Below are 57,229 nucleotides of genomic sequence, written 5' to 3' on the forward strand. Positions count from 1 at the left end.
AACGCGCCTTATTTGCCTGAGCCCAGGCAAGGGCAGGACGCCAGTTCCGCGGTTTCCGTGAATGCTCGGTTCGACACGATCGCCAAGGTGATCGCCGACCACCTGTTACATGATCGCGATGCCATAAAGGCAGGCGCCAAAGGCGTGACCGAGGTGGAAAAGGAAGAGGCCGGCATCAAGGCCGCGCATGATTTTGTGACCGGATTGATTCCGTTTAAAAATGCCATCGAAAACGCAGTCAAGGGCAATACCGGCGCGGCCATCAAGGACTTTGCGCTGGATATCTTTGGTTTCATCCTGCCATTCGGCAAAGGGCTGGGGCAGGCGAGCAAAGCGTTGGGCAAGTTGAGTGAAAAGCTCGGAACACGGGCGTTCAAGGTGTCCGATACGGTTTTGCGCTCAGTTGCCAGTGGCTTGAACCCCACCGACGGTCTGGGAGACCTGGCAGTGGGGCTGGCAAGGGGCGGGAAGACAGTGTTGAAAAGTAGTTTCGGGGAGCTGAAGCAAATATTGCAGGAGCAGTCTGTCAATGTTGGCGTCTCTGGGAAGGTAGCGAACACGGTATCCGACATCGCCGGCACCGGTCGCCAACTGCCCGACTACAGTGCTCACTCACTGCCTGATAGCCTGCTTGAGGGCCGGAATATAAAAGGGGATGGCACTTACCAAGTCGGTGATCAGCACTATGTTCGTTTCACCGATGGCACAGCCACCAGCCGAGTATTTGAAATCAGCCGGAACTATAAAGTTGCGGGCGGCCAGGTTCGGGTTATTGATCCTGTCACCCAGAAAACGGTGATGTTCCTCCAGCCAACAGGCACCGGCGAATGGCGACTGAACAGCCTGCTGGGAGGCGTCAAGCCCGAAACACTGCAACGCATGAATGGGATCAGGCCTGCGCCGCAAAAACGTCCTGCCGGGCAAGGCAGCTCTGGTTCAGCCGCAGGCGTGGGGGGGGCCGGCAGTCAACCGGCCTTTAAACGACCCAAGTTGCCTGAAGTTTTCCAGGGTGAAAAGGCGCTGATGGATCCGCCCGTCAAAGGCGAGAACCGTTTCTACCATTACACCGGGGCAAAGTCTCATGCCGCAATCAACAGCGATTGGCATTTGCAGTCCTCGGTGCTTAACGTGGATGGCAAGCCGTTACCGCGTGGGAAAGGCAGGCATTACTTTACGGATCTGGCGCCTGATGATGCGGCAACCAAAGAGATCTCCACGACTATTTTTGGGCGCCGGCGACATGGCAACCAATTGGACAAGATGACGCATTACTACGAGGTCAATACCTCGGGGCTGGCGGTCATGAAAACCGATAACCCACATATTTTTTATGTGGAGACGACATACGCCCTGCCCTTGAAGTACAGCGTCGAAGGTGAGCCGGTGAGTCGAATCATTACCCACGGGCAAACGCCATTCACTGCGTAGCCTCTACGGCCCCTCCCGCATTTAACCGCGTCCCTGCTTTGAAATACGGCCAACGGCGGGAGGGGGCTTGCTCCCGATGAATTGCTTACTGAGCAGAAGAATCCGCCTGCAAGCCTTCGATGGAAGCCTCAACCAATGCCAAACCGGTTTCGGCTAATTGCAGGCTGGCCCAGTTCAGGTAGCTCTGGTGTTCGGTGCACAAGTCTTGAGCTGCCAAGGTGAGCACGCGCGCGGTGCCTAAAACATAGCTGGCATGTTCCAGTGCATGTTCGATGGGAATGCCGGGTTGTACGCAAAAAAGAGGTTCTTCACTGCGGTCGCTGGGGCCGAAGGGGGTGGGGCGGGTGGTTTGTTTGGACATGGTGGATCTCCTGATGAAAATGGGATCCTATGAGTTCGCGAGGCCGTCAAACCTCATCACGAATGAGTCGTGACAGGCGCGAGGATAGGCGGATGGGGGCAAGGGTCAATGCTGGCGGGATGCTTTCGGACGCCATCGCAGGCAAGCCAGCTCCCACATTCGACTGCATTCCAAGGGCATACCCGGTCCAACTGTGGGAGCTGGCTTGCCTGCGATGAGGTCCTTACGGTCACTGCAAAACCCAAGAAAAAGCCCCCACCCAGCCCACTGCGGATAGGGGACGCAACGGGCTGGATGAGGGCTTCTTGTACGACCGTGTTACTGCGCGATAGTTTTCACCGAAACGCCACGTTCAACCGGCGTCGAGCGACCGTAGATATCTTCAAAGCGCTCGATATCGTCTTCGCCCAGGTAGCTGCCCGATTGCACTTCGATGATCTCCAACGGGATCTTGCCCGGGTTACGCAGGCGGTGCACCGAGGCGATCGGGATGTAGGTGGACTGGTTCTCGCAGAGCAGGAACACGTTGTCGTCACAGGTGACTTCGGCCGTGCCGCTGACCACGATCCAGTGTTCGGCGCGGTGGTGGTGCATCTGCAGCGACAGGCACGCGCCCGGCTTGACCGAGATGTGCTTGACCTGGAAGCGCCCACCCATGTCCACCGAGTCGTAGGAACCCCACGGGCGGTAGACTTCGCAGTGGTTCTGGGTTTCGCTGCGGCCCTGGTCGTTGAGGGTGGAGACCATCTGCTTGACGCCCTGGACCTTGTCCTTGTGGGCAATCATCATCGCGTCCTTGGTTTCCACCACCACGATATTGTCCAGGCCGATCACCGACACCAGCTTGCCGTTGCCGTGGATCATGCAGTTGCGGCTGTCCTGGATCACCACGTCGCCTTTACTGACGTTGCCATTGACGTCTTTGTCATTGACCGCCCACAACGAGGCCCAGCAACCCACGTCGCTCCAGCCGGCACTCAACGGCACCACGCAGGCGCGTTGGGTTTTTTCCATCACGGCGTAGTCGATGGAGTTGTCCGGGCAGCAGGCGAAGGTAGATTCGTCGAAGGTCACGGTGTCGGCATCCTGCTCGCTGCGCTCCAGGGTCAGCACGCAGGTGTCGTAGATGTCCGGGTCGTGTTTTTTCAGTTCTTCAAGAAAACGGCTGGCGCGGAACAGGAACATGCCGCTGTTCCAGAAGTAGCCACCGCTTTTGACGAACTCGACGGCGCGTTTTTCATCGGGTTTTTCCACGAACTGTTGCACGCGGCTGACGCCTTCGGGCAGCAGCGAATCGTTGCTGGACTTGATGTAGCCGTAACCGGTTTCCGGGCGGGTTGCCGGCACGCCGAACAGCACCATCTCGCCACGCTCGGCCGCCACGGTGGCCAGGGCCAGGGCGCGTTGGAGGGCTTTCTGGTCGTCGATCACGTGGTCGGCGGGCAGCACCAGCATCAGCTCGTCACGGCCTTCGTTGACCAGCATCATCGCAGTCAGGGCCACGGCCGGCGCGGTGTTGCGGCCGAACGGCTCCATCAGGATGCGTTGGCATTCGAGCTTACGCGTGCTCAGTTGCTCGTTGACGATGAAGCGGTGGTCCTTGTTGCAGACCACGATCGGGGCGTCCATGCCTTCGAACACCAGGCGCTCCAGGGTTTGCTGGAACAGTGTGTGTTCGCCGGTCAAGGCCAGGAATTGCTTGGGGAACTGTTTGCGGGAAAGCGGCCAAAGACGTGAGCCGCTACCACCGGAAAGGATTACTGGGATCATGGGTGTTTCTCCTTGAATCGATTTGGGTCAGAGCTACGAAGGTTTGTCGTTTCACTCTTGTTTTTGTCTCGGTCCTGAGTCGAAACGCGCACAGTGTGGGAGCTGGCTTGCCTGCGATGGCGCCTTCAAGACCGCCATCGCAGGCAAGCCAGCTCCCACAAGGGGCCGTGTCAACTCAGGGAAATCATCAGCGGGTCGACACGGGGCGCTTGACCCACACTGGCGAAATGCTCGAGCCGGAACCGGTCACGTACAGCACCGCCGCTTCACCCCGTTCCAAAGCCACCGGCTTCACATCGCCGACTTTCTTGTCACCGTCGTACAACGCCAGGCTGACTTTCACCGGGTTGATTTCGCGCTCGCCACGGCCCTTGGCAGCCACCGACTTGACCACGTCGGTCTTGCCGTCGGCGGTTTTCAGGGTCAGGGCCTTGTCGCTGAGGTTCTGCACACGCACCAGGGATTTCTGCTTGTTCTTGAACGGCGGCTCTTCGATCAGCTGTGGCTGGCCGCTGCCGCTGTTAACCAGGGTGTAGTAGTGGTCAGCGGCAAGTTTGACCGGCACGGTCTGGCTGCCGACCTTGGCGCTGTAGTCGCCGCCGGGCATGAAGCTGAAGTCACTGCTGGCCAGCGGTGCCACATCGCTCAAATTGGTCGCGCCGACAGTAGCGCTGACTTCCTGGTTCGATGCGTTGTAGATCCGCACGAAGCTGGAGCCTTTTGGTGCCGTCGGGCCGTAGAGGGCGGCGTCGCCCCCGGCGAAGGCGGACATCGATACGAAGCTCATGCCGGCTGCGATAGCCAGGGTTTTAGCGAGACGACGAGGAGTAGTAGTGAAAGTCATGTGAGTTACCTCTCTTTCAGTTTTGCGCCCGGTCGGGCGTCTCGGATTTTTGAGTGTTCAAAGCCATGTTCTGTTGGCGCGAACCGGCTTGTTTAAGCTGCGCAACCCACTGCGGGTCGGCATCACCGATTTCGTTGTTGACGGGCAGATAACGTTCCGGAAACTCCCAGATCAGCACTTGGGGCGGGCTGTTCTTGAAGTCATCGCTTTTCAGGTAGCTGAGCATCGGCAGGATCGGGCCGTGGCCGTCTTCGGAGTAGTTGATGACGTCGCTGTGCAAGGCTTGCTTGAGCGCGCCGACGAAGTTCCAGTTGGGGTTGGCGCTGTAGCTGGTGCCCACCAGAGCCACTGGCGTTTCACTGTCGGCAAACAGGGCGTCGTCGCCTTTGTTCTCCGCCAGGTGCGTGACGCGTTTTTGCAGCGGCTCTTTAGGCGGCATCAGGTTTTCAAACAGTGGGTCCAGCGGCAGGAACAGGCGCAGGTCGCCTTTGTGCGGTTCGGTTTTTTCGGCTTCGGTGACAAAGCGCTGTGGCTCACCGCTCAACGGCGTCTTGTCGGCAATGGTCTTGGCCAATTGTTTGGCAGCGATTTCCGCACCGTCCGGGGTCCAGTGGGTATCGGTGCGCAGGAACACTTGCGTGCCGCCCAGCTTGGCCTGTTGCAGCGGGCCAAGCAGGTCAGGGGCGATGATATTGTCGGCCGCGACACGGGCGTGGAAGTCCTCGTACAGGTTGGCGTGGATGCTCGCCGGTTTCACTTTACCCAGGTGTTCCGGGTACAAGCGCACCTTGGCCGGCACGATCGCCATCACCAGTTGGATGCCCTGGGCCTTGAGTTTTTGGCGCACGCCTTCGACCAGCGCGTAGTTGCCTTGCAGGTTCTGGTCTTCGTTGACGATGGGGTTGAATTCCTCGTCGCTGTACAACCAGTGGTCGCGGCCCAGCACCACGCCGGGGCGGCCTTCATTGAACAGCTTGTAGTCCAGCGCCGCCCAGAGGTTGGTGCCCAGGCGCTTGATCGGGAACTCATCGTCGTAGTGGGTCTCGACGGCCTTGGTCCAGCGGCCGTTGAGCACGGTGGCGTCGGCGTTGGTGCTGAAGCCGAAGAAGCTGCGCAGCGACCAGGCGCCCAAGGCCAGCAGCACCAGCAGGAACAGCGTGATATAGAGGACGCGAAATGAACGGGTCATGGTCGGCTCCCTCAAAATTGGAAGTAAAGGAACGGCGAGAAACTCTGCGCCGACAGTTTCAGAATCGAGGCCACGAACAGCAGCAGCACGGTGGCGCGCATGGCGTAGCGTGGCCAGTCAGCGGTCCAGTAGGCCGGTTGCACGGCGGCGTCCTGGCCCACGCTGAAACCGGGCTGGTGGATGCTGCCTGGGTTGTCGCCCGGTACTGCCTTGATCAGGCTCGGGTCGGCGGGTTTGGCTTTTTCGGCAGGGCGATTGTTGTAGAAATCGCGCAGGCCAAAGAACGCCAGTGTTGCGTAGGCCACCACCAGGGTTGCCACTTGCAGGCCAGTGAGGCTGGCGCGGTTGAGTTCTGACAGCGACCACTCGCCAAAGCTGAACATCGCACCGTACATACGGCCTGCGACGTGCAGGTTTTCGGCGCGGAAGATCACCCAGCCCATCACCACCAGCAGGAAGGTAAAGGCCCATCGAACCACGTTGAAACTGCGTGGCGCGGTATTCAGGCCGATGGCTTTTTCAATCGCCAACCACATACCGTGCCACGCGCCCCACACGATGTAGGTGATGTTTGCGCCATGCCACAGGCCACCGAGCAGCATGGTCAGGAACAGGTTGCGATAGGTGATCAGCGTGCCTTTACGGTTGCCGCCCAGGGTGATGTACAGGTAGTCACGCAGCCAAGTGGACAGGCTGATGTGCCAGCGCCGCCAGAACTCGGTGATCGACTGGCTGATGTACGGCTGCTTGAAGTTTTCCATGAAGCGGAAACCCATCATCAAACCCAGGCCGATGGCCATGTCGCTGTAGCCGGAGAAGTCGAAGTACAGCTGCGCGGTGTAAGCCAGCGCGCCGAGCCAGGCGTCGCCCGTGGTCGGGTTTTGCAGGGCGAAGCAATGGTCGGCCACCACCGCCAGGGTGTCGGCGATGAAGACCTTCTTGATGAACCCCTGCATGAACCGCGTGCAGCCCTCGGAGAACTTGTCGAGGGTGTGGGTGCGGTTGTTGAACTGGTCGGCCAGGTCACGGAAGCGCAACACGGGACCTGCAATCAGGTGCGGGAAGATCGCCACGAACGCCGCGAAGTCGATCAGGTTGCGGGTTGCCGGGGTATCGCCTCGGTACACGTCGATGATGTAGCTGATGGACTCGAAGATGTAGAACGAGATGCCAATCGGCAACAGCACGTGGGTGAGGATAAACGGCTCCAGGCCCGCCGACTTCATCATCACATTGATGCTGTCGACGCCGAAGTTGGCGTACTTGAAGTAGCCGAGGATGCACAGGTCGACAGCCACGCCGAGCAACAGCCAGCGCTGCGCTGGTTTGGTGCGCACGCCGGCGGCACCGACCTTGAGGCCGATCCAGTAATTCCACAGCGTCACGGCGGCGAACAGCGCCAGGAAGTCCACTCGCCACCAGGCGTAGAACACGTAGCTGGCAATCAGCAGCAGCAGATTGCGATAGCGTTGCCCGCTCAAGTAGTACAAGCCGAGAAAGATCGGCAAGAACAGAAACAGGAACACATTGGACGAGAAAACCATCCCGATCTCTCCATGTTTAACCAACAGTCAAGGGCCAACGGCCCCCCCAAACCCCCCACGAAATCTGGGAGGGTGTACGCGTTCAGTGTGGGAGCTGGCTTGCCTGCGATGACGGTGTGTCAGTCGACATCAATGCTGAATGTCATACCGTCATCGCAGGCAAGCCAGCTCCCACATTTGGACCGAGTCCAGGTGTGGGAGCTGTGTATCAGCTGCCTTTGTTGCCTTTTTCGTGCGTCGGGTCGTAGACCTTGGTCAGGTCACCGCCGAGGCGGAAAGTCTTGAACGGCTGCATGCCGTGCTTGCGCTCGATCACCTCCGGCGCGCAGGTGTAGAGGGTGCAGAAGGGTTCAAGCCAGGCAAATTTCATGTCCTCCTTGAGGTCCTTCATGTCCTGCTCTTTGCCGTTCTTCTGCTCGAAGATGTCCGGGTCTTTAACCCCGGCCAGCACCTTGTCGCCCAGGCGTTTGAGCGCGCCGTTATTTTCCTGGCGCAGGTCCACACCGTTGACCAGCGCAAAGCTGGCGATCATCGACAGCGGCGGCAGCGCGTAGTTGTGGTACGCCAAGGCGCGTTGCTGGCGCTTCAGTTCGTTGGGCAAGAACCCTTGGGCGTCCACCTGATTGGCGCCGACCTTGTATTCTTTCACCGCCCAATCAAACAGGTCGCGACGGTTGGTGGCGATGGACGTGGCCATCACCGACCACGCGGCCCAGTAGGAGTGGTTGTTGGTTTTATCCAACGGCAGGTTGTCCCAGTCGCTGACGACTTGATCGGCGAGTTTGTTGAACCAGGCCTCGATCAATTGCGATTCCTGCTGATGGTTAGCCAGCGGGTGCGAGTCGGAGAACTTCAGGCGCACATAGGCCGACGCCATGCTGCCCAGCGCCCATTTGCGCATGGACTTGCCGGTGTGGTTGAAGTCCTTGGACATCAAGGCATCGGCCTTGGCCCAGCTCGTAAGCCAGTTGAGTGTGCATTCCAGCTGCTCCGGGCGGCCGTCGCGCATAAACTGCATCACGCGTTTGCTGGTGTCTTTTTCCAGCTTGGTGATGTCGGCAGTGCTGTCACGAAAGGCTTTTTCCGATTGCACATTCAGGGTGGCGCGGGCTTTGTCCGAGCCTTCGTACTTGCTGCGAAATTGCAGCGAGCCGGTGTACGGCGCCGGCATGGCGTCGCAGTCATTCTTGAAGTCGCCGGTCTTGAACGCTTCCACCGGGGCGAAATAGCCTTGAGGTGGACGCAGTGGCGCGGCGGCGTTGACTACACCTGCGAACATCGCCAGGCCCAGCAGCGTTGGAATCAATAATTTCTGCATAAGTAACCTCACTTCCCAAGCTGGGCGGTCTGTTGACCACCCGCCGAGAACACGTTGCGTGTGCAAATTTTCGCTTCGACTTTCTGCGCGGCAGTGCCCGCTTCGGGGCCTTGCACTTCCACGGCCAGCAAGTTCTGCGAGGCCCAGTCTTCATCGGTGCGCAGTTCAAAGGCGAAACGCCCGTCTGTATCGGATGTTTCGGGTTTCTCGATCTTGATGTCCTCGTGGCGCCCGTTCATGTACCAGAGGGTGGCTTGCAGGGTTTTCACCGACGGGTCGGCGAAGCGGATATCGACCTGATGGTTGGCATTGCGCAGGTCTTTGTTCGAGCTGTTGACCATCAACTCGTTCTTGCCGGGTTTGAGCGTGGTGCTGGCGCTCATTTGCGCAGGCTTGCCTTCGCAGCCGTTGTCGAGCAGCGCCATCATCTGGCGGTAGATGGTTTCCTGGTCGAGGCGGTACAACGGCGAGAATTCCCAGATAAGGATTTTCGGCGGGGTTTTCTGGAACTCGTCGCTGCCCAGGTACTGGATCATCGAGCCTTCCAGACCGCCGCCGGGGAAGGCGACGTTAAGGATGTCGGCACCGATTTCCTGCTCCAGGAAGCCGGCGAAGTTGTAGTTCTTGCCACTGTGGCTGGTGCCCACCAAGGTGATCTGCGGGTTGCCCGAATCGCCGAACAGGTCGCCGTCACCGGCTTCGCCTTTAGGCTCGGTGGTGAATTGGTCCATGTACTGGATTGCGTAGCTGGTGCCGCACAGTTGCCCGGCCATATTGTGCAGGGTGCCGGTCTTGCCCATGCGCCCTGAGCGTTTGGTTTCGAATTCGCGCTTGGGAATATCGGCAAACTCGGGCATGGCCCGTACTTTGGCGCCGACGATTTTTGCCGTGCGTTGGGCGCCATATGGCGTCCAGTGCTGGTCACCACGGAAGTAGAAATCGTGGGCCGGCAGTTCATCGGGCAACTGTTCGTTGGTCAGCGGCGACAGGTCCGGCACCACATAACCCATCTTGGCAAAGCGGCCGAGCATGGTTTTGTAATTGCCCAGCGCCTTGTCGAAATCGAACGCGGCTTTTTCCTCGGGGTTGAGCTTGTTGCGGTTCACCAGGCCTCGGGTCGGCTGATAGACCACCACCAGCTCCACGCCCTTGGCCTTGAACGCATCGTGCAGTTGCTGCATGCGTTTGTAGCCGGCGGGGCTGGTGTCGAATTCGGTGCGCAAATCTTCCTGGGTACGGAACAGCCAGTCGCCCTGGGCTTGCACCAGGGTGGTGAAGTTCTGCTGGTAGCGCGTGGTGTAGTTCTTCGCGTCATGGGCGGCCGGGCACAGGCTGCAGCACGGTTCGGCGGTAAAGGTCGGCGCCTTGATTTCGTCGGCGCGCACGCCCTGGCTGGCCGCCAGCAGGCCGAGGGTCAGACCCGAGAGGCTCAGCAGTTTGATCATGTGTGGGTGCATAAGGGTCATCCTCAGTCCTGCATTTGGGTCTGGCGTTCGACAGGGTCGATCAGCACGGCTTTCTGCTGGCGCACCAGCAGGTCGAGAATCTCTTCCTGGCGATCGCCCAGCACACCGGCAAAGCTGATGCCGCTGGATTTGGTCGGCGCCAGCATCGACACGCGGTACAGCTCGATGCTCAACGGCGAATCAATCGACAGCGGCCCGCTGCCGTTGCCGGCCAGCTCGCCGCCGACCACGATCAGCGAGACTTTCGCGTCAAACGGGTCGAGGGCGATGTCGCGGTCTGTGTCGGTCAAATCCTTGATGTGCCCGTACACGCCGGTCAGCCCGTTGGCCATGGCGGAGTTCTCGTACAGGCGAATGTTCACGCTGTTACGCACGCGGATGCCGTGGCGACGGTTGGCGATGACCTTGTTGCCCCACAACAGGTTGTCGCCGCTCTCATAGAGGGTGATGCCGTCGGTGTGGTTGCGGTAGATCTCGTTGTCGGCGATCAGGTTGTTGACGCTGTTACGGTCGATCACCAGGCCCGAGAGCTTGTTGTCGTAGCTGCGGTTGTTGAAGATGAAGCTGTCGTTGACCTCACGGGAAATGATGATCCCGTGCTTCTTCTTGGTGCCGTAGACGGTGTTGTCAGCAATGATCAGGCCGTGGGAACGGTCGTGCGGGTCGATGCCGTAGACGATGTTGTCTTTGTAGGTGTTGCCCTTGATCACAAAGCCGGTGGTCTCGTAGCAATAGAAGCCGTACCACATGTCGGAGAACTCGGAATCGATGATCCAGCCGGTCGGTTCCGCACGCTTGAGCACCTTGGCCATGTTCGGCGTGTACTGGGAAATACTCACGCCGTAAGACTTACTGTTGGCGTAGCCAAAGCTGGCCATCTTGGTCTTGGAGATGTAGGTTTCGGTGCCGCCCCAGGCCAGCAGGAACGGGCGGAACTCCTTGGGCGACTTGAACAGCGCCGGGCCGTTGGTCTTTTCGTCCCAGCCGGTGATTTTGGTGTCACGCACAAACAGCTGGCCGTCGTTGATCAGGAACGAACCGGCTTGCTGGGACAGGCGCAGCTCCTGGGTCTTCTTGTCGATGTCGAGGATGCCTTTGCGCCCGACCACAATCGGCAGCTTGGCCAGAAACACGCCCGGCGAGGTTTCACTGAGGTACTGCTTGGGCACTTTACCGAGCAGGTCCTTGAGGTTCAGGTAGCCGTCGTCGACAAAGATTGCCTGGGGAATGCCGTGCTGGCGTACCACCCATTCGGCCATCTTGTTATCGCCGCCGATAAAGTCCTTGAGCGCGTCTTCCTGCATCATGCGGCGGATGCTGACTTTGCCCGGTTTGCTGCGCACGATCTTCTTTTCCATCGCCGCTGCGGTGTAGCCAGTCAGGTCGGGCAGCGCAGGCTTGGGCAGTTCCAGCGGCGCGGTGGGCGGGCTGGAAATGGTGTAGGTCTTGGCCTGTTGCAGTTCCTTGGCGATGGTCGGCGCCTTGGCCGCCGTATCGGCAAACGCTGTGGCGCTGGCCATCAGCATTGCCGCGACGAGTAGGCTTTGAGCATTCATTGCGCAGGCTCCCATCAGAATTTCCAGATCACGTCGACAAACGCGCGGTGCATGTACGAGTCGACCTGGCTGCCATAGGCATCGCCCGGCTTGAACACGCCTGCACGAAAGCGCACCAGTGCCGACGGCTCGTCGATCGACTGGCTGAGGGCGGCCGGCAACAGGCCCTTTTTGAAGTACTTGGTGACCACCAGGTCCATCTCCTGACCCAGATCTTTTTTGCCGTCTTCCAGCGGTAACGAGGTGCTGGACAGGATCGCGCCGGTCACGTCGTCGGTGTTGTTCTGCACCGCATCGATGCCGTTGCTGCCCACCGGCTTGTTGCCGTCGACGCGCCAGAACTTGTGATAGACCAGGCTGGCGTCGTAGTCCTCGCGCAGCTGCCAGGAACCGAACAGGCTCATGGACTGCATGTTGTTCATCTCGCCGCGAAACGCTTCGCCAAAGCGATGCACGCGGGACTGGGTGCCGGTCCAGTTCGAACGGTTGCTTTGCAGGCCGTTCTGCTCGTACTCGGCGCTGGCACGGGAATAAGCCGCACCGACTTGCCACTGCGGGTCGAGGCGCAGGCGCACGCCGATGTCAGTGGCCCAGCCATTCACGTCGTCGCTGCGTTTGGCCTGGGTTGGGCGGGTGCCGTCGGCGTTGAGGGCATTGACCGTGTCGCGGTTGCCTTTCATGCCGGTGACGCTGGCCCAGTAGTTGACGGTGTTGGTGTTGCGCCAGTTGTAGGCGTCGCTGTTGGCTTCGATGCCGAGCCAGGTCAGGTCGCCGTTTTCGCGCTTGTCCAACGAGTCGGTCGCCACGCCCGGTTCCGGGTAGTCGAGCTTACCGTTGTCATGGGTGTGGTGGGCGCGCAAGCCGATCCACTGGCCTGGGGTCCACTGGTAGGCGGCGTCGGCGTAGAGGTGCTGGCGGTCCTTGTCCTTGGGCGACAGCTCCTTGAGGTCGGTGCGGTATTCGCTGAAGCGTTCGGCAACGCCGACATTGGCCTTGAGCAGGGTGGTATCGAAGGTCCAGTTCAGCGCTTCGATATTGGTGTCGCGCCATTGGCCGTCGTCATTGCGCAGGCGTTGGCGACCCAGCTTGAGCAGCTCGCCCGGGTAAGGCGTGAAACCGCTGTAGCCGACCCAGAACTCGCGCATGGCCAGGTAGTTTTTCTTGGACTTGCGGTCGTTGTTGGTGGTTTGCTGATTTTCGTCATCGGCCGATTGTTGCAGGGGGTCGGTCTCGATGATGTCACTCGACACGACCGCCTGGCCCATGGCGTAGGCGCTCCACGCGCCGCTTTCGCCGTAGACCCACGGGCGCAGGTCGAGGCCGATGCCGTTGACGTCGCCGCCTTTTTGCGTACCGAGGTCGCGGTCATCTTCGGATTGTGCGGTGGCTTTGACTTCCAGGCCGAAGTTCTTGGCTTCGGTCAGCGCGGCCAGGGTCGGGCACGACCACAGCAGGGCGAAGGTCAGGCCGATACCGGCCTTGACGAATGGGTTGAGCTTCATAGGGATTCCTCGCCGTCTTCTTCTTGCAGGGCGTGCAGTTGCAGCGTGCTCTGGGCCAGGGTGCCGCGCGTGGCCAGTTCCTGTTGCACCAGGCGTTGGCCTTCGGCGCGTTGCTCAGGCGTGAGCGGGGCTTCGAGCTGCGTGGCCAGGTCATTGGCCTCTGGCGTGTCCTGGGCTTTGGCCAATTGGCTGAAGACATAGGCGTTCAATGGGTCGGGCTTGGTGCCCTTGCCCTGGGAGAACAATTGCGCGATGGCGAAGTCGGCGCTGTTCTGGCCGTTGCGTGCAGCGGTCAGCAGGTGGTCGAGGGCTTTTTGCGAGTAGACCTTGCCCAGGTAGCCACGGCGGTAGATCTGGCCGAGGTAGTAATCGGCGGCGACTTCACGGCCCACGGCTTTCTCGAAATGCGCTTCGGCAGCCTTGGCGTCTGCCGGTACCCATTTGCCTTCGTAGTAGAGCTTGCCCAGCAACAGCTCGGCGCGCGGCTGGTCGGCGGCGCGGCCGTTGTCCAGGTACTTCATCATCTGGTCGACGTCGCCCAGTTCGGGGAAGTCGTAGAGCAGTTGCGCCAGGCTGACCCAGGAGGCCGGATAGCCAGGGGCGATTTTTTCCAGCAGCGCCTGGGCGGTTTTTTCATCCGGCTGGCCGAGTGTCGCATCACCCAATACGCGGGCTACGCTGTCGACGCGCTGGGCGGTGACGGTGCCACGGGCGTAGCCGGCTTCGAGCTGCTTGAGCAGTTCGGCCTGTTTTTCCGGCTCGGCTTTCTTCTGATAAACCGTGGCCAGCTCGACGTAGCAGATATCGGTGGTGTTCAGCGCCGCCTTGCAGATGCGCTCCACATCATCCAGGTGCTGGTCGTAGGTGCCCTGGGTGCGATACAGCAGCACCTGGGCCAAACCTGCTTCCGGGTAACCCGCCGCCTGCCATTTGCTGATTTGCTGTTGGGCGTTCACGTTGGGGAAGCTGTGCGGGTATTGCAGGTACAGCATCGCCAGCGGGATCAGGGTGTTGCCTTCGCCATTGGCAAAGGCTTTTTTCAGCAGGCCTTCGGCTTCGTGCTGTTCGGCTTCGGTAGCGCCGGGTTTGGCCACCAGCAGGCGGCCCAGACGTGCCTGGGCACGCGGCGACGTATCGGCGGCCGCGCGGTAAGTGGCCTCGGCCTGGCGGATTTGCTCGGGATCGCGGGTGGTGACCTGGATGTCAGCGAGGCCGACTTGGGCTTCGCTGTAGCCCAGGTCTGCCAACTGCTGGTAGTTCTGTTGGGCGGTGACCGTGTCGCCACGTTTGAGGGCTTCGTTGGCCAGGCGCTGGTCGGGCAGGCCGGCGCAACCGGCGAGGCTGACCGCCAGTGCCAATGTGCAGAATGCAGAGGCGAAGTGCGACCCGCTCTGTGTGGGAGCTGGCTTGCCTGCGATGCGGGCAACTCGGTCTTTCAGGTGCACCGAGTCGATCCCATCGCGGGCAAGCCCGACTCCCACAGTGCTCTGTGTTGTGCTTGAAATAGGGTTCACAGGCATGTCCTCCGCTTACAGACCGTGAGCCATGGCTTTATCGATCAGCCAGTTCAGCGAAGGGCCGCGGTCGCTGGTGACTTCCACTGGGCGCCCGGCATAGGTGCTGTCCAGCGGCGCGTCCGGCTTGATCTGCACGCGAATGTCGGAAGACAAGTCGGCGCTGTTCAGGCTGGTGCTGCTGACGATGGTGCCGGTACGGATCTGTTCTTCGTCGGCGACCTGGAAGTTCACCTGTGTACCTGGGCGCACGTCAGCGAACTGGCGATAGGTAAAGCGCGCTTCCACATTGGCCTGGCTGCCGCGTGGCACCAATTGGAAGATCACATCGCCCTTGCTGGCGTACTGGCCGTCGGCGACCAATTGCTGGGCGACCACGCAATCGCACGGCGAGGTCAGGGTGCCGGTCATTTGCTTGCCGAACAGCTCTTCAACCTTGGCCGGTTGCAGCTGGTCTTCGTCCAGATGGCCCTTGAGCACATCGAGCATGCTGGTGCTGAACGTTGCCAGTGGCGCACCTTTGGCTGCAACCGCGTCGCCTTTGAGCAGGCTCTGCACGGTGCCGTCGCGCGGCATGGTCACGTTCATGCCGGGCACGCTGACGAGGCCGGCCTGGGCGTGGCTGACGAAGTACATGCCGTACACCGACTTGAACACAAAACCGAACGCGGCGAGGCCGACAATGAAGATCCCGGCGCTGAACACCACCGCGCGCAGGCGGCCGAACGCGGTCATGCCGCTGCCGCCGTCCTTGACCTTGCGCGCCTTGGTGAAGTTGTCGCGTTGCAGGGTGGCCAGCACGTCGCCCATGGTCACGATGTCGCCGGACAGGTGCGAAGTGATCAGGTGGCGCAGGGTGGAAATATCCTGGGCGTCGAGGTTCTGGAACTGGCAACCGGTGCGGCCGCTCTGGCGGTCGTAGGAGCGAATCTGCAGCTCTACATCCATCGCCAAACCGAGGTTATCGATCACGAACTGCAGGCGGCCCTTGTGCACTTCACCGACGGTCAGCGGCTGGGTGGCGGTGAACGCCAGGCCACCGGCGGACAGGTCGATCACCCGTGCTTCGGTCTGGGTACGGTCGGTGTTGAAGAAGCGCAGCTTGGCCGGGATTTTGACCCGGGCATGTTGGCGCTGGGCTTCGGATTCGTGGACAACGTTGGCGTTTACTGGGCTGTTCATATGTTCGATTTCCTAGTTAATTCAGGCTTGGCTGGGTCAGACCATCATCAGCAACACGGCGACGAAAATGCTGCCGGCGGAGAAGGTCATGGTCCGAGACGACCAGGTGTTGAACCAACGTTGAAAGCTGGCCAAATCGCGGGTCAGTTTGGTGTCCTGGCGGGTCCAGGACTGTTGATCAAGGCGGAAGAACACGTAGATCTTCACCAGCGCGCCCATGATCTGGTTGTAATAGAGAATCACCGGGTAGGCCGGGCCGATCTTGTGGCCGGAGCACGACAGCAGCAGGGTCAGGATCAGGCGGGTGATACCGATCCACAGCAGGTACGCGAGGATGAACGCGCCGCCGTATTTGAAGGTGGCGATGATCGCCACGGTCAGGCCGAGCAGGGAGGTCCACATCGATACGCGCTGGTCGAACAACACGATGCTGGTGAACAGGCCCAACCGACGCATACCCAGGCCCAGAGCGCGGGAGTTCTGGCGCAGGTTGTTGCCGTACCAGCGGAACATCAGCTTGCGGCTGGCCTTGATAAAGCTCTTTTCCGGCGGGTGTTCCACGGTGTGGATCGCGGCGTCCGGCACGTAGAAGGTGTCGTAGCCCAGGCGCATCAGGCTGAACCAGCTCGACTTGTCGTCACCGGTCAAAAACTTGAAGCGGCCCAGGCGCCAGTGTTGCAACGAGTCGCTTTCCACGTCGGCGATAAAGCCGGGGTCGGTCACCACGTTGGCGCGGAACACCGACATACGACCGGTCATGGTCAGTACGCGCTTGGACAGGGCCATGGAGCACATGTTGATGTGGCGCTGGGCGAAGCGCAGCTTGTGCCATTCGCTCATGATGTAGCCGCCGCGTACTTCGCAGAATTCGTTGGTGGTCAGGCCACCGACATTGCCGAACAGCTGGAACCACGGCACGGTCTTGCGCACTACACCTTCGGCGAGCACGGTGTCGCCATCGATCACCGCCACCACGGCGCGGTCATCCGGCAGGTGGCGCGAGATAGCGCGGAAACCGAAGGCCAGGCCGTCGCGTTTGCCGGTGCCGGCGATGCGCACGAAGTCGAGCTTTACGCGCTCCGGCGGGTTCATGCGTTCCCACAGGCTTTTCACCAGCAGCTCATCGGACATCTCCACCAGCGAGCACACCACGGTGGTTGGGAAGCCGCACTCGATGGCTTCGCGAATCACCGAGCTGTAGACCTGCGCGGTGGTCAGCGCGTCGATACGGAAACTGGTGACCATCAGGAATACGTGGGACGGGTCGGCCGCCTTGCCCAGCTTGCGCACCTTGCGGCGCAAGTGCGGGTAGACCACGTACAGGAACAGCATGCCGCGAAAGAAATGCGTAGCACCCATCGAGTAGCGCCAGATGCCGACGGCGCCAATCAGGAAAATAAAATTCTTCGACTGCGAGTCGAACGTACTCGCCGGCAACAGCAGGGCGAGACCCATCAGCAGGCTGAGGAAGAACAACCAGCCGGCCGATTGCAGTAATACATGTTTTAACTTGGACATAAGCGTCATCCGGAAGGGAAGGAGGCTTCAGGCTGCACGCGCTGGGGATAAAGACACGTGCAACCCGAAACTTGCCGTCGCTGTTACCAGCAAATGCCTTCGGTACGGCCACTGACACTGGTGGCCTGGGACATGAAGCCCACCAAGTCGATCACCTGTTTGCCGTGAGGTGCGTTGTGCGCCAGGGCACGGAATTTCTCGTCACGGTTGCCGAGGATGATCACGTCGGAGTTGTTGATCACGTCGTCGAAGTCGGAATTGAGCAGGGACGACACATGCGGGATCTTGCCTTCGATGTAGTCCTTGTTCGCGCCGTGGACACGGGCGTACTCGACGTTGCTGTCGTAGATGCTCAGGTCAAAACCCTTGCCGATCAGCATTTCCGCCAGTTCCACCAGCGGGCTTTCGCGCAGGTCGTCGGTGCCGGCCTTGAAGCTCAGGCCCAGCAGGGCGACTTTGCGTTTGTCATGGCCGGCGACGATGTCGAAGGCGTTCTGTACCTGGGACTCGTTGCTGCGCATCAGCGAGTTGAGCAGCGGCGCTTCCACATCCAGCGAGCTGGCGCGGTAGGTGAGGGCGCGCACGTCTTTGGGCAGGCACGAGCCGCCGAACGCGAAGCCTGGGCGCATGTAGTACTGGGACAGGTTGAGCGTCTTGTCCTGGCACACCACTTCCATCACTTCGCGACCATCGACGCCGACGGCCTTGGCAATGTTGCCGATCTCGTTGGCGAACGTGACCTTGGTGGCGTGCCACACGTTGCAGGTGTACTTGATCATCTCGGCGACGGCGATGTCCTTGCGGATGATCGGTGCATCGAGTTCTTCGTACAGCGACTGCAGGACATCGCCGGAGGCTTTGTCGAATTCGCCGATGACGGTCATCGGTGGCAAGTCGTAGTCGGCGATGGCGGTGGATTCACGCAGGAACTCAGGGTTCACCGCCACGCCGAAGTCGACACCGGCTTTTTTGCCGGAGCAGTCTTCCAGAATCGGGATCACCACATTGGCTACGGTGCCTGGCAATACGGTGCTGCGCACCACGATGGTGTGACGGGTGGTTTTGTCACGCAGGACAAAACCGATCTCGCGGCATACCGCTTCGATGTAGTTGAGTTCCAGGTCGCCGTTTTTCTTGCTCGGCGTGCCCACGCAAATCATCGACAGGTCGGTATCGCGGATGGCGTCGGCGAAGTTGGTAGTGCCGCGCAGTCGACCGTTTGCGATGCCTTGGCTCAACAGTTCGCCCAGACCCGGTTCAACGATCGGCGATTTACCCGCGTTGATCAGGTCGATCTTATCCTTGGAGATGTCTACGCCGACCACTTCATGGCCACGGGCAGACAGGCAACCGGCACAGACTGCGCCAACGTAACCCAAACCAAATATGCTGATGCGCATCGCAATTACCTCTTTGTTTAATACAGGCCATTAGATGGCTGGAGTTCATGTTTGCAAGCGTCACTGATGCCGCGAAAGTTGGGCGAATAGACGCCGACTTACCGCGTGCAGGCATGTTTAATGACGAGTGACTAATAAGTGCACCCAAGGTGTGCGCAACGTGGCCTTGTTATTGGAGCTTGCCCTCAAATGCAGCCGGCCTTCCTGGGAGAAGGGCCTGGCGTCAGTGCCGCAGGGCCTTGATAGAGGCTGATAGCCTTTAAATATCAATGTCTTGGGTTGTATCACTGACCAATTAGGGGAAGCTTGGCCTTGGCCTTACAGTGCGTGGCAATTCATCCTTGTCGCCGCTATCAACTAATCAATTGGCAATATGACTCCTGAGTCAAAGTTGAAATATGACAACTTTGCTACTTCCGTGGGTTGGTCATGTAAGTCATCTCTTACAGCAACAGAGAATTTCGTTACCGGTGGTATGAGCGGTGCTTTAGGGTGAAGTTCCTGGCCGCTCATCCTGTTTCCGGAAATTTCTTGAAATATTAGAAAAGATGGCACTGGTACTATATTGATAGCACTTGCTATTTGGGCGAGTGGATATGGGGAGTTGAAGAGAGGGGATAGTTTTGTGCCACTAGTGTTTGAAAAAAGTGGTGCCACTACGAAAAAAAATGACGAATGTCGAGTGAAAGATTCGTTAGGAATCTGCTTGAGGTTTTTTTGACGTCAAACAAATGACTTTTTCGACGTGGAATGCAGACAAAAATGTGGGAGCTGGCTTGCCTGCGATAGCGGAGTGTCAGGTAAAGAAATACTGACTGACCCACAGCTATCGCAGGCAAGCCAGCTCCCACAGTTGAACTACAGCGTGAGAGCGGGCGCTATTCCGGTGCGTGATCGCGCAGGAACACCAAATTATCCGGCTTGGACTGCTCCGCATTGAAGCGATAACCCTGCACATCAAACTGCTTCAGTTTGGCAGGATCATTGATGCGTTCTTCAATCACAAAACGGCTCATCATGCCCCGCGCCTTTTTGGCGTAGAAGCTGATGATCTTGTACTGGCCGTTCTTCAGGTCCTTGAACTCGGTGTTGATGATCCGTGCGTTCAGAGCCGTGCGCTTGACCGCCGAGAAGTACTCGTTGGAGGCCAGGTTGAGCAGCACGTCGTCGCCTTGATCGGCCAGCGCTTCATTGAGCCATTCGCTGATGCGCGTGCCCCAGAATGCGTAGAGGTCTTTGCCGCGGGCGTTGGGCAGTTTGGTGCCCATCTCCAGGCGGTACGGCATCATCAGGTCCAGCGGGCGCAGCAGGCCGTAGAGGCCCGAGAGCATGCGCAGGTGGTCCTGGGCGTAGCTGAAGTCGGCATCGCTGAAGGTTTCGGCATTCAGGCCGGTGTAGACGTCGCCCTTGAACGCCAGCAGCGCCTGCTTGGCGTTGGCCGGCGTGAAGGCCGGGGTCCAACTGCCGAAACGCGCGGCATTGAGGCCACCGATTTTGTCGGAGACGTGCATCAACTCGCTGATTTGCGCCGGGCTCAATTCGCGCAATTGTTCGATCAGCTCCTGAGAGTGGTCGAGGTATTGCGGTTGAGTGAAGCGTGGGGTTGCCGGCTTTGACTCGAAGTCGAGGGTTTTGGCGGGGGAAATCACCATCAGCATGAAGTTGGCTCCTGTAATCGTGGCAGGGATTCTAGGGGGTTGAGTGGTTTGACTCCACCTATGATGGCGATAGGCACGATCCGCTATGATGGGCGGTAACTCTGGAGAGGGAGACCCTGCGTGCGCCTAGCACTATTATTGTCAGCCTGCTTACTGTGCCTGAACGCCAGCGCCGCGCCGGTGGATGTCGCCAGCCTGGACCGTGGCATCTGGCCCGAAAAGCTCAGCAGCCCGGCGCTGTTCGATGTCGCTTCGCGCGCTGAAATCCTGATGTTTGCCCATAGCCTGCTGGCCAGCGAAAACCAGGATGAGGCCGCCCTCAAGCAGCGTCTTGGTCTGAAAAACATCAACCTCGCCGCCATCGACGACCTGCGTCGCCAGCTCTGGCAGCGCCTGCTGGAAAACTACACGGCGGCCCAGCAGAGCTGCGAAGAGGACGCCTCGTTCTGCTACCTGGTGGAAAACATGGACGATCTGCGCGAGCAGGCCGGCAAGTTCCAGGTCAGCGATAACTCCTTCTATATAGGCTGGGCCGGGCCTAGCCATAACTTCCATGAACGCTACCTGGAGGAGCTGTTGCGCAAAGCCGCGCTGTTCCCGCAGATCAGCAGCGAAGTGCTGCGTTTTGGTGACCACGAACGCAATGGCGACGAGTTCAACGACCGTCTGTTCCTGCTGACCTTCGACGGCGGCCCGGCGCCGGTCAGCGGCAATACCGACTGGCTCACCGACTACCTGCGCAAGCAGAAGATGAACGCCATGTTCTTTGCCCTTGGCAGCAGTTTGCAAACCCGTGTGGAGCGCAGTTCCGCCAGTGACGTGCAGGCGTTGTACCAAGGCCAGTGCGTAGGCACCCAGGGTTGGCAATACCGCTCCCACAGCCATTGGGTCGAGTGGCAAAGCTCGATTACGCGCAGCGCTGCGCTGGTGCAGAACCTGATGCCGGAAAACTACGTGCCGCTGTTTCGCCCGCCCTATGGCCAGCGCCGTGCCGACAGCCAGGGTTTCTTCCAATCCCAGGGTTTGCAGGTGGCGTTGTGGGACATCGATTCCCAGGACGAGCCGGGCAAGCTCAAGGCTGATGAGTCGGCGCAACGGGTGCTGACGTTGATGTTGCTGTGGCGCAAAGGCGTGATTGTGTTTCACGACACCCAGGACAAGGCGCGGGTGGCTTTGCCGATGTTATTGCAGGCAACGGCGCAAAGTGGCTTGGGTTGGCAGGACTGCCGGGAGGCATTTCGCTGAAGTGCCCGGCCCTGTTAGGGATGGGGGAATTCAGGGGTGATTTTGTGCGACATTTCGATGCAGGCGGACTTCCGACTTTAACGGGGTCACTGGCACTCGGCTAGTGCTATTCGTCATCCTGAAAAATAAACTTCAAAAAAGCGTCAAAGTGCTTTTTCCTGTCATGGGTTTTGCGGTATTACGAAGTCAGATCGCCGAACCCTGCAACACAGGTGGCGTCTTCCAAGACTCCTCATGTGGGCACTGCACTTGACGTCACTCAGGTGCAGTCGGTGGTCGAATCGAGGCGCAGCACCGCCCAGGTATTGCGTCGAATGGCTCCCACAAAGGTGACCGAGTATGGATGATCATGGACGTAACCCTTCTTCCGACCAGCCAATCCTTTATGTGCTTGATACCAACGTATTGATCCACGATCCAAACGCACTGCTTAACTTCGAAGAACACCACGTCGCCATCCCGATGATCGTGCTTGAGGAGCTCGACAAACTCAAAAGCGGGCACCACAGCGTGGCTGCCGAATGCCGCCAGGCGATCCGCCTGATCGACAAGACCCTGGGCGAAGCCTCACCCGAGGACGTTGAAGTCGGCGTGCCGATCCAGCGTGGCAAAAGCGGGCCGAAGGGCTTGCTGTCGATTCTGATGAGCAAGCGCAGCGAGCCCAACAGCCTGCTGCCGGAAAACCTCAACGACAACAAAATCATCAACCAATTGATCGACCTGCACGCGCGCGACAAGGACCTGCGCCTGGTGCTGGTGACCAAAGACATCAATATGCGCCTCAAGGCACGAGCGTGTGGGATCGCTGCCGAGGACTACAGTACCGACCAACTCGTCGACGACGTGTCGATGCTGTCGCGGGGTTATCACACCGTGACCGGCTCTTTCTGGGATCTTGTCAGCAAGGTCGAAACCCGTCAGGACCATGGCCGTACCTGGCACCAGGTGCAGTTGATCGACAACCTGCCGGCCGTGCACATCAATGAATTCATCATCGACGAACAGGGTTTTGTGGGCTGGATCAAAGAGATCCAGGTCGACAAACTGCTGATCCTCGACCTGCATCAGGAACCCCTGTTGCATCAGGAAGCCTGGGGCCTGAAACCGCGTGACATCTACCAGAGCCTGGCGCTCTATGCGCTGCTCGACCCGGACATTCACCTGGTCAACCTGACCGGCGCTGCAGGCTCGGGGAAAACCATCCTCGCCCTGGCGGCCGCCATTGAGCAAACCATGGTGACAAAGCGTTATCGCCGCATCATCGCCACCCGCAGCGTGCAGGGCCTGGACCAGGAGATCGGCTTTCTGCCCGGCACCGAAGCGGAAAAAATGGAGCCGTGGCTGGGGGCGATCACCGACAACCTCGAAGCCTTGCACATGGATGACGAAAACACCCATGGCAGCGTCGACTACATCCTCAGCAAAGTGCCGTTGCAGTTCAAATCCCTCAATTACATCCGAGGTCGCAGCTTCCAGCAGAGCCTGATTTTGATCGATGAATGCCAGAACCTCACGCCGCACCAGATGAAAACCATCATCACCCGTGCCGGCGCCGGTTCCAAAGTGGTGTGCCTGGGCAACCTGGCACAGATCGACACCCCTTACCTGTCCGCGACCAGCTCCGGGCTGACCTACCTGACGGAACGCTTTAAAGACTTCCCGAACGGCGTGCATATCGCGCTGCAAGGGGTACCTCGTTCGATCCTGGCCGAGTACGCCGAATCCCATCTGTAATCGCCCATGCTGTAGTTAGTGGCTAAATGCCACAAAACACCCCGAATTTCTCGCGAAGTTCGGGGTTTTTGTTATGGGCGACATTTGTCTTCGTTAATGCGTCCTGGGTGCTTGTAGGCTTTGTAATTATTTTGTTACATTTTTTATCGCCGAAAACTATAAGAAAACAGCGTAACCCCGTCGAAACGCGATCGCTTTGATTCGACGATTTATTCAAGACCCGGCGTTGGTCTTGCGCGTGATCCTGCCTATTACAAAAAGCCCGATACATCGCTCATTGACGAAGCACATATCCAAAGGGAAAGGAAAATGGACGCAGCAGGTAATGGCTTCACTTTGTCGCAAAAACGCAAGCGCGCTACAGGCTCCAAATCGATACCCCTTACACCCATCGCACTCGGCTTGGCCTTATGGCTGGGACAAGGCTCTATAGCCTGGGCCGATGACGCCAACCCCTACACGTCGCCAGTGCTGGAGTCGGCCTTCAGGAAAGCCGTTGCTTCATTTGGGCCCAACACCGACGTGTATAAAAACCTGCGGTTCGCCTACGCCGATATCGTCGACCTGGCCGCCAAGGACTTTGCCGCACAGTCCGGCAAGTTCGATTCGGCCCTCAAGCAAAACTACGAACTGCAACCGGAAAACCTCACCATCGGCGCCATGCTCGGCGATACCAAGCGGCCGCTGGACTACGCCTCGCGCCTGGATTACTACCGCAGCCGGCTGTTCAGCAACAGCGGGCGCTATACCACCAATATTCTCGACTTCTCCAAGGCCATTATCGCCAACCTGCCGGCGGCCAAGCCCTACACCTACGTAGAGCCTGGCGTGAGCAGCAACCTCAACGCGCAACTGAATGCCGGCCAATCCTGGGCGGGCGCCACCCGTGACTGGAGCGCCAACGCGCAAACCTGGAAAACCCCCGAAGCCCAGGTCAACTCCGGCCTGGACCGCACCAACGCGTATTACGCCTATGCTTTGGGCATGACCGGCAAGGGTGTGAACGTCGGTGTGCTCGACTCGGGCATCCTCACTGAACACTTCGAGTTCCAGGGCAAGAATGCCCAGGGCCAGGACCGTGTGCAGGCCGTAACCTCCACCGGCGAGTACTACGCCACCCACCCGCGTTACATTCATGACACGCCGGACGGCCAGTTCCAAAAAGGCGAGCACTTCAGTATTTCCGGCGAGTACGACCCGACCATCAATGACGGTCACGGCACGGAGATGTCCGGCGTACTGGGCGCCAGCCGCAACGGCACCGGCATGCATGGCATTGCGTTTGATGCGAATATTTTTGTCGCCAATACCGGCGGCACCGATGACAACCGTTTCCAGGGCTCCAATGACCTGGACTACAACGCGTTCATGGCCAGCTACAACGCGCTGGCGGCGAAGAACGTCTCGATCGTCAATCAGAGCTGGGGTCAGAATTCGCGCAATGATGTGGAAAACCACTTCGGCAACGTAGGCGACAGCGCGGCCGATAATTTGCGCGACATGACCGCTGCCTATCGCCCGTTCTGGGACAAGGCCCATGCCGGGCAAAAAACCTGGATGGACGCGATGGCCGACGCCGCGCGGCAGAACACCTTCATCCAGATTATCTCGGCGGGCAACGACAGCCACGGTGCCAACCCGGACACCAACGCCAACCTGCCGTTTTTCAAGCCCGATATCGAGAGCAAATTCCTCTCGATCACCGGCTACGACGAGACCAGCGCCCAGGTCTACAACCGCTGTGGCACGTCGAAGTGGTGGTGCGTGATGGGCGTTTCAGGCATCCCGTCCACCGGACCCGAAGGGGAAATTATCCCCAACGCCAACGGCACCTCTGCGGCTGCGCCGAGCGTCTCCGGGGCGCTTGCGCTGGTGATTCAACGCTTCCCTTACATGACCGCCAGCCAGGCGCGGGATGTGTTGCTGACTACCTCCAGCCTGCAAGCGCCGGACGGTCCCGATACGCCGGTGGGCGACCTGACCGGTGGCCGCACCTACGACAACCTGCAACCGGTACACGACGCCGCGCCAGGCACGCCGCAAGTGCCGGGCGTGGTCAGCGGTTGGGGCTTGCCCAACCTGCAAAAAGCCATGCAAGGGCCGGGGCAGTTCCTCGGCTCGGTGGCGGTGGCCTTGCCGGGTGGTACGCGCGATATCTGGGCCAACCCGATTTCCGATGAGGCCATCCGCGCCCGCCGTGTAGAAGACACCGCCGAACAAGCCACCTGGGCCGCCACCAAGCAACAGAAGGGCTGGGTCAACGGCTTGCCCGCCAATGCCTCTGACGATGACCAGTTTGAATATGAAATCGGCCACGCCAGGGAACAGGCGACGCTGGCACGCGGCAAGGATTTGCTCACCGGCACGACCTACGTCGGCAGCCTGGCCAAGTCCGGCGACGGCGAACTGGTGCTCGAGGGCCAGAACACCTATTCGGGCAGCACCTGGGTACGCGGCGGCAAGCTGTCGGTAGACGGCTCGTTGACCTCCGCGGTGACCGTGGATGGCAGCGCGGTGGGCACCCGCAATGCGGATAACGGCGTGATGACCACGTTGGGCGGCACACTGGCCGGTAACGGCACGGTGGGTGCCTTGACCGTGAACACAGGCGGGCGCGTGGCGCCGGGCCACTCGATCGGCACGCTGCACACCGGCGACGTGACCTTCAACCCTGGTTCGGTGTATGCCGTGGAGGTCGGCCCGAACGGGCAAAGTGATCAAATCCAAAGCAGCGGCGTCGCCACCCTTAACGGAGGTGTGGTGACCGTATCCCTGGAAAACAGCCCGAACCTGCTGTCTGCCACTGAGGCCCGTAGCCTGGTGGGCCAGCAGTTCAACATCCTGACGGCCAGCCAGGGCATCAACGGCCAGTTTGCAGCGATCACGCCCAACTACCTGTTTATCGGCACGCAGTTGAGCTATCAGCCGAACCAACTGAGCCTGGCCGTGGCGCGTAACCAGACGACGTTTGCCAGCATCGCGCAAACCCGCAACGAACGCGCCGTAGCGACGGCGGCCGAAGCCTTGGGCGCGGGCAGCCCGGTGTATGAAAGCCTGCTGGCCTCAGACTCGGCGGCGCAGGCGCAGGCTGCATTCAAGCAACTCTCGGGGCAACTGCACTCGGACGTGGCCGCAGCGCAAATGGCGGACAGCCGTTACATTCGTGAAGCGGTCAACGGCCGTCTGCAACAGGCTCAGGCGCTGGACTCCAGCGCGCAGATCGACACTCACGACAACGGCGGCTGGGTTCAGCTGCTGGGCGGGCGCAATAACGTCAGCGGTGACAACAACGCCAGCGGTTACTCCTCGTCTACCAGTGGCGTGCTGCTGGGCCTCGACACCGAGGTCGGCGACGGCTGGCGTGTGGGCGCCGCCACCGGCTACACCCAAAGCCATCTCAATGGCGAGTCGGCATCGGCAGACAGCGACAACTATCACCTGTCGGTCTACGGCGGTAAACGCTTCGACGCCATTGCCCTGCGCATGGGCGGTGCCACCACTTGGCACCGTATCGACAGCTCGCGCCGTGTGGCGTACGCCAACCAGTCGGACTACGACAAAGCTGACTACAACGCGCGCACCGACCAAGTGTTTGCCGAGATCGGTTACACCCAATGGAACCAGTTCGAACCCTTCGCCAACCTGACCTACCTGAACTACCAGAGCGATTCGTTCAAGGAAAAAGGCGGCGCCGCAGCCTTGCATGCCAGCAAGCAAAGCCAGGACGCCACGCTTTCCACCTTGGGCCTGCGCGCGCATACCCAACTGCCGGTCAGCTCGACCTCGGCGGTGACGTTGCGCGGTGAGTTGGGCTGGGAGCATCAGTTTGGCGACACCGATCGCGACGCCTCGCTGAAGTTTGCCGGCAGCGACAACGCGTTTGCGGTCAATAGTGTGCCGGTGGCCCGCGATGGCGCGGTGATCAAGGCCAGTGCGGAAATGGCCCTGACCAAGGACACGCTGGTGTCGTTGAACTACAGCGGTTTGCTGTCCAATCGGGGTAACAACAACGGGATCAATGCCGGGTTTACTTTCCGGTTCTAACGGCCGATACCCTGTGGCGAGGGAGCTTGCTCCCGTTGGACTGCGAAGCAGTCCCATGCTCTTGAAGCAAAGAGCAAGGGCCGCTTCGCAGCCCAGCGGGAGCAAGCTCCCTCGCCACGGTTGCGGTGTTCTTTTTAAAGGCCAAACAGCCCTGCGCAAAATTGACTCACAGGTTTACAATTGCCGCTCCTGATCAGGAGTATCCCTGTGCTGACTCATCTCGATTCCCAAGGTCGCGCCCACATGGTCGACGTCACTGACAAAGCCGTGACGTTCCGTGAAGCCGTGGCCGAAGCGCGGGTGCGCATGCTGCCCGACACCTTGAAAATGATTGTCGACGGCGCCCACCCCAAGGGCGACGTGTTTGCCGTGGCCCGCATCGCCGGGATCCAGGCGGCGAAAAAAACCAGCGACCTGATCCCGTTGTGCCATCCGCTGATGCTGACCGGCGTCAAGGTTGAACTGCGCGCCGACGGTGTGGACGCTGTGCATATCCTCGCGCGCTGCAAACTCAGCGGCCAGACTGGCGTGGAGATGGAAGCGCTCACCGCCGCCAGTGTCGCCGCGCTGACGATCTACGACATGTGCAAGGCGGTGGATCGCGGCATGACCATCGAAAGTATTCGCCTGCTGGAAAAGCTTGGCGGCAAAAGCGGGCATTTCAAGGCGGACCAGGCATGAGCATCAACGTATTGTTTTTTGCGCGTTACGCCGAAGCGACAGGCTTCGATTCGCTGGAGATGGAAGGCGAGTTCGCTACCGTCGATGCGGTGCGACTGGCGTTGGCGGCAGACCCTGCGTTTGCAGTCCTCACCGAAAGCAGCTTGATGTGCGCGCGTAACGAGGAGCTGTGCGACCTCGACGAGCCGGTGCAGGCCGGTGATGAAGTGGCATTTTTCCCGCCCGTGACCGGAGGCTGAGCATGGCCATTCGCGTACAGGCCGAGGCATTTGACCCCGGCGCAGAGGTCAACGCCATGCACGCCGCCAATGTTGGCGTGGGCGCGGTGGTGAGTTTTGTCGGTTACGTACGCGACTTCAATGACGGTCGCGATGTGTCCGGGATGTTCTTGGAGCACTACCCCGGCATGACCGAAAAAGCCCTGGCCAAGATCAGCGTGGAAGCCGGGCAGCGCTGGCCGTTGCTCAAGTTGGAAGTGCTGCACCGGATCGGCGCGTTGGAGCCGGGCGAGCCGATTGTGTTTGTTGCGGCGGCCAGCGCGCATCGCCAGGCGGCGTTTGATGCCTGTGCGTTTGTGATGGATTACTTGAAGACGCGGGCGCCGTTCTGGAAGAAGGAAAACACGCCTGAAGGCCCGCGCTGGGTGGAAGGGCGGGGCAGTGATCACGCGGCGGCGGAGCGCTGGAAGTGAGCATCTGCTGAAGATCGATGGAGATCCAAATGTGGGAGCAGGGCTTGTGTGGGAGCTGGCTTGCCTGCGATAGCATCTCCTCGGTGCAACGGAAAAACCGAGGTGCCTGTATCGCAGGCAAGCCAGCTCCCACAAAAGCTAGCTCCCACATCTCCTACTGCATTTCAGCTATTAAGGGCGTTTGCGCTCTACAGCCCGCAACAGGTGCGTCGGCGGCGTTTCGCAGCTGATCTTGCGACCCAGCAGCGTCTCAATCGACGGCAGCTGGTACGAGTCATCTTCCCCCGCAAAGCTGATCGAAACACCCGCCGCCCCGGCACGGCCAGTACGGCCAATGCGGTGCACGTAGTCGTCCGGCACTTCCGGCAGGGTGAAGTTGATCACGTGGCTGATGCCGTCGATGTGAATACCGCGCCCGGCCACGTCGGTGGCCACCAGCACGCGGATCTTGCCTTCGCGGAAACCTTCCAGGGTCTTGATACGCTTGTGCTGCGGCACATCGCCGGACAGTTGCGCGGCATTGACGCCATCGCGCACCAGGCGTTCTTCGATGCGGCGTACTTCGTCCTTGCGGTTGGCGAACACCATCACGCGCTCCCAACCGTTGTCGTTGACCAGGTTGTAGAGCAGTTTGTACTTGTCGGCCCCGGCCACGGCATAGATGTGTTGCTCAACGTTTTCGCTGGCAACGTTCAGCGCTTCGATCTCGACGATGGACGGGTCGGTTGTCCACTGCTTGGCGAGGTTCATCACGTCTTCGGTGAAGGTCGCAGAGAACAGCAGGGTCTGGCGCTCGTTTTTCGGCGGAGTCTGGCGAATGATCTGGCGTACTTGCGGGATAAAGCCCATGTCGAGCATGCGGTCGGCTTCGTCCAGCACCATCACTTCAACCATGTCCAAATGCACGTCGCCGCGCTGGTTGAAGTCGAGCAGGCGGCCTGGCGTGGCCACCAGGATGTCGCAGTGACGGGCTTCGAGGTGCTTGAGCTGCTTGTCGAAGTCCATGCCGCCCACGAACGTCATGACGTTGAGGCCGGTGTACTTGGTCAGGTCGGCGGCGTCCTTGGCGATCTGTACCACCAGCTCGCGGGTCGGGGCGATGATCAGTGCACGCGGCTCACCCATGTAGCGTTCTTTGGGCGGTGGCGTTTGCAGCAGCTGGGTGATGATCGAGATCAGGAACGCGGCGGTCTTGCCGGTGCCGGTCTGCGCGCGGCCGATGGCGTCTTTGCCGGCGAGGGTGAAGCCCAGCACCTGCGCCTGGATCGGCGTGCAGTACGGGAAGCCCAGGTCCTGGATGGCATGCATCAGTTCCGGGGCCAGTTTGAAGTCATGGAAGCGGGTCTTGCCTTCCTGGGGTTCAACCACGAAGTCTTCGAGTTTCCACGGGGTCACGGGCGGCTTCGGTGCGCGTTCACGACGGGGCGCTTTCGGCGCCGGCGCGGGGGCTGCCTCGACAGGTTGGGCCTGTTCGGGCGCGGTCACCTTTGGCTTCTGCGGCTGTGCGGCAGGTGCGGTCCGGCCGGGCTGTTGGCCGTCATTGCGGCTGCCGGAGGAGGGCACAGGAGCACTGGGAACTGGCGCGAGCGGCTCAGCCTCGCTTTTGCCGAACATCTTCTTAAGTGCTTTGAGCACGGTGATCTCATTAATTGGTTAAGGAATGTACGCCGGCCAGTGTAATGCAAGAAACGGGCGCGGCGTAGTGCGTCTGTCATACGGCTACATAAACTGTGGTTTTCAGCCCAGCCGGGCGGTCAACCAGGCACCGATATCGGCGATCTCTTGAGGTAACACTTCGTGACCCATTGGGTATTCCTGCCATGTCACGGTGACACCACGGCTGTTTAAATGCTCGTAGGCGCTGCGGCCCATGGCGTTCTGCACCACGTCGTCGTATTGGCCGTGCAGGCACAGCGTTGGAATGCGCTGCTGGCTGGCGGACAACTCCAGCTCATCCCCGAAGGTCGGTGCATAAGTCGAGAGGGCGATTACGCCACCCAACGGTCCCTGCCATTTAAGGAAGGCGGTGTGGAAAACCACGGCGCCGCCCTGGGAAAAACCGGCGAGGAAAATTCGCGAAGCGTCTATTCCGGTTCTCTTCTGTTCTTCGATCAAATCCGTGACCATTTTGGCCGAGGCTTCCAGCTCTTCCAGGCTGATCGAGCGAGCCGGGCTCATGGCCTTGATGTCGTACCAACTCGGCATCTCGTAACCGCCATTTATGGTTACCGGACGTGTCGGTGCCTGGGGCAAAACGAAGCGGGTGCTCAGCAGGCTTTCCTGCAACGCTTCCGCCACCGGCAAAAAGTCGTAGCGATCGGCACCCAGGCCATGCAACCAGATAACGCAGGCGTCTGCGGGCTTGGCGGGCTGAAGAATCAAGGGTTCGGTCATGTCTGCTCCATATATGTGCGTGCGCTCCGATTGGGTGCGTCGGAACGGTGCGCGACGGGTTGATCTGTTAAGAGAATGTCGCAACGTTGAATGTTTTTCTATTGACCAAGGGCTGAAACGACTCAGCCACCACTCTGGTACGCGCCTTGCTATGTGTAGGTCGATGTCAGAACTATCTTGTGACGGTAACACTATCAGTGACTGCCGCTTGTGGGATAGCAACTGGAATTACCGCGAAAACCTCATGCCGCTTGACCCCAAAAAAAGCCAACACGGGTCGATATCGCCTCATAAGGGTGCGCTGGGGTTTTAGCTCCGACACAACAAGAGCAACTGGAGGTTTGAATGAAGGTATTGAAATCCACCCTGGCCATCGTTTCCGCGGCCGCTGTATTGGGTGTCAGTGGTTTTGCCCAAGCTGGCGCCACCCTGGACGCCGTGCAGAAGAAAGGCTTTGTGCAATGTGGCGTGAGTGATGGCTTGCCGGGTTTCTCGGTGCCGGATGCCAGCGGCAAGATCCTCGGGATCGACGCTGACGTTTGCCGCGCTGTGGCCGCTGCCGTGTTCGGTGACGCAACCAAGGTCAAATTCAGCCAGTTGAACGCCAAGGAGCGTTTCACCGCGCTGCAGTCCGGCGAAGTCGACGTACTGTCGCGCAACACCACCATGACCAGTTCGCGCGATGCGGGCATGGGCCTGAAATTCCCAGGCTTCATCACCTACTACGACGGTGTTGGCTTCCTGGTGAACAACAAGCTGGGCGTTAAAAGCGCCAAGGAACTGGACGGTGCAACCATCTGCATCCAGGCCGGTACCACCACTGAGCTGAACGTTTCCGACTACTTCCGCGCCAACAACCTCAAGTACACCCCGATCACCTTCGACACCTCCGATGAAAGCGCCAAGTCGCTGGAATCCGGTCGTTGCGACGTGCTGACCTCGGACAAATCCCAGCTCTACGCACAGCGCAGCAAACTGGCTTCGCCGAAGGACTACGTAGTTCTGCCGGAAACCATCTCCAAAGAACCACTGGGCCCAGTCGTGCGTAACGGCGACGACGAGTGGCTGGCCATCGTGCGCTGGGTTGGCTACGCCATGCTCAACGCTGAAGAAGCCGGCATCACCTCGAAAAACGTTGAAGCTGAAGCCAAGTCCACCAAGAACCCGGACGTTGCTCGTCTGCTCGGTTCTGACGGCGAATACGGCAAAGACCTGAAAGTGAAAAAAGATTGGGTTGTACAGATCGTCAAGCAGGTCGGTAACTACGGTGAAGTGTTCGAGCGCAACCTGGGCAAGAGCACCCCACTGGAAATCGACCGTGGCCTGAACGCACTGTGGACTAACGGTGGCATTCAATACGCACCCCCTGTGCGCTGATCGCTGATGGTTCTATCACCCGGTGGGCCAACCACCGGGTGATGTTCTGTTCCATTCTTTCCGGGGCACTTCATGCAAAATCAAATCGGCGCACCCAAGCAGAAGCTCAGCTTCAGCGATCCCAAAGTGCGTGCGTGGCTCTTCCAGATCATCACGATTGTGGCGGTGGTCGCGCTGGGCTGGTACTTGTTCAATAACACCCAGACCAACCTGCAACACCGGGGTATCACCTCGGGTTTCGACTTTCTTGAGCGCAGTGCCGGCTTCGGCATCGCTCAGCATCTGATCGACTACACCGAATCGGACAGCTATGCCCGGGTCTTTGTGATCGGGTTGCTTAATACCTTGCTGGTGACTGTGATCGGTGTGGTCCTGGCGACTATCCTTGGCTTCATCATTGGCGTGGCGCGCTTGTCGCCCAACTGGATGATCAACAAGCTGGCGACGGTGTATGTGGAAGTGTTCCGCAACATTCCGCCGCTGCTGCAAATCCTGTTCTGGTACTTCGCGGTATTCCTGACCATGCCGGGGCCGCGCAACAGCCATAATTTCGGTGACACTTTCTTCGTCAGCAGCCGTGGCTTGAACATGCCGGCGGCGATTGCTGCCGATGGGTTCTGGCCGTTTGTGGCCAGTGTGGTGGTTGCCATTGTGGCAATCGTGCTGATGGCGCGCTGGGCCAACAAACGCTTTGAGGCCACCGGCGTACCGTTCCATAAGTTCTGGGCGGGCCTGGCGTTGTTTATTGTGATCCCGACATTGTGTGCCTTGGTCTTCGGCGCGCCGCTGCACTGGGAAATGCCCAAGCTTTCAGGTTTCAACTTCGTCGGCGGCTGGGTATTGATCCCTGAACTGCTGGCGTTGACCCTGGCGCTGACCGTGTACACGGCGGCGTTTATTGCCGAGATCGTGCGTTCGGGCATCAAGTCCGTCAGCCACGGCCAGACCGAAGCCGCGCGCTCCCTGGGCCTGCGCCCTGGGCCGACGTTGCGCAAGGTCATCATCCCGCAAGCCTTGCGGGTGATCATTCCGCCGCTGACCAGCCAATACCTGAACCTGGCGAAAAACTCCTCGCTGGCCGCCGGTATCGGTTACCCGGAAATGGTTTCGCTGTTTGCCGGCACGGTGCTCAACCAGACCGGCCAGGCCATCGAAGTCATTGCCATCACCATGAGCGTGTACCTGGCGATCAGCATCAGCATTTCCCTGCTGATGAACTGGTACAACAAGCGCATTGCGCTGATCGAGCGGTGAGGAAACGCACATGAGTTCGCATACTTTCAAACCCGATATGCCGCCGCCGAACAAAGTCTTCGGACCGATGGCCTGGATGCGCGCCAACCTGTTTTCCAGCTGGCTCAACACCTTGCTGACGCTGTTGGCGTTCTACCTGATTTACCTGATCGTGCCGCCCATCCTGCACTGGGCCATCCTGGATGCCAACTGGGTCGGGACCACGCGCGCCGATTGCACCAAAGAGGGCGCCTGCTGGGTGTTTATCCAACAGCGCTTCGGGCAGTTCATGTATGGCTACTACCCCGGCGACCTGCGCTGGCGCGTGGACCTGACCGTGTGGCTGGCTATCGTGGGCGTGGCGCCGTTGTTCATCTCGCGGTTTCAACGCAAGGCTGTGTATGGCCTGGGTTTCCTGGTGCTGTACCCGATCATCGCCTACTGCCTGCTGCACGGTGGGGTTCTGGGCCTGACCAACGTGGCCACCAGCCAATGGGGCGGCTTGATGCTGACCCTGGTGATTGCCACTGTCGGTATCGCTGGCGCCTTGCCGTTGGGCATTGTGCTGGCGCTGGGGCGACGCTCGAACATGCCGGCGATTCGGGTGGTCTGCGTGACCTTCATCGAGTTCTGGCGCGGCGTGCCGTTGATCACCGTGCTGTTCATGTCCTCGGTGATGCTGCCGCTGTTCCTGCCTGAAGGCATGGGCATCGACAAGCTGTTGCGCGCATTGATCGGCGTGATCCTGTTCCAGTCGGCCTACGTGGCCGAGGTGGTGCGTGGTGGCCTGCAAGCGATTCCCAAAGGTCAGTACGAAGCGGCCGCGGCGATGGGCCTGGGTTACTGGCGCAGCATGGGCCTGGTGATTCTGCCGCAAGCCCTGAAGCTGGTGATCCCTGGCATCGTCAACACGTTTATCGCGCTGTTCAAGGACACCAGCCTTGTGATCATCATCGGCCTGTTCGACCTGCTCAACAGCGTCAAGCAAGCCGCTGCCGACCCTAAATGGTTGGGCATGGCCACCGAAGGCTACGTGTTCGCCGCCCTGGTGTTCTGGATTTTCTGTTTTGGTATGTCGCGCTATTCCATTCATTTGGAACACAAGCTCGACACTGGCCACAAGCGTTAGGAGTTGTTGTTATGAGCGAAGCAATCAAACAGCCTGTGAGCCCTGAAGGCATTATCCAGATGCAGGGCGTCAACAAGTGGTACGGCCAGTTCCACGTGTTGAAAGACATCAACCTCAACGTCAAGCAGGGCGAGCGTATCGTGCTGTGCGGCCCGTCGGGTTCGGGCAAGTCCACCACCATCCGCTGCCTCAACCGCCTGGAAGAGCACCAGCAGGGCCGCATTGTGGTCGATGGCGTGGAGCTGACCAACGACCTCAAGCAGATCGAAGCGATCCGTCGTGAAGTCGGCATGGTGTTCCAGCACTTCAACCTGTTCCCGCACCTGACCATCCTGCAGAACTGCACGCTGGCGCCGATGTGGGTGCGCAAGATGCCCAAGCGCAAGGCTGAAGAAATTGCCATGCACTACCTGGAACGCGTGCGCATTCCGGAGCAGGCGCACAAGTTTCCGGGGCAACTGTCTGGTGGTCAGCAACAGCGTGTGGCCATCGCCCGTGCCCTGTGCATGAAACCGAAAATCATGCTGTTCGACGAGCCGACTTCGGCACTCGACCCGGAAATGGTCAAGGAGGTGCTCGACACCATGATCGGCCTGGCCGAAGACGGCATGACCATGTTGTGCGTCACCCACGAAATGGGCTTTGCGCGCACCGTGGCCAACCGCGTGATCTTCATGGACAAGGGCGAGATCGTGGAACAGGCGGCGCCCAATGACTTCTTCGACAACCCGCAGAATGACCGGACCAAGTTGTTCTTGAGCCAGATTCTGCATTGATCGAAGCTTGAACCCATAAACCCAGCCTGCAGGCTGCATAACCTTTGGCGAACACAAACCAATGTGGGAGCTGGCTTGCCTGCGATAGCGGTACAGCAGTGCGTACATCTGCTGCTGACCCACCGCCATCGCGGGCAAGCCCGGCTCCCACATTTGATCGCCATTGCTCTGCAGAACACCCATAAAAAGCCTGCTGGTGCCGGGTTTATTTTTGCCTGTTCAAGACGCTTTGAGGGCTTCTTGTGTTTGGTTATGGGTCGTGCAAGTAAAGGCGTTGCGCAGGTCTGCGCCTTCGGCCAGCTCTTTGGCGTCGGCGAGCAAATGCGGGTAACGGTCCAGCAGGCGCATCAACACCATCAACGGTTTGGGCGGCGTTATTTCTCCGCGTTCGTAACGTGAGAATGCGTTGTGCCCGCCACCGGACAACAACTGCACGGTTTCTTTTTGCGTGAGGTGCAGCTTGCGGCGGATACGCTTGAGTTCGGCGCCCATCATCCGTCGCGCGGCGTGCAGCAGGTCATCACTTGCCTTGGCATGGCGTTCGCTGCTGTCGGGGTCATACATGCCGTCCTCGCACAGTTGGCACTCCCAGCCGGACAGATCCTCAATGTGCTGTTCCATGCCTTTGATGCGCAGGGTTTCACTGCGGCCCTCAAAACGCACCATGGCGTCGGGGGCGCCGCATATGAAGCAATGTTGGGTGTTCATAGGTTCATCCCTTTGAAGGAGATCACCGGTGGGTTACCGCCGGAGCAGTAAGTGACCTTGATGTAAATCTCCAGACCGTGTGAATGGATGTGGTAGACGTCCTGCCAGACGCGGTGATCGGCATAGGTGGTCATCGACTTGTACAGCATCCTGTTCTGTAGTTTGAAAACGACTGCCTGCATCTCGCTGATGTCGAGGTCGAGTTGCTTTCCCGCCTCCTTGGCTGCACGGGTGAATGCTTTTGCACCCAGTCGCCTGACATCCGCCTTGATCACCGCCAGATCGTAGTGAGGTGTGTACTTTTCCATAAGACACCTGAGTCCAATAATTACCCTTAAAGGGTAATTTTACCAATCGAAAATACTGCTCCTTTTGCTGCCTATGAACCCTAGTGCGTTGCCTTTGTGGGCAAGTCTGAATAGGCTGTAGGAAAATTCATCCTATGATTGGACGAAAGTGCAAAACTCATGACAGACATCGCCCCCCTGATCAAACGCTCCCTGGTCGATCAAGCGTTGGAGCAACTGCGCTGGCGTATAACTGAAGGCAAATGGGCCATCGGTGAGCGCCTGCCCACCGAGCCGGAGTTGTCCGCCGAGCTGGGCATCAGCCGCAATACCGTGCGTGAGGCCATGCGTGTGTTGGCGTTCTCGGGTCTGATCGAAATCCGCCAGGGCGACGGCAGTTACTTGCGCTCGATGACCGACCCGTTGGGGACGATGCGCGCACTGTCCCACTGCACGTTGGCGCAGGCTCAGGAGACGCGGCAGATTCTCGAAGTGGAGGCCATCGGCCTGGCGGCGTTGCGTCGTACCGATGACGATCTCAAAGGGTTGCGTGAAGCCCTTGAGCGCAGCGGCGAGTTGTACCACGGTGACCTGGAGGCCTATATCAGCGCCGACCTGGTGTTCCACAAGCGCCTGGTGGATGCAGCGCACAACCCGGCGCTGAGCGAGCTGTACCAGTATTTCTCCAGCATTGTCGGCGCCCAGTTGCGTCAGACCCTGAACATCTCACCACGTCGCCAGGCGGTATTCGACCTGCATATCGCCTTGCTCGACGCGGTGGAAAACCAAGACCCCGAACGTGCCAAATCCCTCTGCCGGCAGTTGATCAATGAACCTTGAAGCCAAACGTACGACTGAACTCGAAGAACTGTTGATTGACGCCGAAGCCGATGACGAAGCCGTCCAGCAGGCCCCTCCGTTGGTGGCTCGCCCGTGGCTGTTGCTGCTGGGCCTGGTGCTGGTGGCATTGAACCTGCGCCCGGCGCTGTCGAGCATGGCGCCATTGCTGGCAGAAGTGTCCAGCAGCCTGGGGTTGTCCGCTGCCAAGGCGGGCTTGCTGACCACCTTGCCGGTGTTGTGCCTGGGCCTGTTCGCGCCCACTGCGCCGATCCTGGCCAGGCGTTTTGGCGCTGAGCGCGTGGTGCTGGGGATTCTGCTCACCCTGGCTGGTGGCATCATCCTGCGCAGTTCGTTCGGTGAAGTGGGGTTGTTCGCGGGCAGCCTGATCGCTGGCGCGAGCATCGGCATCATCGGTGTATTGCTACCGGGTATCGTCAAGCGTGATTTTGCCAGGCAGGCGGGCGCCATGACTGGCGTCTACACCATGGCATTGTGTCTGGGCGCCGCGTTGGCAGCCGGGGCCACGGTGCCCCTGAGTCAGTACTTCGCAGACAGCTGGGCCGTCGGACTGGGGTTTTGGGTTATCCCGGCGTTGCTGGCGGCGTTGTTCTGGTTGCCGCAAGTCGGACCAAAGCACGGCGCCCATCAGGTGGCTTACCGGGTCAAGGGCTTGCTGCGTGACCCACTGGCTTGGCAGGTGACTTTGTACATGGGTCTGCAATCGTCCCTGGCTTACATTGTGTTTGGCTGGTTGCCGTCAATCCTCATTGGCCGGGGGCTCAGCGCCACCGAGGCAGGGTTGGCGTTGTCCGGTTCCATCATCGTGCAACTGCTCAGTTCCCTGGCCGCACCGTGGCTGGCCACCCGCGGCAAGGACCAGCGCCTGGCGATTGTGGTGGTGATGCTGCTGACCCTTGGCGGCCTGTTCGGTTGCCTGTATGCGCCGCTGGACGGCTTGTGGGGTTGGGCGATTCTGCTCGGCCTGGGGCAGGGCGGCACCTTCAGCCTGGCGCTGACCCTGATCGTGCTGCGCTCGCGTGATTCCCATGTCGCCGCCAACCTGTCGAGCATGGCCCAGGGCATTGGCTACACCCTGGCGTCGATGGGGCCGTTTGCGGTCGGCCTGGTGCATGACTGGACCGGCGGCTGGACGGCCATCGGCTGGATCTTCGCCGTGATCGGCCTCGGTGCGATTGTCGCGGGTCTCGGCGCCGGGCGGGCGCGTTATGTACAAGTGACCAGCGAGAAACTCTAGAGATACACCACCTCAAGCGTTGCCCAGCCATCCAGTGGAGTTTCCACGCTCAAGTCCAGGTTCTGCCGGGCATTGATCACGGTCTGCACTGTGACTGTACCCGTCAGCGTGCCGATGGCCGTAGGCCCGCTGACGCTGCCCTCCACCTCGGTAAAACCCAGGTAGCTCCTGGAGCCGATGTCGATGGGGTTGAGGTTGGACGTGCGCCACGCCACGCCGCCGGTGGTGGACTCGGTGCCGTAGATCTGCGCGGTGGTGTTGGCCTGGGTCTGGCGCGGGTCGAAGGTCATGGAGTAAACCCCCAGGCGATTACCGCTGATATCGAACCCCAACCCATAGTAAATCTCGCTGTTGACCATGGCCGAGCCCTCGCGGTTATCGCGCATGCGCAGGGCATAGCGGGTGGGACCGCTGCAGGCGATGGCGAAAAGCAGGGGCTTGGCCGGCAGGCGTGTCGCAGTGCCCAGGTTCAAGTCTTGTTGGGCGATTTTGCCGTAGTCGATCAGTGCCCCGCCGGGGAACTGCGGCAAGCAAGCGGCGGGAACGATCAGGCCTTTGACGGTCAGGTCCACCGCCGATGCGGCCAGCACCGAGGGCGCGCAGGCCACTAACAGCAGGCCGGAAAAAATGCGGGTTTTCATAGGGCGTTTCATGGGACGGACTCCTTGCAGTGACGGTTACGGGTACACGATCTCGAGGGTGCCGGAACCATTGATCAGCACCACCTCACGCAGGTCCAGGCTTTGCATGGGTGCCAGGTAAGTCTTTATACGTACCGTGCCGGTCAGGGCCTGGATGGCGACAGGGCCTGTGGTGACGCCGGTTTTGTCGGTAAAGCCCAGCAGGCTGTTGGCGGCCATGGGGATTTGCCGGGCTGTGGAACTGCTCCACGCCACGCCGTTGCTGGTGGAGTCGGTGCGGTACAACGTGGGCCAGGTATCGGCGCTGAATTCCGCCGGGTCGACAGTCAGGTAAAAACGCCCGATTTTGTTGCGGCTGGCATCCAGGTCCAGGCCATAGGCGGTTTCATCGGTGCCACCGGTGGCCGACCCGTCGCGGTTATCAAACATGCGCAGGGCAAAGCGTGCCGGCGCGTCGCAGGTCACGCTCAGGCGCAGGGAGCGGGTCGGCAACGGTGTCTCGTTGGTGGCGCTCAAGTCCTTGGCGTACAAGGTGCCGTAGTCCACCACGCCGTGGTCGGACAGCGTCGGCAGGCAGGCGATGGGCGCAAAGTGCGCGCGCAGTGTCAGTTCCCGGTAACGCCCGTGCTTTGCGCCGTACAACGTCCCGGTGGTTTCCCAGGTGGTGGCATCGCGCACCTGCGTGGCGGCGAGGTCGGCCCAGGCGCGCAGGGTCAGTTGCAGCGACAGGGTTTTACCCGTGAGCACTGCACCCTGTTCGACCGGTGCTATGCCGTGGCCGGGGCGCCACTCCAGCACGTTGCCATTGGTAACGGGCGCCTGGCCGTCGGCGGGCAGCAAACCCAGTTCAACGCTGCGGCCGTCGAGCACGGCGTTGCCGACTTCGATGGCATAACTGCCGTGCTCGGTAAATTGCAGGCGTTGCGGGTCTGTGGCCAGGGCGCGGTAGAACAGGCTGAGGTCTTCAGCTTGTGGGCAATTGACGATCACGCTCAGGCGCCGTTCGCCGAGCAGGCGTTGCGCCGCGCTGTCGTTTTGAGCCAGGCGGCTCATCACGCCGAAATCCACCAGCGGTTCGCTGACGTTGAGTTGGCATTCCTCCAAGGCCTGGGCAGTGCCGGCTACGCCGATCAGCAGCCACAGGCACAGTTGACGCATATAAGGTGTGATGGGCATGGCGGTCATCCTCAAGGCAGGTTGCAACGTGCGGGAGCGGTTTCGAAGTACACCGCCGGGTCGGCTTTTTCCGGCAGTTCGTAGCGCAACTCGCAACGCCCGCTTTGCGGCGTGGTGATCCACAACGTCGGCTGTTCCAGCACATTGGGCAGAAACACCTGGCTGCCGTCCTGCACCAAGGTGACGAATTCGCCACTGGCAGTGCTGACGGAGGCGCCCGCAGGCAGCGGCGCGCCCTGGTCGTTGCTGACGGTAAGCAGCACGCGACGGGTCAGGCCGACGCCAAATTCGACGCGGTCCACCGCGCCACGCCCGGCCGAGATCATCGCCAGGCCGTTATTGATATCGGCATTGCGCGGCAGTGAGCGTGTCTGCACTTCAACCGGGCTGCGCCCGTATGCGGCCACTTGCGGCACTACGGCCTGGCCCTGCCAGTCGGTCCACACCGGGCCGCTGGGGGTGCTGAGCTTAATGCCGCTCATGTCGCCGACCGACACCACGGCAAAGGTGTCGCGCACCGGGTAGGGCGAAAAGGTCACGCCGTCGCCGTGCAGCACCACACCGCCACGAGCGCCGCCCTGGTAGCTCGAACGCTCGGCGTCGGAGCGGCTGTAGCTGAAATCGAGCTGGCTGTAGCGCGGCAGTGCCGAGACGCCTACGGAGGTTTCCACCTGATGGTCACTGCTGTCGTGTTCGGCGCTGACGCGGTAGCTGAGTTGGTCGTCGATCTGTTCGGTCAGGCCCAGGCCGGTACGGTTTTCACCGCCGGAATTGCGCACCCAGCTGCGTAGCCTGCGGCTCTCGCCCAGCGGTACGCTGATGTTGAGATAGACGGCGTTGTCTCGCTGCTCGCGGCCGCCCATTTGCCACTCGGCACTGGCCGACAACGACACGGCGCCGATACTGGTACCCCAGGACGCCAGCGCGCGGCTGCTGCTGTCACCGGCAAAGTTGGATGAGCGCGAAACCCCGGCACTGAAGGCGCCCAGCAGCGGATGCGACCAACCCAGGTTGAGGCTTTGCTGGTCGCGATAGCGGGAGTTGCGACGGCTGTCATTACTCTCATGGCTGTGGTCGCGCTCATAGGTGCTTTCTTCGAGTTCGCGGTAGCCGATGCTGCGCCAGGAGTTGGCGGCGCTGACCGACCACTGTTCGCTCAAGCGCTGGGACCATGACAGGTCGGTCTGTACACCCGAGACTTTTTCCCAGCCCTGGGTGTTGGACAGTTGGGTTGACAGCTGGATCTGGCTATCAAGCCACGGCAACCAGCCCAGGCTGGCGCCTACCGAACGGTATTCGCTGGCGGCCAGCACGCCACTCCCCAGTGTCAGTTGCGGGTGCAAGGCGCCGGTCCAGCCGGCACTCACCACCCAAGGATCATCACCCCTGGCGTCACCCACATTGCGCACTCGGCCTGCGGCCACGGAGTAGCCCGGTGCCGGCAACCCGAGGCCAAGCATGGCGGCGGGCACGGTGAAACGTCGCTCACCGCCAACACTTTCCTTGACCGTGACTTCGACATCCGAGCGCGTGTTCAACCGACGTACATCGTTCAAGGTGAAAGGCCCGGCAGGCACCACGGTGGAGTGAATCAGTGCTCCGTTCTGACGTACTTCCACTTGCGCCGGGCTGTTGGCGATACCTTGGATCTGCGCGCCCTGACCCTGTTCTTGAAGTGCATGTTCGGTCAGCACCTGCACGCCGCTGATCTGCGCACCGGAGAGCACCGGGTTGTAGAGGTTGATCTGCCCGGCCTGCAGCACCGCCTGGTGGCTGGCGAAGGTGCGTTGCGCGTAGGCCTCCAGATGCGTACTGCGCGACAGGCCATCCTGCCAGGTCTGCACCTGGCGGCTGCGCACGATCCAGTCGCCGGAGTTGAACCCGACTTCGGTATTGGCCGAGCCAAAGCGGCTGGCGTCATCGCCGAAGCGGTTGTAAAAACCGCTGAGGTCATAGTTGAGCAGCCCGGCAAAACCGCCGGTTTCGTACCCCGAGATATCCTGCTGCACAGGGCGCAGGGCTTCGGTGGGCACCACCAGTGACACCGTCAGTGTCGCCGGGTCCGGCTCCACCAGGGTTTGTGGATACTGCGCGAGAAAATCCCGGCAGCCTGGCGTCTCGCTGGGCGTCACCAGGTCAGCGGCGTCCAGCAAGGCGCGGTCCAGGCACAGGTTGCCCTGTTGATCGAAGGTCAGATCCTGTCGGCCACGGCGTTGGCCGTTGACCCGCAGGTTAACGGTGTGCCGCCCGGCAGCGAAGCGCGGTGCTGCCAGCAACAGGCTGGCCAGCTGTGGGTCAATGCCACGCTGATGCAAGGTCTGGGCGTCGAAGCCAACCGGGCTGGAATCGTCGGCCCAAGCCTTGTCGGGCACGAGGGCACACAGTAACAACACCAGCGGCAAGGTCTGGCAGACGGGGGTATCGGACACGGCTTCGCCGTCACGGTAACTCAATACTGTTTTCACGCAAGGTACTCGAGTAGTGAGTGCACTGGCCCCCGTTGTGTCGGGGATTCCAGGCGCTCTGGTGACGGTCAATAAGCCGTCACTTCGTTATCCAGGTGCCGGTCTGTCACGACACCTGTGGTTGTCAGTCAGAGGGTGATAGGGGCGTCGTAGGCCTTGACCGCAAACCCATACACCGTGGCCGGCTGCAGACGCACCGTTCTGGCCTGGCCACCGCTGGCCGGTACGCTCAAAGCTTCGCCCGGCAGCACATAGGTACGCGGCAGCATTGCCCTGCCGTCACCGGGCAACAGCAACAGCTCCTGTGCAAGGCGCACCACATAAGGCGTGTCGTTGCGCACCTGTAATTGGCCGTCGCGCAGCGTCCAGGTCAGGTCGGTCCAAGGGGTGCGGTTCGGCGCAAGGCCCTTGGGGTGCACGATCACGGGCAGGTTCTGGCGCACGGTCACGCCCACACGGGCGTGACCGGCGGCGGTGGCGGCGCGACCTTGGGGCATACCTTCGAACACTGCCCGTTTAAGCCGCTGGGTCAGCAACGGCTTCTGGTTTTGCAGAATGAAGCGCACCAGCTGGGTTTTGGACGCTTCTACCCGTGACAGCGGCGGTGTCACCACCAACAGCGGCTCGGTGTCTTCAGGAATGTCCTGCAAGGTCACATGCAGCAGCGCGAGCTGGCTGTCGGTATTGGTCACCGACACCGCCGCTTCGCCTTCGGCTTCATGCACGATCACCACGGAGGTGTCCGGGACCATGCCGTCGGCTTTGACTTGATTGCCAAGGATCAGCAGCAGGGCGACAAGGCCCACCACGGTGTTTGAGAATGACGTCGTCATGATGGGGTTTCCATTAGGCCAAAAGGGGGGCGGTCAGAGGTAGCGCAGGTCCAGGACAATGGCGCCGTCGAGCGGGACTTCCTGGTCCAGGGTCAGGTACTGCGAAAAATTGATGGCGGTGCTCACCTGAACCTGGACGGTCAACTGGCCGATGAAATCCGGTTGGCGGTCCCCGACTGGCGCAAAGGCCATATGCGCGCGCGGGTAAGCGTTGGGCTCCTGTGACCAGGTTTCGCCGTTGTCGTTGGACGCCAATACCTGCATGGGCTGCGCATCGCCCACTGCGTTGCGATAGGACAATGCCACGGATCCCAGGCGCTCCTCTGGGACGTGGATGTTCCTGCCCAGCCCGTAGAAATAATCGGGTGCCGACGAGGAGTCGGCGCGATTATCAATACCTACCAGCGCAAACAACATGGGCCTGGCGCACTGCACGCGCAGATCGAGCATCTGGATAGGCAGCACGGTGAATTCGTCGGCGTTGAGGCTATGGGAAGGAATCTTGCCGTGATCGACGGTGCCTTCATTAGTCAGCTCGACATGGCAGGCGTCCGGCGTTATCCGGCCGGTTACCGTGAGGTCGACGGTCGACGCCGCGTGGGCGTTGACTAAGGTGGCCAGGCAGAGGAGCAGCGCAGCCACGCAACGGCCAACGGTGTTCAGTACCGGCACAGGTAGGCGCAGCCCATGCCCGGCGGTAGTCAAGGGATGGGCGGCCATGGGTTACAGGTACTTCACTTCAACGGTGGCCGAGCCATCGATGGTTACCTCATTGCTGAGGTCCAGGCTGGCGGCGGCATTGATGATAGTGAGCACTTCCAGATCGACGCTCAGGTTTTGGATCGGCAGCGGCTGGGTGTCGTCGCTCATCGACGCTGCCGCCATGTACATGCTCGGCTCCCAGAATTTTTCGGAGTACCAGGTTTTGCCCTGGTCCATCGATGCGATGGGTTGAACGGTCACGCCGTCGGCAACCATGCCGCGCCAAGTGAGGGAGAAGTGGCCCAGCTTCTGGGTTTCGTTGATAAAGCCCAGGCCGAAGTCCGTGGTTAGACCTGAGGCTGCGCGGTTATCGATGGGGTGCAGAGCAAACTGGATCGGCGCGTCACAGTCGACGGTCATCGACAGGGTATGCACGCCAATCGCGGTGCCCCGGTCCGGGTTCAGGTCCTTGGCAGACACTTTGCCGTGGTCGATCATGCCACCGCCGGACAGGCTGGGCGTACAGGCGCTGGGCACAATCAGGCCTTTGACGGTCAGGTCGACGCTGCTGGCGGCAAAGGCATTGGCCGAACTGAGCAGCAGTGCGCTGACGGCCAGGGTGGTCAATCGAGTGTTCATCGGGAGGTTCCTTAGAGGTAATTGACTTGCACGGTGGCGTGACCGTCGATAGGCACATCGTCGGTCAGCGTCAGGCTGCTGGCGGGCGCAATGTGGGTGATCAGGCGTATCTCGGCGTCCAGTTCCTGGATCGCAATCGGCACCACGCCGTCGTTGTCGGCGACCGCCGTCAACACGGTATGGCTGAGCATCACTGAAGGCATCCAGGTGACGCCGCCATCCCGTGAGGTGATGGTGCGCACCGGTACGCCGTCGGCCACCGGCTGGTAGAGACCAAGCCCGGCATCGCCGAGTTTTTCATCGCTGGGGGTCAGGCCCAGGCCGTGCCAACTGAAGTGGCTGGCGGTGGTGCCGGCGCGGTTGTCGATGGTGTTCAAGGTAAAAAACGTCGGCCCTTCGCAGCGCACGCTCAAGAGCATGGTTTCTCTGGGCAGGTCGGTGTAGGTATCAGCGTTGAGGTCCTTGACCGACACCTTGCCGAAGTCGACATTGCCGCCGCCGGAAACCACTGGCGCGCAGGCGCTGGGCGTGATGATGCCCTTGACGGTAAGGTCCAGGCTGCTGGCGGCCAGCGTGAGAGACGAGGTGCCCAACAACAGGGCGGCCAGGGGCGCCGCTCTTAAGTAAGTCATCGTTTAAACCTTCCTTAGTAAGAGGATGAGGGGTTACAGGTACATCACTTCCAACGTGGCGGAGCCATCGACAGGTTGTTCCTGGGTCAATGTCAGGCCACTGGAAGGGGCGATAGTGGGGTGAACCACCAGGTTGCTGGTCAGTGCCTTGATCGCGATGGGCGCCCAGGTGCCACTTGCGTTGTTGCCGAAGGCGGCGAGCCTGCCGCGCATCCAGATGGCGTCCTCACTGTTTTCGCTCCAGGTGGCGCCGTTGTCACGGGAGGCCAGCTTGCTGACCGGCAGGTTGTCGGCGAGGTAGTTGGTGATAATGATCACGTAGTCGCCGACCCGCTCTGTTTCGTTGATGAACCCCAGGCCATACGAGTAATCGTTGGGGCTACTGGCTGAGCCGGCGCGGTTATCCACACCATTGAGTGCAAACAGCGTGGCGGCCTCGCAGCTGAGGTTGAATGGCAAGGTAGTGGGCGGCAACGGAGTAGCCTGGTTTTCTTGCAGGTCCTTGGCGGCGATCTTTCCGTAGTCGGCAACACCGCCTTGGGCCAGTGCCGGGGTGCAGGCGCTGGGGGTAATCAGCCCCTTGACGGTCAGATCGATGCTGCTGGCGGCGAATGCTGGGCCGGCGCAGATCAGCAACAATGTCGCGGCGATGGGAGTGAGGAGGCTAGCCATGGGTCACATCCTGTGATGTTAGAGGGGGTTACAGGTATTTCACTTCAATTGTGGCGGAGCCATAGATGGGGACCTCAGTGGTCAGGTCCATCCCGGCAGTTGGAGCGATAAGGGTTTGCACCTTGAGATCGGCCGTCACCAGCCGGACTGGGGTGGGCGCCCAACTGCCGGTCGAACGATCGCCAAACGAAGCGAGGTAGGCGGCTGGCCAAGTGTCACCTGGGATATTTTCCTGCCAGGTGAGGCCGTTATCGGAGGACTCAATCACGGAGATCGCTGCGTTGTCGGCTATAGGATTGCCGAAGGTCAGGGAGTACCCGCCCAATTTTTGGCCGCTGACCAGGCCCAGGCCATACCTGTTCATCGGGTCATGGGAGTCGCCTACATTATCGATGCCCTTGAGGGCCACCAGAGTTGGCGCCTCGCAGGTTATCGCCAGTTGCAGCGTGTGATTGCCGATGACCGTCCAATTGTCCGGCTTTAAATCCTTGGACGCGATTTTGCCGTGGTCGATGACCCCGCCGCTTGAAAGGCTGGGGGCACAAGCGCTGGGTGTGATCAGCCCCTTGACGGTCAGATCGATGCTGCTGGCGGCGAATGCTGGGCCGGCGCAGATCAGTAACAATGTCGCGGCGATGGGAGTGAGGAGGCTAGCCATGGGTCACATCCTGTGATGTTAGAGGGGGGTTACAGGTATTTCACTTCAATTGTGGCGGAGCCGTAGATGGGGACCTCAGTGGTCAGGTCCATCCCGGCAGTTGGAGCGATAATGGTTTGCACCCAAAGCCCCGCAGTCACTTGCTGGACCGGTGCCGGCGCCCAACTGCCGGTCGAGCGATCGCCAAACGAAGCGAGGTCGGCGGCTGGCCAGACGTCTCCTGGGTAAATTTCGCGCCAACTGAGGCCGTTATCCCGGGACCCAATCACGGAAATCACCGCGCCATCCGCCATTGGGTTATCTAGTGCCAGGGTGTACCCGCCGAGTTTTTTGCCGCTGACCAAGCCCAGGCCGTAGGCGTTGCTCGAGTCGTAGGCGCTACCTTGATTGTCGATGCCCTTAAGGGCCAGCAGGGTGGGGGCATCGCAGGTGATCGCCAGTTGCAGCGTGTGATTGCCAAGCAACGTGTAGCCGTCCAGCTTCAAGTCTTTGGCGGCTACTTTGCCGTGGTCGATGACCCCGCCGCTTGAAAGGCTGGGGGCACAAGCGCTGGGTGTGATCAGCCCCTTGACGGTCAGGTCCACACTGCTGGCGGCGAACACTGACGAGGCGCTTGTGAGCAACAGCGCAGCGCTGAGCAGGGACAGCGAGGTCTTCATTTCAAAGGTCTCCATTTACAGGTACATGACTTCAAACGTTGTGGAGCCGTCCAGCGCCACTTCGTTGGCCAGGCTCAAGCCGTTGGCAGGCGCAACGGCGGTGTGCACGGTGATGTCCATGAGCGCGTCCTGCACGGGGTGCGGGGCCCAGCCGGAATCGCCACGGCTGCCCAGGGCCACCAACATATCGTCTTCTACGGGGTCCTCTGGATAGAGCGGCGCCCAGTCGCGCTGTTCGTACTGGTAGAGCAAGGTCGAAGGCGTTTCGGCGACGGGGTTGCTGAACATCAGTTGATACCCGCCGAGCTTCTCTGTGCCGTTGGCCAGGCCCAGGCCGTAGGAGCCTCGGCCAATGGTTGAGGAACCGGCTCGATTGTCGACGGGGTTGATGGCAAACAGCGTCGCCGCCTCGCAGTTCACGCTCAACTGCAATGTCTGGTCCTCAAGCCAGGTGTGGCTGTCGGGGTTCAGGTCTTTTGCTGCGATTTTTCCGTAGTCCACAGCGCCCGGCAGGTTGGGAGTGCAGGCGCTGGGGGTGATCAAACCCTTGACGGTCAGGTCCACGGAACTGGCGGCGAAGGCGGATGAGGTAATGGCGAGCAACAGCGCGCTGCTCAACAGGGGCAGGCAGGTCTTCATTTGGGAAATATCCATTTACAGGTACTTCATTTCAAAGGTCGCAGAGCCGTCGATTACCACTTCGCTGGTCAAGGTCAGGTTTCTTGCAGGTGCAATTGAGGTGTACAGCGTCATGTCCATGATCGCGTCTTTTATCGGGTGGGGTGCCCAACCGCTGTCGCCCCGGCTGCCCAGCGCCACCAGATCGTTGGGGGCGATGGCGTCATCTGTAAGGATCTCCGTCCATCGGCCCTCGGAGTTGAACATCGCAATCAGAGTGGAGGGCGTTTCGGCGGTGGGGTTGGTGAACGTCAGCTGATATACGCCGAGCTTCTGGTTTCCGTTGATCAAACCCAGGCCAAAGGCGGCGCCGTGAGCGGCTGAACCGGCTCGATTGTCGAGGGGGTGGATTGCAAACAGTGTCGCCGCGTCGCAATTGACGCTCAGTTGCAGGGTCTTTCTCTCAAGCGGCGTATAGCTGTCTAGATTCAGGTCTTTTGCCGCGTTTTTTCCAAAATCGACGTCACCTGGCAGGTTGGGTGTACAGGCGCTGGGCGTGATGATGCCCTTGACGCTGAGGTCGACGCTGCTGGCGGCGAACACCGATGAGTTCATGGCGAGCAGCAGGGCACTGCTCAGCAGGGATACAGAGATCTTCATTTCATTTGTTCCATTACAGGCTGGCAGATTGAGGCGCGTGCGGGGCCACGCCCGACCCGGTATGAACGGGTGGTTGGCCAAGCGGCGGTCTCGGTGTTTATTGGCTGTTGCCTGGGAGTGGCAAGCCGACCCTCTTTGGGGTGGGCACAATTTAGCGAGGGGGGCGAGCAGGGGAAATACAACTAATACGACATTGGCAGGGCGGTGTGAAGGCGATGATTCAGGGGGGATTTTCGTAGTTGTTGTATGGGCTTTGGTTAACTCGAAAGGTTATTTGTTTTTGGCCGATAGCATTCAGAAGAATGCGTCGACCATTGCTGCATGATAGGCCTCAAGAGCTATTGCATCAGTGCTGCGGATTGCTGCTGGATCAATAGTTGCGATAGAGGTACTGATGGGTTCGCTGGTAGGTTCAACAGCAGGAGCGAGCCACAACCTGAAGCCGCCAACCCTTCCCCCGTTTCATTGGCGGCAGTTGAGTGTGCTGGTTGTGGATGATCATTCTGCCTACCGCCTGTTGTTGGGTGGTTTGTTGCAGAAACTGGGGCTGGGGCACGAGACGGCCGCCGACGGCTACCTCGGGCTGGTGGCCTTTACCACCCGACCCTTCGACCTGGTAATCAGCGATTGCCAGATGCCCTTCATGGACGGTTACAGCATGGCCCGCGCCATTCGCCAGCATGAGTGCGATACCGGGATGAGGCGAGTGCCGATCATTGCCTTGACCGCTAACCTGCAAAATGACAGTCCCAAGCGTTGCCGCGATGCCGGCATGGATGCCTGGTTGCTCAAACCCTTGACCCTTGAACAATTGCATGCGGTGTTGGTGCGCTGGTTGCCTGGCGTGGATGATCGGTATGTCGAACAGGCGGCCATTGTACCGCTCGCCGGCTGGCCAACGCGTGCCACGCTGGTCGCGACGTTTGGCAGCGAGCCTGTCGTCGATCAATTGTTGGAAACCCTGCTGTTCGAGGCGTGGGAGGACCATCGTTTGTTACGCCATGCCTGTGCGACGTTGAACGCATCATTGACAGCTGAACGCCTCCATCGCTTGGTGGGCAGCCTGGTGTTTTTGGGCGGCACCGGACTTGAACCCATGGCGGTGAGGCTGATTGAGCAGGTCCGGTCCCAGGGCGTTGCTGCGCACAAGGTGCAATTGGAGTTGTTCCTGGCTCGGTTGTACGTCTATCTCGAGTACCTGTCCGATGTCTGAGGAGTGGTGTTTTCACTGAGCGTTTGCAATCCGACGATCTAGTTTTGGCTGTAGGTTTTTTCCTGTTGTTATGTAGGCAAAAAAATGTGAACGAGTGAACATTGGGGTTGGCTGTAAGCGGCTGTTTGTTAGCGGTTGTTGATGAGCGCCGGCGGGGGTATTTTGCGCGGATTCAAGTTGCCATCATTCGTGGGAATTTATGCTTCGAGTAATTATTGCTGACGATCACCCCATTGTTCGTATCGGGCAGAAAGTCGTGATTGAGGCGCATGGCCGCTGCAAAGTGGTCGCGGAGGCCGATGGACCCGATCAATTGCTCGACGTGTTAAGTACGACGCCGTGCGACTTGCTCATCACCGACTTCGCCATGCCCGGCGGTCAGCAGGCCGATGGCTACGGGCTGTTGAGCCTGCTGCACCGCCAGTATCCGAAGTTGCCGGTGATTCTGGTGACCATGTTCGCCAGCGTCGCCACCCTGCGCGCTTCCTTCGCCCATGGTGCCAAGGCAGTGGTGGCTAAAAGTGCTTCGGCCAAGGAGCTGCCCCTGGCGATCAAGGCCGTGTGTGCCGGCCAGACGTTCGCCAGTGAATCCCTGCGGGTGCAAATGGTCGAGGCGGGCACGGGCGATCAGTCCCAGGAGCCGCAATTATCCGGCAAGGAGCGCGAGGTGGTGCGCATGCTGGCCAGCGGCATGACCGTCAGCGAGATCGCGGCACAGGTCAATCGCAGTATTTCCACGATCAGCAAGCAGAAAAGCACGGCCATGCAACGGCTGAGTATTTCCACCGATGTTGACCTGTTCGCCTATGCTCGCAGTGTTGGGATGGTGCCGTAGGCTCATCATTTGCGTGGCGAATGTCAGTAGCCAGCGCAGCGTGGGCAGCTTATCGTGCGGCTATTCTTTCGACGCCTGCGGAGCCTGCCCATGAGTGATGCCCATAACGCCCTGATCACCGAGTTCTACAGTGCTTTCCAGCGCCTGGACGCCGAAGCCATGGCCGCCTGCTACACCGACGACGTGGTGTTCAGCGACCCGGCCTTTGGTGAGTTGCGCGGGCGCGACGCCGGGGACATGTGGCGCATGCTCACCACGCGGGCCAAGGACTTCTCCCTGACCTTCGACCATGTGCGCAGTGATGACAGCACGGGCAGTGCGCATTGGGTGGCGACCTACCTGTTCAGCGCCACGGGCAATACGGTGGTCAACGATATCGGTGCGCGGTTTGTGTTTCGCGATGGCAAAATCTGCGAGCACCACGACCACTTCGACCTGTGGCGTTGGTCGCGCCAGGCGCTGGGCTTGAAGGGCTTGTTGCTGGGCTGGTCGCCGGTATTGAAGAACGCCGTGCGTGCCCAGGCGCTTAAAGGCTTGAAGGCATTTCAGGCCGGTCGTTGATAAGATTGGCGTTCTTTTGGTTTGCAGCAATCGTCCCGTGACTGAACTTCCTGAACCCAAACCCTGGTTCGTCTACCTGGTGCGTGCCGCCAATGGTTCGCTGTATTGCGGCATCAGCAATGACCCGGTGCGCCGCTTTGCCTCCCACCAGAGCGGCAAGGGCGCACGGTTTTTTCTGTCCAGCCCGGCCGTGGCGCTGGTGTACACCGAGCAGTGTGCTTCCAAGGGCGAGGCGCTGCGTCAGGAGCGGCTGATCAAGAAGTTGAAGAAGAGCGCCAAGGAATGCCTGGCGGCGAGTGGCTCATTGATTTGATTGATAGGTTCTCATCGTCCCCACGCAGGGCTTTGCAGGCTAAGCTAGCCGTTCATCTATCGAGCGGAGACCTGCATGCCTGAGTTGATCCTGCACCATTACCCGCAATCGCCCTTTGCTGAAAAAGCCCGCCTGTTGCTGGGCTTCAAGGGCTTGTCCTGGCGCTCGGTGCGTATCGCGCCGGTGATGCCCAAACCTGACCTGATGCCGCTGACCGGTGGCTATCGCAAGACCCCGGTGCTGCAGGTCGGCGCCGATATCTACTGCGACACGGCTTTGATCGCCCGCCGTTTGGAGCAGGAAAAGTCCGCGCCGGCACTGTTTCCCCAAGGCTTGGAACTGGTGACCCAAGGCTTCGCCGCCTGGGCGGATTCGGTGGTGTTCTCCCATGCCGTGGCGCTGGTGTTCCAGCCGGAATCCCTGGCGGTGAAATTTGCCAAGGTGCCACCGGAAATGATCCAGGTGCTGGTCGCGGACCGCGCCAAACTGTTCAGCGGTGGCACGGCAACCCGCGTGCAGCTGGAGCAGGCCAAGCATCAATGGCCGGCAATTGTCAGCCGTATCGAGCACCAATTGCAGCACCAGGCCGGCGACTTCCTGTTCGGTGAACCCTCGATCGCCGACTTTGCCCTGGCCCACCCGTTGTGGTTCCTCAAAGGTTCGTCGGTGACGGCGCCGTTGGTCGATGCCTACCCGGCAGTGGCTGCCTGGCTGGACCGCGTATTAGGCTTTGGGCATGGCACTTTCAGCGAGATGAGTGCCGAGCAAGCCCTGGAAGTGTCGCGCAATGCCGCGCCGGCGGCCTTGCCGGAAGCACTGTTCGAGGACCTGAACGGCTTCAAGCCCGGCCAGCAGGTGACCATTGCGGCAACCGACTACGGCACTGACCCGGTGGCGGGTGAACTGCTGTTTGCCGGGCGTGAAGAGCTGATCCTGCGCCGTACCGACGAGCGTGCTGGCACTGTTCACGTGCACTTCCCACGCATGGGCTTTCGCATTCAGGCGCAATAAATAAAAATATTTGCAAACAAAAGTGAGGTAAATCGCCCGCCCATCCGTGTAGTGTTTGAAACTGCGAGCTATTCGCATTAACAGCGTTTTCTACACGGGTTATCACAGCATGAAGTCGACGGCGGGCGGTTGGGTAAAACAGTGGCTGGGAGCCTCGGTATTGGCGGCATCAGGCCTGGCGTTGCTGCCTCTGGCGATTGCGCAGGCGCAGGAGCAACAAAGCGCCCAGTTCACTTTTGCCCTGGCAGCCAAGCCGCTGCCCCAGGCGCTGAGCGATTTCAGCCGGGTCACCGGCATCAGCGTGATCTACACCGACGAAGCGCCCTATGGCCTTAGCGCCCCGGCTGTCAGCGGGCAGATGAGCGCCACCCAGGCCCTGCAACGGCTGCTCGGCAACTCAGGCTTTACCTTCCGCCAGATCGACGCCCGCACTCTGGCGCTTGAGCCTGTGCCCACCGACGGCGCAGTCAACCTGGGCGCCACCACCATCAGCGGCGCGAGCCAAGCCCAGGACACCACCAGCTATCAGCCACCGCCCACCAGCTCGGTGATGCGCTCCCACGGCCTGCTGCTGGAAACCCCGCAAACCGTCAACGTCGTGCCGGCCCAAGTGCTGCGTGACCAACAGCCGCGCAACCTGGATGACGCCCTGGGCAATATCAGCGGCATCACCCAGGCCAACACCCTCGGCAGCACCCAGGACGCGGTGATGCTGCGCGGTTTTGGTGACAACCGTAACGGCTCGATCATGAAGGACGGCATGCCCGTGGTGCAGGGCCGCGCGCTGAACGCCACCGCCGAGCGCGTCGAAGTGCTCAAAGGCCCGTCGTCTTTGCTGTATGGCATCCAGGACCCGGGCGGCGTGGTCAATATCGTCAGCAAGAAGCCCGAGCTGGTGCAGTCCACCTCGTTGACCGCGCGCGGCTCGACCTTCGGTGACGGCAAGAACGGCAGCGGCGGCAACCTCGACACCACCGGCCCGATTGGTGACAGCGGCCTGGCCTATCGCCTGATCGTCGACCACGAAGACGAAGATTACTGGCGCAACTTCGGCACCCACCGCGAAACGTTGGTGGCGCCGTCGCTGGCCTGGTACGGCGACACCACCAAAGTGGTGTTCGCCTATGAGCACCGCGAATTCCTCTCGCCGTTCGACCGTGGCACCGCCATCGACCCCAAGACCAACCACCCGTTGAACATCCCTGCGACCCGTCGGCTGGATGAGCCGTTCAACAATATGCAAGGCCGCTCCGACCTGTATCGCCTGGAAGTCGACCACGACTTGAACGACGACTGGAAAGCGCACTTCGGCTACAGCTGGAACCGCGAGACCTACGACGCCAGCCAGGTGCGCGTAGTCAAGGTCAACACCAACGGCACCCTGACCCGCAGCATGGACGGCACCCAGGGTGCGCTGACCACCGACCGCTTCGCCACCACCAGCCTGGAAGGCAAGGTCAATGTCGGCGGCATGCAGCACGACCTGGTGTTCGGGCTCGACGACGAGTACCGCAAGATCTACCGCGCCGACCTGATTCGCCAGGCGCCGCGTGGTGTCTTCAACTATAACGATCCGGTGTACGGCAACGAAGTCGCGGGCACCAAAGTCAGCGCGCCGGACAGCAACCAGACCGACCTGCTGCGCAGCGACTCGCTGTTCTTCCAGGACGCCATCCACCTCAATGACCAGTGGATTCTGGTCGGCGGTGCGCGCTACCAGATGTACGACCAATACGCCGGCAAAGGCGTGCCGTTCACCGCCAACACCGATGGCAACGGCCAGAAGTGGGTGCCGCGTGCCGGCCTGGTGTATCGCTACACCGATCAATTGTCGTTCTATGGCAGCTACACCGAGTCGTTCAAACCCAACTCCACCATCGCGCCGTTGGCGAACAAAAGCGTATTGGATGGCAGCCTGGAACCGGAGCAGTCCAAAGCCTGGGAGCTGGGCACCAAACTCGACATACCGGGGCGTATAACCGCCAGTGCGGCGCTGTTCAATATCGAAAAACGCAACGTGCTGGTGCAGGTCGGCGACGGTTTGGCAGCGGTCTACAGCGTGGCGGGCAAAGTGCGTTCCCGTGGCCTTGAGCTGGATGCCAGCGGCCAGTTGACCGACAACTGGAGCCTGATCGGCAGCTATGCCTACACCGATGCCGAGGTGACTGAAGACCCGACGCTTAAGGGCAATCGCTTGCAAAACGTTGCGAAAAACACCGCTTCGTTGTCGGCCGTGTATGACTTCGGCAGCCTCTTGTGGGGTGACCAACTGCGTGTGGGTGCCGGTGCGCGTTACGTAGGCGAGCGGGCCGGGGACGCGGCCAACAGCTTCGAACTGCCGAGCTACACCGTGGCCGATGCGTTTGCCAGCTACGACACCAAAATCGATGGGCAGAAAGTCAAGTTCCAGCTCAACGTGAAGAACCTGTTTGATCGCACCTACTACACCTCGTCGGTGAACACGCAGTTCGTGTCCATCGGCGATGCGCGGCAGGTGTCGGTTTCCAGCACGCTGCAGTTCTAAGACCTGCGACTTCCTGTGGCGAGGGAGCTTGTTGTGGCGAGCGGGCTTGCCCCGCGTTGGGCTGCGTAGCGGCCCCAAAACCTGGCACAGCGTGAAGCCTGAAAAAATGCGGTGGGCTTACTAGGGGCCGCTACGCAGCCCAACGCGGGGCAAGCCCGCTCGCCACAACAGCCCAGCTCCCACAACAGCCCCGATCCCACAACAGCCACGCTCGCCACAACGGCAATGAGCTGGTAGCGTTGCCGCCACTGAAGGCTTTGCGGGAAAACGGTACTGATGCAGTTGGGTCGATGGATACACACCAGCGCGATGCTGGTGGGCTTGAGTTTGTTACTGGGCGGTTGCGCCACGCCTTCGAAGACGGCCACCGGGCACAGCCTCGACCAGTTGCTGGCCGACCCGGCGCTGCACGGCGCCTCGGTCTCGCTGATGGTGCGGGACGCCAACAGTGGCGCCACGCTGTATCAGCACAACCCGCGCACGCGGCTGGTGCCGGCTTCCAACCTCAAACTGCTGACCACGGCCGCGGCCATGGATGTGCTTGGGCCGCAGTACCGTTTCGCCACGCAACTGCTGAGCAACGGCATTCGCCAGGGCGACCGCTTGACCGGCAACCTGTACCTGCGCGGCCTGGGTGACCCGACCATTCAGTTCGCCGATTACCAGGCGTTGGCGGCGCAATTGGCCAGCCAGGGCGTGCGTCAGGTGCAGGGCGACCTGGTGTTTGACGACACCTGGTTTGACGCCGAGCGGCTGGGTGTCGACTGGTCCCATGACGATGAAACCACCTACTACGGCGCACAGATTTCGGCGCTGACCGTGTCGCCCAATACCGATTTCGATGCTGGCAGCGTGCTGGTCACCGCCAAGGCGCCAGCGCGGGCCGGGCAGCCTGTGAGTGTCGACATCTTCCCGCCAACCAACTACCTGCAACTGAGCAACCGCGCGGTCAGCGGGCCGGGCAACACCTACGGGGTCAACCGTCGCCATGGCACCAACCTGCTGCAGCTCAGTGGGGCCGTGGCGCCGGGGCGACAGAGCGAGCAACTGGTGAGTGTCTGGGAGCCAACGCAACTGGTGGCCAACCTGTTCGAGCAAGCGCTGGCGCAGCAAGGCATCACGGTGCTTGGCCGTCGAGTGATGGGCGGTGCCAGCCCGGTTGCGGTGACGGTACTGGCCGAGCACAAGTCGGCGCCGTTGCAGGAATTGATTACGCCGCTGCTCAAACTTTCGAACAACAACATGTCCGAAGCCTTGCTCAAGGCGATGGGCCGCCAGACAGCCAACAGTGGCACGGCGGCGGCGGGTGCGGTGGCGGTGGCCGGGTTTCTCAAGCGCCAGGGGCTGGATACGGCGACATTGAGCCAGGTCGATGGTTCGGGGCTGTCGCGGCGTAACCTGGTGTCGTCGCAAAACCTCACCGACCTGCTGCTGGCCGCGAGTAAACAGCCGTGGTTCAACGCCTGGTACAACGCGTTGCCGATTGCCGGCAACACCGACCGCATGACCGGCGGCAGCCTGCGGTATCGCCTGCGCGGCACACCGGCCGAGAACAACCTGCATGCCAAGACCGGCTCCATGGGCGGCGTGTCGTCCTTGAGCGGTTACATCACCGATAGCAAGGGGCGCAAGCTGGTGTTCTCGATGCTGAGCAACAACTACGTGGTGGGTGGCGCGCAGGTCAAAGCCGTGGAAAACCGCGTGGCGCTGGCTTTGTCAGGCTGGGACGAGTGATTCAGGGCTGATAGCCCATGCGCCAACTTACGGCCCGAG

At 60.5% G+C, this 57,229-nt stretch carries 51 protein-coding genes (2 of these 51 running past the window's edge); 20 read left to right on the top strand and 31 right to left on the bottom strand.

All coding sequences use genetic code 11. The features are described 5' to 3' along the window. Positions 1 to 1,428, top strand: the final stretch of a protein-coding gene (locus HBO23_RS01635) for a hypothetical protein (RefSeq protein ID WP_225933029.1). Its footprint begins 2,088 nt before the window's first position; the window shows 1,428 of its 3,516 coding nt (coding positions 2,089-3,516); the start codon falls outside the window, past its left edge; the stop codon is at positions 1,426 to 1,428. An 85-nt stretch (positions 1,429 to 1,513) separates the two neighbouring features. Here the strand turns inward: HBO23_RS01635 and HBO23_RS01640 are convergent, their stop codons facing one another. The 14 genes from HBO23_RS01640 to yaaA form a co-directional block, all read right to left on the bottom strand. Continuing rightward, positions 1,514 to 1,789 carry a DUF3077 domain-containing protein gene (locus tag HBO23_RS01640; RefSeq protein WP_017138156.1) on the bottom strand — a complete coding sequence of 92 codons (276 nt, stop codon included), beginning with the start codon at positions 1,787 to 1,789 and terminating at the stop codon, positions 1,514 to 1,516. Positions 1,790 to 2,107: 318 nt separating this feature from the next. Further along, entirely contained in the window at positions 2,108 to 3,559 is a 1,452-nt protein-coding gene (locus HBO23_RS01645) for a mannose-1-phosphate guanylyltransferase/mannose-6-phosphate isomerase (protein WP_017138155.1), read from the bottom strand. A 187-nt stretch (positions 3,560 to 3,746) separates the two neighbouring features. Further along, positions 3,747 to 4,403, bottom strand: a complete 657-nt coding sequence (locus HBO23_RS01650) for an alginate O-acetyltransferase AlgF (protein ID WP_056858954.1) — start codon at positions 4,401 to 4,403, stop codon at positions 3,747 to 3,749. A 16-nt stretch (positions 4,404 to 4,419) separates the two neighbouring features. Further along, positions 4,420 to 5,592 (bottom strand): alginate O-acetyltransferase, encoded by a 1,173-nt coding sequence (locus tag HBO23_RS01655; protein ID WP_017135221.1) that lies wholly within the window; start codon positions 5,590 to 5,592, stop codon positions 4,420 to 4,422. A gap of 11 nt (positions 5,593 to 5,603) precedes the next feature. Then, positions 5,604 to 7,136, bottom strand: coding sequence for an MBOAT family protein (locus HBO23_RS01660; RefSeq protein ID WP_170036295.1), 1,533 nt, complete (start codon positions 7,134 to 7,136; stop codon positions 5,604 to 5,606). A gap of 208 nt (positions 7,137 to 7,344) precedes the next feature. Next, positions 7,345 to 8,454 (bottom strand): mannuronate-specific alginate lyase, encoded by a 1,110-nt coding sequence (locus HBO23_RS01665; protein WP_017135219.1) that lies wholly within the window; start codon positions 8,452 to 8,454, stop codon positions 7,345 to 7,347. Positions 8,455 to 8,462: 8 nt separating this feature from the next. Then, the gene (locus HBO23_RS01670) at positions 8,463 to 9,911 is read right to left on the bottom strand and encodes an alginate O-acetyltransferase (protein WP_170036520.1); all 1,449 of its coding nucleotides are present in this window, start codon (positions 9,909 to 9,911) and stop codon (positions 8,463 to 8,465) included. Positions 9,912 to 9,922: 11 nt separating this feature from the next. After that, a complete protein-coding gene (gene algG, locus HBO23_RS01675) occupies positions 9,923 to 11,491 on the bottom strand; it encodes a mannuronan 5-epimerase AlgG (protein WP_017135217.1) in 1,569 nt (522 codons plus the stop codon). Beyond that, on the bottom strand, positions 11,491 to 12,978 hold the full coding sequence (locus HBO23_RS01680) for an alginate export family protein (RefSeq protein WP_017135216.1): 1,488 nt from the start codon (positions 12,976 to 12,978) through the stop codon (positions 11,491 to 11,493). Before HBO23_RS01680 ends, algG begins: the two co-directional genes overlap by 1 nt. Beyond that, on the bottom strand, positions 12,975 to 14,396 hold the full coding sequence (gene algK, locus HBO23_RS01685; RefSeq protein WP_050547728.1) for an alginate biosynthesis TPR repeat lipoprotein AlgK: 1,422 nt from the start codon (positions 14,394 to 14,396) through the stop codon (positions 12,975 to 12,977). The genes HBO23_RS01680 and algK overlap by 4 nt, the downstream gene beginning before the upstream one ends. A gap of 111 nt (positions 14,397 to 14,507) precedes the next feature. Next, positions 14,508 to 15,674, bottom strand: coding sequence for an alginate biosynthesis protein Alg44 (locus HBO23_RS01690; RefSeq protein ID WP_017135214.1), 1,167 nt, complete (start codon positions 15,672 to 15,674; stop codon positions 14,508 to 14,510). A gap of 36 nt (positions 15,675 to 15,710) precedes the next feature. Next, a complete protein-coding gene (alg8, locus tag HBO23_RS01695; protein ID WP_032865428.1) occupies positions 15,711 to 17,192 on the bottom strand; it encodes a mannuronan synthase in 1,482 nt (493 codons plus the stop codon). Positions 17,193 to 17,275: 83 nt separating this feature from the next. After that, the gene (locus HBO23_RS01700) at positions 17,276 to 18,592 is read right to left on the bottom strand and encodes a nucleotide sugar dehydrogenase (RefSeq protein WP_099548423.1); all 1,317 of its coding nucleotides are present in this window, start codon (positions 18,590 to 18,592) and stop codon (positions 17,276 to 17,278) included. Between the two features lie 878 nt (positions 18,593 to 19,470). Continuing rightward, positions 19,471 to 20,250, bottom strand: coding sequence for a peroxide stress protein YaaA (yaaA, locus tag HBO23_RS01705; RefSeq protein WP_017135211.1), 780 nt, complete (start codon positions 20,248 to 20,250; stop codon positions 19,471 to 19,473). Positions 20,251 to 20,370: 120 nt separating this feature from the next. Here yaaA and HBO23_RS01710 point away from each other — a divergent pair, with 120 nt between their 5' ends. The 6 genes from HBO23_RS01710 (at position 20,371) to moaE (ending at position 28,645) form a co-directional block, all read left to right on the top strand. Then, positions 20,371 to 21,495 carry a polysaccharide deacetylase family protein gene (locus HBO23_RS01710; protein ID WP_017135210.1) on the top strand — a complete coding sequence of 375 codons (1,125 nt, stop codon included), beginning with the start codon at positions 20,371 to 20,373 and terminating at the stop codon, positions 21,493 to 21,495. A gap of 339 nt (positions 21,496 to 21,834) precedes the next feature. After that, positions 21,835 to 23,229 carry a PhoH family protein gene (locus HBO23_RS01715; protein ID WP_012722339.1) on the top strand — a complete coding sequence of 465 codons (1,395 nt, stop codon included), beginning with the start codon at positions 21,835 to 21,837 and terminating at the stop codon, positions 23,227 to 23,229. Positions 23,230 to 23,538: 309 nt separating this feature from the next. Beyond that, a complete protein-coding gene (locus HBO23_RS01720; protein WP_170036297.1) occupies positions 23,539 to 27,273 on the top strand; it encodes an autotransporter serine protease in 3,735 nt (1,244 codons plus the stop codon). 207 nt (positions 27,274 to 27,480) lie between these two features. Continuing rightward, complete coding sequence (moaC, locus tag HBO23_RS01725) at positions 27,481 to 27,954, top strand: cyclic pyranopterin monophosphate synthase MoaC (RefSeq protein ID WP_056858942.1); 474 nt, start codon at positions 27,481 to 27,483, stop codon at positions 27,952 to 27,954. Next, positions 27,951 to 28,193, top strand: a complete 243-nt coding sequence (moaD, locus tag HBO23_RS01730; RefSeq protein WP_099548429.1) for a molybdopterin converting factor subunit 1 — start codon at positions 27,951 to 27,953, stop codon at positions 28,191 to 28,193. Before moaC ends, moaD begins: the two co-directional genes overlap by 4 nt. A 2-nt stretch (positions 28,194 to 28,195) precedes the next feature. Continuing rightward, positions 28,196 to 28,645, top strand: a complete 450-nt coding sequence (gene moaE / locus HBO23_RS01735; protein ID WP_170036299.1) for a molybdopterin synthase catalytic subunit MoaE — start codon at positions 28,196 to 28,198, stop codon at positions 28,643 to 28,645. Positions 28,646 to 28,816: 171 nt separating this feature from the next. Here moaE and rhlB read toward each other — a convergent pair whose 3' ends face one another. Together rhlB and HBO23_RS01745 are read right to left on the bottom strand one after the other, a co-directional pair. Beyond that, positions 28,817 to 30,286 (bottom strand): ATP-dependent RNA helicase RhlB, encoded by a 1,470-nt coding sequence (gene rhlB, locus HBO23_RS01740; RefSeq protein WP_026013543.1) that lies wholly within the window; start codon positions 30,284 to 30,286, stop codon positions 28,817 to 28,819. A 96-nt stretch (positions 30,287 to 30,382) separates the two neighbouring features. Beyond that, a complete protein-coding gene (locus HBO23_RS01745; RefSeq protein ID WP_017135203.1) occupies positions 30,383 to 31,039 on the bottom strand; it encodes an alpha/beta hydrolase in 657 nt (218 codons plus the stop codon). A gap of 345 nt (positions 31,040 to 31,384) precedes the next feature. Here HBO23_RS01745 and HBO23_RS01750 point away from each other — a divergent pair, with 345 nt between their 5' ends. The 4 genes from HBO23_RS01750 (at position 31,385) to HBO23_RS01765 (ending at position 35,554) form a co-directional block, all read left to right on the top strand. Then, positions 31,385 to 32,416: an amino acid ABC transporter substrate-binding protein gene (locus tag HBO23_RS01750; protein ID WP_017135202.1), complete on the top strand. Its 1,032-nt coding sequence runs from the start codon at positions 31,385 to 31,387 to the stop codon at positions 32,414 to 32,416. 72 nt (positions 32,417 to 32,488) lie between these two features. Further along, the gene (locus HBO23_RS01755) at positions 32,489 to 33,670 is read left to right on the top strand and encodes an amino acid ABC transporter permease (RefSeq protein ID WP_017135201.1); all 1,182 of its coding nucleotides are present in this window, start codon (positions 32,489 to 32,491) and stop codon (positions 33,668 to 33,670) included. A 10-nt stretch (positions 33,671 to 33,680) separates the two neighbouring features. After that, on the top strand, positions 33,681 to 34,778 hold the full coding sequence (locus HBO23_RS01760; protein ID WP_017135200.1) for an amino acid ABC transporter permease: 1,098 nt from the start codon (positions 33,681 to 33,683) through the stop codon (positions 34,776 to 34,778). Positions 34,779 to 34,789: 11 nt separating this feature from the next. Continuing rightward, complete coding sequence (locus tag HBO23_RS01765; protein WP_003171943.1) at positions 34,790 to 35,554, top strand: amino acid ABC transporter ATP-binding protein; 765 nt, start codon at positions 34,790 to 34,792, stop codon at positions 35,552 to 35,554. Positions 35,555 to 35,773: 219 nt separating this feature from the next. Here HBO23_RS01765 and HBO23_RS01770 read toward each other — a convergent pair whose 3' ends face one another. Both HBO23_RS01770 and HBO23_RS01775 read right to left on the bottom strand, forming a co-directional pair. Then, complete coding sequence (locus HBO23_RS01770; RefSeq protein ID WP_138449595.1) at positions 35,774 to 36,262, bottom strand: type II toxin-antitoxin system MqsA family antitoxin; 489 nt, start codon at positions 36,260 to 36,262, stop codon at positions 35,774 to 35,776. Then, on the bottom strand, positions 36,259 to 36,570 hold the full coding sequence (locus HBO23_RS01775) for a type II toxin-antitoxin system MqsR family toxin (RefSeq protein WP_170036301.1): 312 nt from the start codon (positions 36,568 to 36,570) through the stop codon (positions 36,259 to 36,261). Before HBO23_RS01775 ends, HBO23_RS01770 begins: the two co-directional genes overlap by 4 nt. Positions 36,571 to 36,729: 159 nt before the next feature. Between HBO23_RS01775 and HBO23_RS01780 the strand changes: the two genes are divergently transcribed. Together HBO23_RS01780 and HBO23_RS01785 are read left to right on the top strand one after the other, a co-directional pair. Further along, positions 36,730 to 37,389: a FadR/GntR family transcriptional regulator gene (locus tag HBO23_RS01780; protein WP_138449599.1), complete on the top strand. Its 660-nt coding sequence runs from the start codon at positions 36,730 to 36,732 to the stop codon at positions 37,387 to 37,389. After that, positions 37,379 to 38,644 carry a CynX/NimT family MFS transporter gene (locus HBO23_RS01785; RefSeq protein WP_017135196.1) on the top strand — a complete coding sequence of 422 codons (1,266 nt, stop codon included), beginning with the start codon at positions 37,379 to 37,381 and terminating at the stop codon, positions 38,642 to 38,644. Before HBO23_RS01780 ends, HBO23_RS01785 begins: the two co-directional genes overlap by 11 nt. Here the strand turns inward: HBO23_RS01785 and HBO23_RS01790 are convergent. The 12 genes from HBO23_RS01790 to HBO23_RS01845 form a co-directional block, all read right to left on the bottom strand. Then, positions 38,641 to 39,285: a DUF1120 domain-containing protein gene (locus HBO23_RS01790; RefSeq protein WP_170036522.1), complete on the bottom strand. Its 645-nt coding sequence runs from the start codon at positions 39,283 to 39,285 to the stop codon at positions 38,641 to 38,643. The genes HBO23_RS01785 and HBO23_RS01790 overlap by 4 nt on opposite strands. 36 nt (positions 39,286 to 39,321) lie before the next feature. Further along, entirely contained in the window at positions 39,322 to 40,461 is a 1,140-nt protein-coding gene (locus HBO23_RS01795; RefSeq protein ID WP_262378148.1) for a DUF1120 domain-containing protein, read from the bottom strand. Between the two features lie 11 nt (positions 40,462 to 40,472). Next, on the bottom strand, positions 40,473 to 42,926 hold the full coding sequence (locus HBO23_RS01800) for a fimbria/pilus outer membrane usher protein (RefSeq protein ID WP_346343047.1): 2,454 nt from the start codon (positions 42,924 to 42,926) through the stop codon (positions 40,473 to 40,475). A 128-nt stretch (positions 42,927 to 43,054) separates the two neighbouring features. Continuing rightward, complete coding sequence (locus HBO23_RS01805; RefSeq protein WP_099548442.1) at positions 43,055 to 43,759, bottom strand: fimbria/pilus chaperone family protein; 705 nt, start codon at positions 43,757 to 43,759, stop codon at positions 43,055 to 43,057. Between the two features lie 33 nt (positions 43,760 to 43,792). Beyond that, on the bottom strand, positions 43,793 to 44,479 hold the full coding sequence (locus HBO23_RS01810) for a DUF1120 domain-containing protein (RefSeq protein WP_017135191.1): 687 nt from the start codon (positions 44,477 to 44,479) through the stop codon (positions 43,793 to 43,795). A 3-nt stretch (positions 44,480 to 44,482) separates the two neighbouring features. Beyond that, the gene (locus tag HBO23_RS01815) at positions 44,483 to 45,100 is read right to left on the bottom strand and encodes a DUF1120 domain-containing protein (protein WP_017135190.1); all 618 of its coding nucleotides are present in this window, start codon (positions 45,098 to 45,100) and stop codon (positions 44,483 to 44,485) included. 11 nt (positions 45,101 to 45,111) lie between these two features. Next, a complete protein-coding gene (locus HBO23_RS01820) occupies positions 45,112 to 45,732 on the bottom strand; it encodes a DUF1120 domain-containing protein (RefSeq protein WP_017135189.1) in 621 nt (206 codons plus the stop codon). A gap of 33 nt (positions 45,733 to 45,765) precedes the next feature. After that, positions 45,766 to 46,404 (bottom strand): DUF1120 domain-containing protein, encoded by a 639-nt coding sequence (locus HBO23_RS01825; protein ID WP_170036304.1) that lies wholly within the window; start codon positions 46,402 to 46,404, stop codon positions 45,766 to 45,768. 28 nt (positions 46,405 to 46,432) lie between these two features. Beyond that, positions 46,433 to 47,062, bottom strand: coding sequence for a DUF1120 domain-containing protein (locus HBO23_RS01830; RefSeq protein WP_099548446.1), 630 nt, complete (start codon positions 47,060 to 47,062; stop codon positions 46,433 to 46,435). 29 nt (positions 47,063 to 47,091) lie between these two features. Continuing rightward, complete coding sequence (locus HBO23_RS01835; protein WP_170036306.1) at positions 47,092 to 47,721, bottom strand: DUF1120 domain-containing protein; 630 nt, start codon at positions 47,719 to 47,721, stop codon at positions 47,092 to 47,094. Positions 47,722 to 47,736: 15 nt separating this feature from the next. Next, entirely contained in the window at positions 47,737 to 48,360 is a 624-nt protein-coding gene (locus HBO23_RS01840; protein WP_099548692.1) for a DUF1120 domain-containing protein, read from the bottom strand. A gap of 15 nt (positions 48,361 to 48,375) precedes the next feature. Further along, complete coding sequence (locus HBO23_RS01845; protein ID WP_170036308.1) at positions 48,376 to 48,999, bottom strand: DUF1120 domain-containing protein; 624 nt, start codon at positions 48,997 to 48,999, stop codon at positions 48,376 to 48,378. 394 nt (positions 49,000 to 49,393) lie between these two features. Between HBO23_RS01845 and HBO23_RS01850 the strand changes: the two genes are divergently transcribed. The 7 genes from HBO23_RS01850 to dacB all read left to right on the top strand — a co-directional run bounded on the left by HBO23_RS01850 (position 49,394) and on the right by dacB (position 57,190). Next, positions 49,394 to 50,212: a response regulator gene (locus HBO23_RS01850; protein WP_017135184.1), complete on the top strand. Its 819-nt coding sequence runs from the start codon at positions 49,394 to 49,396 to the stop codon at positions 50,210 to 50,212. 199 nt (positions 50,213 to 50,411) lie between these two features. After that, entirely contained in the window at positions 50,412 to 51,047 is a 636-nt protein-coding gene (locus HBO23_RS01855; protein WP_017135183.1) for a response regulator transcription factor, read from the top strand. 90 nt (positions 51,048 to 51,137) lie between these two features. Then, positions 51,138 to 51,608: a nuclear transport factor 2 family protein gene (locus HBO23_RS01860; protein ID WP_169986952.1), complete on the top strand. Its 471-nt coding sequence runs from the start codon at positions 51,138 to 51,140 to the stop codon at positions 51,606 to 51,608. Positions 51,609 to 51,645: 37 nt separating this feature from the next. Continuing rightward, complete coding sequence (locus HBO23_RS01865) at positions 51,646 to 51,921, top strand: GIY-YIG nuclease family protein (RefSeq protein WP_017135182.1); 276 nt, start codon at positions 51,646 to 51,648, stop codon at positions 51,919 to 51,921. Between the two features lie 75 nt (positions 51,922 to 51,996). Beyond that, entirely contained in the window at positions 51,997 to 52,932 is a 936-nt protein-coding gene (locus HBO23_RS01870; RefSeq protein ID WP_170036310.1) for a glutathione S-transferase family protein, read from the top strand. A 109-nt stretch (positions 52,933 to 53,041) separates the two neighbouring features. Next, complete coding sequence (locus tag HBO23_RS01875) at positions 53,042 to 55,456, top strand: TonB-dependent receptor (protein ID WP_170036312.1); 2,415 nt, start codon at positions 53,042 to 53,044, stop codon at positions 55,454 to 55,456. Between the two features lie 276 nt (positions 55,457 to 55,732). After that, positions 55,733 to 57,190 (top strand): D-alanyl-D-alanine carboxypeptidase/D-alanyl-D-alanine-endopeptidase, encoded by a 1,458-nt coding sequence (gene dacB / locus HBO23_RS01880; protein ID WP_170036314.1) that lies wholly within the window; start codon positions 55,733 to 55,735, stop codon positions 57,188 to 57,190. Position 57,191: 1 nt separating this feature from the next. On the opposite strand, the gene HBO23_RS01885 is transcribed toward dacB, so the two are convergent. Continuing rightward, positions 57,192 to 57,229 carry the final stretch of an IclR family transcriptional regulator gene (locus tag HBO23_RS01885; protein ID WP_017135179.1) on the bottom strand. It continues 742 nt past the right edge of the window, so the window shows 38 of its 780 coding nt (coding positions 743-780); its start codon lies off the right edge, out of view — the gene reads right to left on this strand; the stop codon is at positions 57,192 to 57,194.

Origin of the sequence: Pseudomonas sp. WS 5532, from assembly GCF_012985445.1 — a bacterium.
GTDB lineage: Bacteria > Pseudomonadota > Gammaproteobacteria > Pseudomonadales > Pseudomonadaceae > Aquipseudomonas > Aquipseudomonas edaphica.

What these genes read in the sequence shown, in the direction of transcription:
- HBO23_RS01640 (WP_017138156.1), bottom strand. Translation starts at nt 1,789, where the DNA reads ATGTCCAAACAAACCACCCGCCCCACCCCCTTCGGCCCCAGCGACCGC.
- HBO23_RS01645 (WP_017138155.1), bottom strand. Translation starts at nt 3,559, where the DNA reads ATGATCCCAGTAATCCTTTCCGGTGGTAGCGGCTCACGTCTTTGGCCG.
- HBO23_RS01650 (WP_056858954.1), bottom strand. Translation starts at nt 4,403, where the DNA reads ATGACTTTCACTACTACTCCTCGTCGTCTCGCTAAAACCCTGGCTATC.
- HBO23_RS01655 (WP_017135221.1), bottom strand. Translation starts at nt 5,592, where the DNA reads ATGACCCGTTCATTTCGCGTCCTCTATATCACGCTGTTCCTGCTGGTG.
- HBO23_RS01660 (WP_170036295.1), bottom strand. Translation starts at nt 7,136, where the DNA reads ATGGTTTTCTCGTCCAATGTGTTCCTGTTTCTGTTCTTGCCGATCTTT.
- HBO23_RS01665 (WP_017135219.1), bottom strand. Translation starts at nt 8,454, where the DNA reads ATGCAGAAATTATTGATTCCAACGCTGCTGGGCCTGGCGATGTTCGCA.
- HBO23_RS01670 (WP_170036520.1), bottom strand. Translation starts at nt 9,911, where the DNA reads ATGCACCCACACATGATCAAACTGCTGAGCCTCTCGGGTCTGACCCTC.
- algG (WP_017135217.1), bottom strand. Translation starts at nt 11,491, where the DNA reads ATGGGAGCCTGCGCAATGAATGCTCAAAGCCTACTCGTCGCGGCAATG.
- HBO23_RS01680 (WP_017135216.1), bottom strand. Translation starts at nt 12,978, where the DNA reads ATGAAGCTCAACCCATTCGTCAAGGCCGGTATCGGCCTGACCTTCGCC.
- HBO23_RS01690 (WP_017135214.1), bottom strand. Translation starts at nt 15,674, where the DNA reads ATGAACAGCCCAGTAAACGCCAACGTTGTCCACGAATCCGAAGCCCAG.
- alg8 (WP_032865428.1), bottom strand. Translation starts at nt 17,192, where the DNA reads ATGTCCAAGTTAAAACATGTATTACTGCAATCGGCCGGCTGGTTGTTC.
- HBO23_RS01700 (WP_099548423.1), bottom strand. Translation starts at nt 18,592, where the DNA reads ATGCGCATCAGCATATTTGGTTTGGGTTACGTTGGCGCAGTCTGTGCC.
- yaaA (WP_017135211.1), bottom strand. Translation starts at nt 20,250, where the DNA reads ATGCTGATGGTGATTTCCCCCGCCAAAACCCTCGACTTCGAGTCAAAG.
- HBO23_RS01715 (WP_012722339.1), top strand. Translation starts at nt 21,835, where the DNA reads ATGGATGATCATGGACGTAACCCTTCTTCCGACCAGCCAATCCTTTAT.
- HBO23_RS01720 (WP_170036297.1), top strand. Translation starts at nt 23,539, where the DNA reads ATGGACGCAGCAGGTAATGGCTTCACTTTGTCGCAAAAACGCAAGCGC.
- moaD (WP_099548429.1), top strand. Translation starts at nt 27,951, where the DNA reads ATGAGCATCAACGTATTGTTTTTTGCGCGTTACGCCGAAGCGACAGGC.
- moaE (WP_170036299.1), top strand. Translation starts at nt 28,196, where the DNA reads ATGGCCATTCGCGTACAGGCCGAGGCATTTGACCCCGGCGCAGAGGTC.
- HBO23_RS01745 (WP_017135203.1), bottom strand. Translation starts at nt 31,039, where the DNA reads ATGACCGAACCCTTGATTCTTCAGCCCGCCAAGCCCGCAGACGCCTGC.
- HBO23_RS01750 (WP_017135202.1), top strand. Translation starts at nt 31,385, where the DNA reads ATGAAGGTATTGAAATCCACCCTGGCCATCGTTTCCGCGGCCGCTGTA.
- HBO23_RS01755 (WP_017135201.1), top strand. Translation starts at nt 32,489, where the DNA reads ATGCAAAATCAAATCGGCGCACCCAAGCAGAAGCTCAGCTTCAGCGAT.
- HBO23_RS01760 (WP_017135200.1), top strand. Translation starts at nt 33,681, where the DNA reads ATGAGTTCGCATACTTTCAAACCCGATATGCCGCCGCCGAACAAAGTC.
- HBO23_RS01765 (WP_003171943.1), top strand. Translation starts at nt 34,790, where the DNA reads ATGAGCGAAGCAATCAAACAGCCTGTGAGCCCTGAAGGCATTATCCAG.
- HBO23_RS01770 (WP_138449595.1), bottom strand. Translation starts at nt 36,262, where the DNA reads ATGAACACCCAACATTGCTTCATATGCGGCGCCCCCGACGCCATGGTG.
- HBO23_RS01775 (WP_170036301.1), bottom strand. Translation starts at nt 36,570, where the DNA reads ATGGAAAAGTACACACCTCACTACGATCTGGCGGTGATCAAGGCGGAT.
- HBO23_RS01780 (WP_138449599.1), top strand. Translation starts at nt 36,730, where the DNA reads ATGACAGACATCGCCCCCCTGATCAAACGCTCCCTGGTCGATCAAGCG.
- HBO23_RS01785 (WP_017135196.1), top strand. Translation starts at nt 37,379, where the DNA reads ATGAACCTTGAAGCCAAACGTACGACTGAACTCGAAGAACTGTTGATT.
- HBO23_RS01790 (WP_170036522.1), bottom strand. Translation starts at nt 39,285, where the DNA reads ATGAAAACCCGCATTTTTTCCGGCCTGCTGTTAGTGGCCTGCGCGCCC.
- HBO23_RS01795 (WP_262378148.1), bottom strand. Translation starts at nt 40,461, where the DNA reads ATGCCCATCACACCTTATATGCGTCAACTGTGCCTGTGGCTGCTGATC.
- HBO23_RS01805 (WP_099548442.1), bottom strand. Translation starts at nt 43,759, where the DNA reads ATGACGACGTCATTCTCAAACACCGTGGTGGGCCTTGTCGCCCTGCTG.
- HBO23_RS01810 (WP_017135191.1), bottom strand. Translation starts at nt 44,479, where the DNA reads ATGGCCGCCCATCCCTTGACTACCGCCGGGCATGGGCTGCGCCTACCT.
- HBO23_RS01815 (WP_017135190.1), bottom strand. Translation starts at nt 45,100, where the DNA reads ATGAACACTCGATTGACCACCCTGGCCGTCAGCGCACTGCTGCTCAGT.
- HBO23_RS01820 (WP_017135189.1), bottom strand. Translation starts at nt 45,732, where the DNA reads ATGACTTACTTAAGAGCGGCGCCCCTGGCCGCCCTGTTGTTGGGCACC.
- HBO23_RS01825 (WP_170036304.1), bottom strand. Translation starts at nt 46,404, where the DNA reads ATGGCTAGCCTCCTCACTCCCATCGCCGCGACATTGTTGCTGATCTGC.
- HBO23_RS01830 (WP_099548446.1), bottom strand. Translation starts at nt 47,062, where the DNA reads ATGGCTAGCCTCCTCACTCCCATCGCCGCGACATTGTTACTGATCTGC.
- HBO23_RS01835 (WP_170036306.1), bottom strand. Translation starts at nt 47,721, where the DNA reads ATGAAGACCTCGCTGTCCCTGCTCAGCGCTGCGCTGTTGCTCACAAGC.
- HBO23_RS01840 (WP_099548692.1), bottom strand. Translation starts at nt 48,360, where the DNA reads ATGAAGACCTGCCTGCCCCTGTTGAGCAGCGCGCTGTTGCTCGCCATT.
- HBO23_RS01845 (WP_170036308.1), bottom strand. Translation starts at nt 48,999, where the DNA reads ATGAAGATCTCTGTATCCCTGCTGAGCAGTGCCCTGCTGCTCGCCATG.
- HBO23_RS01850 (WP_017135184.1), top strand. Translation starts at nt 49,394, where the DNA reads ATGGGTTCGCTGGTAGGTTCAACAGCAGGAGCGAGCCACAACCTGAAG.
- HBO23_RS01855 (WP_017135183.1), top strand. Translation starts at nt 50,412, where the DNA reads ATGCTTCGAGTAATTATTGCTGACGATCACCCCATTGTTCGTATCGGG.
- HBO23_RS01860 (WP_169986952.1), top strand. Translation starts at nt 51,138, where the DNA reads ATGAGTGATGCCCATAACGCCCTGATCACCGAGTTCTACAGTGCTTTC.
- HBO23_RS01870 (WP_170036310.1), top strand. Translation starts at nt 51,997, where the DNA reads ATGCCTGAGTTGATCCTGCACCATTACCCGCAATCGCCCTTTGCTGAA.
- HBO23_RS01875 (WP_170036312.1), top strand. Translation starts at nt 53,042, where the DNA reads ATGAAGTCGACGGCGGGCGGTTGGGTAAAACAGTGGCTGGGAGCCTCG.
- dacB (WP_170036314.1), top strand. Translation starts at nt 55,733, where the DNA reads ATGCAGTTGGGTCGATGGATACACACCAGCGCGATGCTGGTGGGCTTG.